General features: G+C 41.2%; 50 protein-coding genes, 1 tRNA gene and 1 pseudogene. 26 read left to right on the top strand and 26 right to left on the bottom strand.

Annotated features, from left to right (window positions below; all coding sequences use genetic code 11):
* The first annotated feature begins 112 nt into the window (after positions 1 to 112).
* The 5 genes from ACM0OR_RS16600 (at position 113) to ACM0OR_RS16580 (ending at position 7587) form a co-directional block, all read left to right on the top strand.
* Positions 113 to 307: a heavy-metal-associated domain-containing protein gene (locus ACM0OR_RS16600; protein WP_414577475.1), complete on the top strand. Its 195-nt coding sequence runs from the start codon at positions 113 to 115 to the stop codon at positions 305 to 307.
* Positions 308 to 699: 392 nt separating this feature from the next.
* Positions 700 to 4623 (top strand): DUF2157 domain-containing protein, encoded by a 3924-nt coding sequence (locus ACM0OR_RS16595; RefSeq protein WP_414577473.1) that lies wholly within the window; start codon positions 700 to 702, stop codon positions 4621 to 4623.
* A gap of 115 nt (positions 4624 to 4738) precedes the next feature.
* Positions 4739 to 5977 (top strand): hypothetical protein, encoded by a 1239-nt coding sequence (locus ACM0OR_RS16590; protein ID WP_414577471.1) that lies wholly within the window; start codon positions 4739 to 4741, stop codon positions 5975 to 5977.
* Between the two features lie 49 nt (positions 5978 to 6026).
* On the top strand, positions 6027 to 7115 hold the full coding sequence (locus tag ACM0OR_RS16585; RefSeq protein WP_414577469.1) for a glycosyl transferase: 1089 nt from the start codon (positions 6027 to 6029) through the stop codon (positions 7113 to 7115).
* A gap of 58 nt (positions 7116 to 7173) precedes the next feature.
* Positions 7174 to 7587, top strand: coding sequence for a secondary thiamine-phosphate synthase enzyme YjbQ (locus ACM0OR_RS16580; RefSeq protein ID WP_414577467.1), 414 nt, complete (start codon positions 7174 to 7176; stop codon positions 7585 to 7587).
* Positions 7588 to 7635: 48 nt separating this feature from the next.
* Here ACM0OR_RS16580 and ACM0OR_RS16575 read toward each other — a convergent pair whose 3' ends face one another.
* The 6 genes from ACM0OR_RS16575 to ACM0OR_RS16550 all read right to left on the bottom strand — a co-directional run bounded on the left by ACM0OR_RS16575 (position 7636) and on the right by ACM0OR_RS16550 (position 14779).
* Complete coding sequence (locus tag ACM0OR_RS16575) at positions 7636 to 8544, bottom strand: glycine betaine ABC transporter substrate-binding protein (RefSeq protein WP_414577465.1); 909 nt, start codon at positions 8542 to 8544, stop codon at positions 7636 to 7638.
* A 22-nt stretch (positions 8545 to 8566) separates the two neighbouring features.
* On the bottom strand, positions 8567 to 9199 hold the full coding sequence (locus ACM0OR_RS16570; RefSeq protein ID WP_323266173.1) for an ABC transporter permease: 633 nt from the start codon (positions 9197 to 9199) through the stop codon (positions 8567 to 8569).
* Positions 9196 to 9954 carry an ATP-binding cassette domain-containing protein gene (locus ACM0OR_RS16565; protein WP_323266172.1) on the bottom strand — a complete coding sequence of 253 codons (759 nt, stop codon included), beginning with the start codon at positions 9952 to 9954 and terminating at the stop codon, positions 9196 to 9198. Before ACM0OR_RS16565 ends, ACM0OR_RS16570 begins: the two co-directional genes overlap by 4 nt.
* Positions 9955 to 10045: 91 nt before the next feature.
* Positions 10046 to 11710 carry a hypothetical protein gene (locus tag ACM0OR_RS16560; RefSeq protein ID WP_414577462.1) on the bottom strand — a complete coding sequence of 555 codons (1665 nt, stop codon included), beginning with the start codon at positions 11708 to 11710 and terminating at the stop codon, positions 10046 to 10048.
* Positions 11711 to 11900: 190 nt separating this feature from the next.
* Positions 11901 to 13799 carry an ABC transporter permease subunit gene (locus ACM0OR_RS16555; protein ID WP_414577486.1) on the bottom strand — a complete coding sequence of 633 codons (1899 nt, stop codon included), beginning with the start codon at positions 13797 to 13799 and terminating at the stop codon, positions 11901 to 11903.
* Positions 13800 to 13828: 29 nt separating this feature from the next.
* Positions 13829 to 14779: an ABC transporter ATP-binding protein gene (locus ACM0OR_RS16550; protein ID WP_414577460.1), complete on the bottom strand. Its 951-nt coding sequence runs from the start codon at positions 14777 to 14779 to the stop codon at positions 13829 to 13831.
* Positions 14780 to 14979: 200 nt separating this feature from the next.
* On the opposite strand from ACM0OR_RS16550, the gene ACM0OR_RS16545 reads away from it, so the two are divergent.
* Positions 14980 to 15240 (top strand): DUF433 domain-containing protein, encoded by a 261-nt coding sequence (locus ACM0OR_RS16545; protein WP_414577458.1) that lies wholly within the window; start codon positions 14980 to 14982, stop codon positions 15238 to 15240.
* Positions 15237 to 15860 (top strand): hypothetical protein, encoded by a 624-nt coding sequence (locus ACM0OR_RS16540; RefSeq protein ID WP_414577456.1) that lies wholly within the window; start codon positions 15237 to 15239, stop codon positions 15858 to 15860. Before ACM0OR_RS16545 ends, ACM0OR_RS16540 begins: the two co-directional genes overlap by 4 nt.
* A 53-nt stretch (positions 15861 to 15913) precedes the next feature.
* Here ACM0OR_RS16540 and ACM0OR_RS16535 read toward each other — a convergent pair whose 3' ends face one another.
* Positions 15914 to 18562: a DUF3536 domain-containing protein gene (locus ACM0OR_RS16535; RefSeq protein WP_414577454.1), complete on the bottom strand. Its 2649-nt coding sequence runs from the start codon at positions 18560 to 18562 to the stop codon at positions 15914 to 15916.
* Between the two features lie 716 nt (positions 18563 to 19278).
* On the opposite strand from ACM0OR_RS16535, the gene cax reads away from it, so the two are divergent.
* The 3 genes from cax to ACM0OR_RS16520 all read left to right on the top strand — a co-directional run bounded on the left by cax (position 19279) and on the right by ACM0OR_RS16520 (position 22651).
* The gene (gene cax / locus ACM0OR_RS16530) at positions 19279 to 20367 is read left to right on the top strand and encodes a calcium/proton exchanger (protein ID WP_414577452.1); all 1089 of its coding nucleotides are present in this window, start codon (positions 19279 to 19281) and stop codon (positions 20365 to 20367) included.
* Between the two features lie 454 nt (positions 20368 to 20821).
* On the top strand, positions 20822 to 22171 hold the full coding sequence (locus ACM0OR_RS16525; protein WP_414577450.1) for a 16S rRNA (cytosine(967)-C(5))-methyltransferase: 1350 nt from the start codon (positions 20822 to 20824) through the stop codon (positions 22169 to 22171).
* 57 nt (positions 22172 to 22228) lie between these two features.
* Entirely contained in the window at positions 22229 to 22651 is a 423-nt protein-coding gene (locus ACM0OR_RS16520) for a TerB family tellurite resistance protein (protein ID WP_190705791.1), read from the top strand.
* Positions 22652 to 22711: 60 nt separating this feature from the next.
* Here ACM0OR_RS16520 and psb35 read toward each other — a convergent pair whose 3' ends face one another.
* Entirely contained in the window at positions 22712 to 22939 is a 228-nt protein-coding gene (gene psb35, locus ACM0OR_RS16515) for a photosystem II assembly protein Psb35 (RefSeq protein WP_323268368.1), read from the bottom strand.
* 853 nt (positions 22940 to 23792) lie between these two features.
* Here psb35 and ACM0OR_RS16510 point away from each other — a divergent pair.
* Both ACM0OR_RS16510 and ACM0OR_RS16505 read left to right on the top strand, forming a co-directional pair.
* Complete coding sequence (locus ACM0OR_RS16510) at positions 23793 to 25895, top strand: TonB-dependent receptor plug domain-containing protein (protein ID WP_414577448.1); 2103 nt, start codon at positions 23793 to 23795, stop codon at positions 25893 to 25895.
* Between the two features lie 259 nt (positions 25896 to 26154).
* On the top strand, positions 26155 to 27084 hold the full coding sequence (locus ACM0OR_RS16505; protein ID WP_323268370.1) for a calcium-binding protein: 930 nt from the start codon (positions 26155 to 26157) through the stop codon (positions 27082 to 27084).
* 60 nt (positions 27085 to 27144) lie between these two features.
* Here ACM0OR_RS16505 and namA read toward each other — a convergent pair whose 3' ends face one another.
* The 3 genes from namA to ACM0OR_RS16490 form a co-directional block, all read right to left on the bottom strand.
* On the bottom strand, positions 27145 to 28209 hold the full coding sequence (namA, locus tag ACM0OR_RS16500; RefSeq protein ID WP_414577447.1) for an NADPH dehydrogenase NamA: 1065 nt from the start codon (positions 28207 to 28209) through the stop codon (positions 27145 to 27147).
* 76 nt (positions 28210 to 28285) lie between these two features.
* Positions 28286 to 28483, bottom strand: a complete 198-nt coding sequence (locus tag ACM0OR_RS16495; RefSeq protein ID WP_414577446.1) for a hypothetical protein — start codon at positions 28481 to 28483, stop codon at positions 28286 to 28288.
* A gap of 425 nt (positions 28484 to 28908) precedes the next feature.
* Positions 28909 to 29010: a DUF2808 domain-containing protein gene (locus tag ACM0OR_RS16490; protein ID WP_414577484.1), complete on the bottom strand. Its 102-nt coding sequence runs from the start codon at positions 29008 to 29010 to the stop codon at positions 28909 to 28911.
* A 295-nt stretch (positions 29011 to 29305) separates the two neighbouring features.
* Between ACM0OR_RS16490 and ACM0OR_RS16485 the strand changes: the two genes are divergently transcribed.
* A complete protein-coding gene (locus ACM0OR_RS16485; RefSeq protein WP_323268373.1) occupies positions 29306 to 31570 on the top strand; it encodes a cation:proton antiporter in 2265 nt (754 codons plus the stop codon).
* 73 nt (positions 31571 to 31643) lie between these two features.
* On the opposite strand, the gene ACM0OR_RS16480 is transcribed toward ACM0OR_RS16485, so the two are convergent.
* A complete protein-coding gene (locus ACM0OR_RS16480; RefSeq protein ID WP_414577444.1) occupies positions 31644 to 31865 on the bottom strand; it encodes an Hfq-related RNA-binding protein in 222 nt (73 codons plus the stop codon).
* A gap of 94 nt (positions 31866 to 31959) precedes the next feature.
* Between ACM0OR_RS16480 and dapF the strand changes: the two genes are divergently transcribed.
* Positions 31960 to 32799 carry a diaminopimelate epimerase gene (gene dapF / locus ACM0OR_RS16475; protein WP_414577443.1) on the top strand — a complete coding sequence of 280 codons (840 nt, stop codon included), beginning with the start codon at positions 31960 to 31962 and terminating at the stop codon, positions 32797 to 32799.
* A gap of 497 nt (positions 32800 to 33296) precedes the next feature.
* On the opposite strand, the gene ACM0OR_RS16470 is transcribed toward dapF, so the two are convergent.
* From ACM0OR_RS16470 to ACM0OR_RS16460, 3 genes are all read right to left on the bottom strand, one after another.
* Positions 33297 to 35357, bottom strand: coding sequence for a tetratricopeptide repeat protein (locus tag ACM0OR_RS16470; protein ID WP_414577441.1), 2061 nt, complete (start codon positions 35355 to 35357; stop codon positions 33297 to 33299).
* 69 nt (positions 35358 to 35426) lie between these two features.
* Positions 35427 to 35861 (bottom strand): hypothetical protein, encoded by a 435-nt coding sequence (locus ACM0OR_RS16465; protein ID WP_414577439.1) that lies wholly within the window; start codon positions 35859 to 35861, stop codon positions 35427 to 35429.
* Between the two features lie 82 nt (positions 35862 to 35943).
* Positions 35944 to 36099 (bottom strand): hypothetical protein, encoded by a 156-nt coding sequence (locus ACM0OR_RS16460; protein ID WP_414577437.1) that lies wholly within the window; start codon positions 36097 to 36099, stop codon positions 35944 to 35946.
* Positions 36100 to 36290: 191 nt separating this feature from the next.
* Between ACM0OR_RS16460 and ACM0OR_RS16455 the strand changes: the two genes are divergently transcribed.
* The gene (locus tag ACM0OR_RS16455; protein WP_190705837.1) at positions 36291 to 36614 is read left to right on the top strand and encodes a hypothetical protein; all 324 of its coding nucleotides are present in this window, start codon (positions 36291 to 36293) and stop codon (positions 36612 to 36614) included.
* Between the two features lie 22 nt (positions 36615 to 36636).
* Here the strand turns inward: ACM0OR_RS16455 and ACM0OR_RS16450 are convergent, their stop codons facing one another.
* The 4 genes from ACM0OR_RS16450 to ACM0OR_RS16435 all read right to left on the bottom strand — a co-directional run bounded on the left by ACM0OR_RS16450 (position 36637) and on the right by ACM0OR_RS16435 (position 40187).
* Entirely contained in the window at positions 36637 to 36960 is a 324-nt protein-coding gene (locus tag ACM0OR_RS16450; protein WP_414577435.1) for a DUF2103 domain-containing protein, read from the bottom strand.
* Positions 36961 to 36968: 8 nt separating this feature from the next.
* On the bottom strand, positions 36969 to 37295 hold the full coding sequence (gene clpS / locus ACM0OR_RS16445) for an ATP-dependent Clp protease adapter ClpS (RefSeq protein ID WP_414577433.1): 327 nt from the start codon (positions 37293 to 37295) through the stop codon (positions 36969 to 36971).
* A gap of 132 nt (positions 37296 to 37427) precedes the next feature.
* Positions 37428 to 38048, bottom strand: a complete 621-nt coding sequence (locus ACM0OR_RS16440) for a hypothetical protein (protein WP_414577431.1) — start codon at positions 38046 to 38048, stop codon at positions 37428 to 37430.
* Positions 38049 to 38153: 105 nt separating this feature from the next.
* Positions 38154 to 40187, bottom strand: coding sequence for an FAD-dependent oxidoreductase (locus ACM0OR_RS16435; protein ID WP_414577482.1), 2034 nt, complete (start codon positions 40185 to 40187; stop codon positions 38154 to 38156).
* Between the two features lie 215 nt (positions 40188 to 40402).
* Between ACM0OR_RS16435 and ACM0OR_RS16430 the strand changes: the two genes are divergently transcribed.
* Positions 40403 to 42631, top strand: a complete 2229-nt coding sequence (locus ACM0OR_RS16430) for a tetratricopeptide repeat protein (protein ID WP_414577430.1) — start codon at positions 40403 to 40405, stop codon at positions 42629 to 42631.
* Here the strand turns inward: ACM0OR_RS16430 and trmB are convergent.
* The gene (trmB, locus tag ACM0OR_RS16425) at positions 42622 to 43269 is read right to left on the bottom strand and encodes a tRNA (guanosine(46)-N7)-methyltransferase TrmB (RefSeq protein ID WP_414577428.1); all 648 of its coding nucleotides are present in this window, start codon (positions 43267 to 43269) and stop codon (positions 42622 to 42624) included. The two genes, ACM0OR_RS16430 and trmB, sit on opposite strands and share 10 nt — an antisense overlap.
* 218 nt (positions 43270 to 43487) lie before the next feature.
* Here trmB and ACM0OR_RS16420 point away from each other — a divergent pair, with 218 nt between their 5' ends.
* From ACM0OR_RS16420 to ACM0OR_RS16395, 6 genes and pseudogenes are all read left to right on the top strand, one after another.
* Positions 43488 to 44603, top strand: a complete 1116-nt coding sequence (locus ACM0OR_RS16420) for a metallophosphoesterase family protein (protein ID WP_414577426.1) — start codon at positions 43488 to 43490, stop codon at positions 44601 to 44603.
* A gap of 355 nt (positions 44604 to 44958) precedes the next feature.
* Positions 44959 to 45162 (top strand): annotated as a pseudogene (locus ACM0OR_RS16415) (IS4 family transposase); the annotation flags it as partial.
* Positions 45163 to 45415: 253 nt separating this feature from the next.
* The gene (locus ACM0OR_RS16410; RefSeq protein ID WP_414577424.1) at positions 45416 to 45715 is read left to right on the top strand and encodes a helix-turn-helix domain-containing protein; all 300 of its coding nucleotides are present in this window, start codon (positions 45416 to 45418) and stop codon (positions 45713 to 45715) included.
* Positions 45716 to 45923: 208 nt separating this feature from the next.
* Positions 45924 to 46523, top strand: coding sequence for a PEP-CTERM sorting domain-containing protein (locus ACM0OR_RS16405; RefSeq protein WP_414577422.1), 600 nt, complete (start codon positions 45924 to 45926; stop codon positions 46521 to 46523).
* Between the two features lie 175 nt (positions 46524 to 46698).
* Complete coding sequence (locus ACM0OR_RS16400) at positions 46699 to 46830, top strand: adenylyl-sulfate kinase (protein WP_190698597.1); 132 nt, start codon at positions 46699 to 46701, stop codon at positions 46828 to 46830.
* Positions 46831 to 47047: 217 nt separating this feature from the next.
* Positions 47048 to 47905: a sulfurtransferase gene (locus tag ACM0OR_RS16395; protein ID WP_414577420.1), complete on the top strand. Its 858-nt coding sequence runs from the start codon at positions 47048 to 47050 to the stop codon at positions 47903 to 47905.
* A 104-nt stretch (positions 47906 to 48009) separates the two neighbouring features.
* Here the strand turns inward: ACM0OR_RS16395 and ACM0OR_RS16390 are convergent.
* Positions 48010 to 48082, bottom strand: a tRNA-His gene (locus ACM0OR_RS16390).
* A 126-nt stretch (positions 48083 to 48208) separates the two neighbouring features.
* On the opposite strand from ACM0OR_RS16390, the gene ACM0OR_RS16385 reads away from it, so the two are divergent.
* Positions 48209 to 48592, top strand: a complete 384-nt coding sequence (locus ACM0OR_RS16385) for a DUF4359 domain-containing protein (RefSeq protein WP_190698592.1) — start codon at positions 48209 to 48211, stop codon at positions 48590 to 48592.
* Between the two features lie 81 nt (positions 48593 to 48673).
* Positions 48674 to 50020, top strand: a complete 1347-nt coding sequence (locus ACM0OR_RS16380; protein ID WP_414577481.1) for a protein kinase domain-containing protein — start codon at positions 48674 to 48676, stop codon at positions 50018 to 50020.
* Between the two features lie 180 nt (positions 50021 to 50200).
* On the opposite strand, the gene rdgB is transcribed toward ACM0OR_RS16380, so the two are convergent.
* The 3 genes from rdgB to ACM0OR_RS16365 form a co-directional block, all read right to left on the bottom strand.
* Positions 50201 to 50782: an RdgB/HAM1 family non-canonical purine NTP pyrophosphatase gene (gene rdgB, locus ACM0OR_RS16375; RefSeq protein WP_414577418.1), complete on the bottom strand. Its 582-nt coding sequence runs from the start codon at positions 50780 to 50782 to the stop codon at positions 50201 to 50203.
* Positions 50783 to 50858: 76 nt separating this feature from the next.
* Complete coding sequence (locus ACM0OR_RS16370; protein WP_414577416.1) at positions 50859 to 52295, bottom strand: phosphoglucomutase/phosphomannomutase family protein; 1437 nt, start codon at positions 52293 to 52295, stop codon at positions 50859 to 50861.
* 132 nt (positions 52296 to 52427) lie between these two features.
* The gene (locus ACM0OR_RS16365; protein WP_414577479.1) at positions 52428 to 52544 is read right to left on the bottom strand and encodes a transposase; all 117 of its coding nucleotides are present in this window, start codon (positions 52542 to 52544) and stop codon (positions 52428 to 52430) included.
* 617 nt (positions 52545 to 53161) lie between these two features.
* On the opposite strand from ACM0OR_RS16365, the gene ACM0OR_RS16360 reads away from it, so the two are divergent.
* Positions 53162 to 54367, top strand: coding sequence for a PAS domain-containing protein (locus tag ACM0OR_RS16360; protein ID WP_414577414.1), 1206 nt, complete (start codon positions 53162 to 53164; stop codon positions 54365 to 54367).
* Between the two features lie 12 nt (positions 54368 to 54379).
* Positions 54380 to 55672 (top strand): sensor histidine kinase, encoded by a 1293-nt coding sequence (locus ACM0OR_RS16355; RefSeq protein ID WP_414577412.1) that lies wholly within the window; start codon positions 54380 to 54382, stop codon positions 55670 to 55672.
* A 121-nt stretch (positions 55673 to 55793) separates the two neighbouring features.
* On the opposite strand, the gene ACM0OR_RS16350 is transcribed toward ACM0OR_RS16355, so the two are convergent.
* Both ACM0OR_RS16350 and ACM0OR_RS16345 read right to left on the bottom strand, forming a co-directional pair.
* Positions 55794 to 56912, bottom strand: a complete 1119-nt coding sequence (locus tag ACM0OR_RS16350) for a hypothetical protein (protein ID WP_414577411.1) — start codon at positions 56910 to 56912, stop codon at positions 55794 to 55796.
* A 199-nt stretch (positions 56913 to 57111) separates the two neighbouring features.
* Positions 57112 to 57399 (bottom strand): hypothetical protein, encoded by a 288-nt coding sequence (locus ACM0OR_RS16345; protein ID WP_414577409.1) that lies wholly within the window; start codon positions 57397 to 57399, stop codon positions 57112 to 57114.
* Positions 57400 to 57671 lie beyond the last annotated feature (272 nt).

Raw genomic sequence — 57671 nt, 5'->3', positions numbered from 1 at the left:
ATAACCTGTTGTACAGATGCATCAATTATCTGTCTATGTTGCTATTTGAACTTTAATCGTATCTATGGCATAGATATGATTAAAGCGCAGATTATTAAATTTCCGTAAACCTATGACAATTCAACTCACAGTTCCCAACATGGCTTGTTCTGTTTGTGCAGGCAAGATTACTAATGCAGTCAAAACAGTTGATGCTGAGGCGATCGTCCAGGCAGACCCTCAGACTAAGCTGGTTAATGTAGAGTCACAAGCATCAGCAACTGCTATCAAGGATGCTCTAGCTGCGGCTGGCTATCCCGCCAACTAATTTTTTCGACGACATATTTACGCCAAATTTGAGAATCCCGATTTCTGCAAGGAATCGGGACAATACGGTTTAGTTAACCTTATGGGTGGGTAGAAACGTTACAGTGCAACGTCTCTACAGGCGTTATTATTTTGGCAAATTATCTTATCCGAACCGTATTGGGAATTGAGATTCTTGATTATTAGAAAATATTTATACCACCCCAATAATTAGGGTTTGTCTTACACCTGAATATACTTCTCTAGTCTGATAATCTAGAGACTGTCACCTTTTCTTTCTTTTTCAGCAAACCTTAATTACTATCAGTCAGTAAAATAACTGGCATAGTAAGCGCATAACTATACTGTAATCGCATGAAGATTTAAGTATCTCTACTAAACCCCCTGCGGCTTATGTCATCGCCCTTTGAGCATCCGCCTAAAATTGAATTAAAAATATCTTCCAACCATCCTGAGTTATTGGCAGGGTTGGATATATGGTTGCGCTTGGGTTTAATATCCGATATCCAAGTTAGACAAGTATGTCGAGAATTTCTTTCCTGTCGAGTGGAGTTACAACCCCAGGTTGAGCCTGAACTACAGCTAGTAGCTGCATCCCCTAGGAGATTAGAACAGCCATTAATTGCCTATCTACCTGAAGAACCCAAAAAACCAGCAAAACCCAATTTTGCTAACCAAATGTTGCAGTCTTTGGGGGCAGAATTAAGCGTCCGTTGGCTGCTGTTTTTGGGTGTATTTTTAGTAGTCTTATCTTCTGGGGTGTTGGCGGCGAGTCAGTGGGAGCGATTCCCAGCTTCGGGACAGTATGGAGTGTTATTTGCTTATACTTTGACTTTTTGGGGTTTAAGTTTTTGGGCTGGTAAACAAAATAACTTGAGATTAACGGCTCAGACATTGTTGATTGTCACCCTGTTGTTAGTGCCGATTAACTTTTGGGCAATGGATAGCTTCGGGTTGTGGCGTAATCCCTTCGACTGGTTGACAGTGGCGATCGCATCTCCAATTCTAACCATAATTACGGTTATTTTATGTAAAAATCGCACACTCATCACCAATGCACCCAGAGGCAAGTTACCTCTATTCAATATTTTGGGATTGACTTATCTGCATTGGGGTTGGCAATTACCCTTATTTCCCCTGACGGCGATTTATGTGGCAATGGTAGGTACGACTATCCTGACGCTGTATCAACATCGCCGCCAGCCACCTACACCACCAGAGGCACAACCACCGGGATTAGGGATTAATTTATATGCGTCTGTAATTATTTATGCTTTATTACTCTTACTAGGACGAGGAATATTTGTTGCTAGGGTTGATGTTACTCAATTAGGTTTAGCTATTGGGATTTGTGGTTGGTTAGGAACTTGGTTGGCACAGCAGGGAAGTAAGAGCGCAGGGACGCAGGGGAGCGAGGGAGCGAGGGAAAATAATGCTCCTGTATTGCAAGCGGATGTGATTTGGGAAAGACTGGGCGGGATTTTGCTATTTTTGGGGTGGTTGGTAGCAGTATTTAATTATCCAGCCCAAGCTATAGCTGTGAGTGGCTTGGCTTTGTGGGCGGTGACAGTCCGGTTGCACAGATATAATTTACAGATTGATTTATTATTATTCTTTGTCATTGGCTTGCAGGCGATTTGGTTGGGTTGGCGGCTAGTTCCCTCAAGTTTACAGCAATTGGCTATCAGCGTGGGAACGCAACTCACCCAATCGCAAAATGAACCTTGGGCTTTATTGAGTGTGGTGTTATTTCCCTACCTAGTGTTCATGGTGGTGGTGACGGAGATTTTACACCAAGCCCGTAAGCGAGAAACAGCACAATTTGGCGAATTTATCACTTTGTTATTTGGGGCTTGTTTAACTGCGATCGCTACTGTTAATCCTACCTTGCGATCGCTCAATTTTCTCTGTTCTACCATCACTCTGGCAGTCGTCAGCAAACGGCGTTCTCCTCTCCCTCTTCCCTTGGTGTACCTGACGCACACAATGGGAGTGCTGACATTTTGTTCGGGGATTAATTGGCTATTACCAAATCTAGCTTTCCATCTGTGGGCAAGTATTTTATTAGTCCTGATGCTAGCAGAGTGGGGATTTAGCCTTGGTGATAGGGGGTTAGGTCAAAATGAACTATGGCGGCGTAGTGCATGGCACATGGGATTTGCACTTGCAGCCGTGAGTTTCTTGTTGCTGTGGACAAACGCGGAATCAGCTTGGACAGGAGTCATTAACAGCCAAGACTATTGGGGAGTAATTTGGTTAACTACACCCATCGCACTCACAGTTTTAGCTAGTCGGACAACTCAACGCCTGACTACAAATAGTTTCTTGGGTGTTCTGACGGTGTGTGCGGCGCAGTTACTCACCTTACCCCTTCCAGGAATGCGATTAATTGGTTTAGGTGTGGGTACTGGTGTGATGTATGCCAACACCCGCTATTTATTCAGCCAACAATGTGCCGGTGTCACCATTGGCTTTGGTTTAAGTTTCATCACGGCGTTGCTGTGGGAAGGTATCCCTGGTTTAGCACGCCTAGCCATACCGGGGTGGTTTGTTGTCGGTGCGATCGCTACTTTCAGCTTATGGTTACTAAGAACAATACTATTACGACAAAATGATGAATTAGCGGGGATGTATGCAGCCGCTAGTGATAAATGGGCGATCGCACTATGCACTGTAGAGTTATTCTTGATGACCCTACATTCTTCCTTAGTGTATCAGGGTTCTGTCACCCCCGGATTTTGGTACTTAATCGCCACAACCATCACTTTAGGCGCAATTATTTATCGTAGTTGGCAACAACCCACAAACTGGGCATTTTATGGCATCGGCTGGAGTGTAGAGTTATTAGTTGCCGAAGTGTTGGGCTTTGGGGAGCATTCAATTATTCGTATTGCGATCGCTAACATTGCCTTGGGTTTATTCTCGCAGATTTTGGGCGAATGGTGGCGGCGCAGATTTCAATTAACTCGACTACCCAGCAGCTTCCACGTTTTACCCTTGATTTATGGTGCATTTAGTGTACTGCTGCGGGTGAATGTCTTTACAAATTGGTCGGGGTTGGCTTCTTTGGGTGTAGCATTAATCTTTATTGGGGTAGGACGACGCACTCGCGACTTAAAACCCTTGCTGTATTTGGGGATTATTGGCATTTCTATCTCTGCCTATGAACTCCTCTTCTACCAAATGTTACAAGCCTCTGGCGGTGGTTTAGGGGACGGCTTAATTGCAATGGCTGCCCTGGGTACGACTATCATGTCAGTCTACCGTGTCCTCACCCCTTGGCTAACAACATGGTTACGCCTCACCCCCCAAGAAATCAAAGGTATTGCCCATCTACACTGGGTTTGGAGTAGCGGCTTACTCATGATGGCAATTGTCCTACCTATTCAAGTTAACCGTATGGTGGGATTAGGAACAGGGGCATTTTTGATTTCCTATGCCATCTTGCAAGGTAAACAATCTGCTAACGAAAATGACACCCTAGTCTTTGGACGCATCACCACAGCAGACTTTTGGGTGTACCTGGGGTTCTTATTAATAGCTGGGATGAGGGTTTATTGGCGAGAAACCGCCGTAGGGCAGTTTATTACCGGGGCGTTAGTACCTTGGAATGGTGCGATCGCCTGCGTATTTGCTTACTTCTTATACATCCTACCTTGGCAGCGTTGGGGCTGGTCTAAACAACCTTGGCAACTAGCCGCTTACATCGTCCCCCTAGTGATTCTGGCGGAAACTAGACTAGAAGTTTACCCAATTACCTTGGTAATAGCGGCTGCATACTATGTTTTTCTAGCCAAGTTAGGGGAAAATATTCGGTTCACATATATTAGTGTGGTCTTGATAGATTGGGCGTTGTTTTTGTGGTTCGATAGCTTACGCCTGGATTCCTTATCGTATGTGACAGTCATTGGTTTATCACTGCTGTATCTTGCCCAAGTAGACCCCCCAATGCAACAGCCAGAAAATAAACTACCCCGTCACACTTTAAGATTAATCAGCAGTGGTATAATTTGCGGCTGGGCAATTGTATTTTATCAAAACACCCCCTTGATACCGGGAGGATTTGCCCTGATTACTATTTTTGCCGGGTTAGCCTTACGTGTGCGGGCATTTCTTTACGTTGGCACAACCGCCTTTTTCATTACTAGCATTTACCAATTAGTGATATTTAGTTTGCGCTACCCCTTCCTCAAATGGGTAGTTGGGTTACTAGTGGGTGTTGCTCTAATTTCCATCGCCGCTAACTTTGAAACCCACCGCACTAAAATCACTTCATTGCTACGTAATACCAATAACGAATTTGAGGAGTGGCAATAATATTGTGTCAAGTTGCAAGTTCGTAGTAAGGACTTTAGTCCTGATTTTTTTAAGTGCTTACTACAAACTTTTAAAACTAAGTTAATTCATTAATATCAGAACCTTTTAAAAAAATATGTTTACCAACATCCGCCGAATATTCAACCGATTTTCTAATAAATCAAGAAAAATCAACAATGAACCTTTGAATAGGGTAAGTTTGATTGTGATTATCTTGATTGATATTTTTATCTTAATCAACGTTTTTACAGGACTGGATGATATTAGTAGATGGCATCTCAGCCCCACACAAGCTTATCCCTGTTATTCCGAATGGCAAAGTTACAGCAAACAAACTACTAAAGATAAAAACTATGAAATTGTCAGGCTATCATTGCAATTTGATAGTAACAATACACCTAGCCGCGCAGAAATATATCAACAAGCTGAAGCAGGTCATCTAGGAAAAGTTTCATCCACTTGTTTACAGTATGCAGAATACCAAGATAAGATTAATAACTCCAAAAATCAGCAAACCATAAAAACCATTGATCAGAAACAAGTACAAATTAGTAATTTTCAACAATCTAATAATCAGATTCGCGCTCAGTATGACTCTACACTCTTAGAAAAGATTGCCGGACAACCTCGTGGGCAATCCATTAATCAAGTCAGTGCCGCAAAAGCTAAACAAGAGTTAGATCAAAATAATCTCAAAATTTCCCAACGAAAACAAGAAATTTCGCTGCTAAAGAATGAACTAATCAATCAACCTGAAAGTGTTAGTTTTCTAGGCTTTCTTCAGAAAGAGAATGAATTGATCAAAGTTGAGCAAGGCTATAAGCAAGCATCATTTTGGTATCCAAGTATCCAATTGGCTTTTCAGTCTTTGTTTCTATTACCACTAATTTTTGTTGCCTTATTAGTACATCAATTTTCCCAGCGTAAAAGATATGGACTCATCTCGCTGATGAGTTGGCATTTGTTGGTGATCTTTTTTATTCCCTTAATCCTGAAAACTTTTGAATTTCTGCAATTTGGCATAATTTCTCAAGTTATATTTGAGTTTATTAGTGCAGTTCTGGGTAGATTACTTTTCCTCATCAGCTATGTTTATATCTTGTTAATTCCCTTGATTGGTTTTGGCATCATCAAGTTTTTTCAAAAAATTATCCTTAACCCTAAACTTCAGGCTGTTAGCAGAGTTCAAAAATCACGCTGTGTCAAATGTGCGAAAAAAATTCAGCAGAATGATGCCTATTGTCCCCACTGTGGTTATTATCAATATGTTGAATGTCAAAACTGCCATAATCTGACTTACAAACATTTACCACACTGTAAACATTGCGGCAGTGTCCAAGATTCCAGTAATTAGCTGTAGTTCCCTTTAGCTGAAGTTCGGTACAGACTCCCCACACCCCAACATGAAACGCCCAATTTTATATGTAGCCATCACCAACCACGGCTTTGGTCATGCTACCCGTACTGCATCTGTAGCCGCAACAATTCAAAAGTTATATCCAGAAGTCCTGTTAATTATGGTGACTACTGCGCCTCGGTGGTTGCTGGAGTGTTACATAGAGGGTGATTTTATCCATCGTCCCCGCGCTTTTGATTTGGGAGTGGTGCAAGCGGATAGCTTAAATATGGATAAAAACGCCACCTTGGCGAAGTTACTAGATATTAAAAAGCGGCAAAATTCGTTAATTGCTTCCGAAGTAAATTTCATTCGCCAAAATCGTGTGCAGTTGATATTGGCAGATATTCCTTTCCTCGCGCCTCTATTTGCTCAAAAAGCAGGTATACCTTGTTGGATGATGAGTAATTTCGGCTGGGATTTGATCTACCGTGACTGGGGTGGGGAATTTGTGGCTATTGCTGATTGGATTAGTGAGTCTTATGGAGAGTGCGATCGCTTATTTCGTTTACCCTTTCACGAACCCATGCAAGCTTTCCCCAATATTACAGATGTCGGTTTAACTGGTGGTACTCCCCGTTACACGGCTGAGGAAATCCGTGCTGTTTGGGGTATCACCGCACCTCAAGACAAAACTATCTTGTTAACCTTCGGTGGTTTGGGTTTACAACAAATTCCCTACGACAACCTCCGCCATTTCCCCGACTGGCAATTTATTGTCTTTGATCAGACTGCCCCATATTTACCCAATTTAATCAAAATTAATGACCGAAAATTCCGCCCCGTCGATTTTATGCCCATTTGCGGACGGGTTGTTTCTAAGCCTGGCTACGGCACATTTTCCGAGGCTACCCTATTCGATGTCCCTCTTGTCACCATTCCCCGTGATGATTTTGCGGAAGCAGCTTTTCTTTTAGAAGGACTGGTAAATTACAACTTGCATCAAATTGTCACACCCGACGAGTTCTTTCAAGGTGACTGGGACTTCCTCAATCAACCACTCCAACCACCAAAACAATCACAGCCACTAGCTAAAGATGGAAATCAGGCGATCGCCCAAGCTATGATTAATTACTTCCAGTCGATAAAAATGTAAAAACTCCGCGTACCTTTGCGCTTACCTTTGAGTACCTTTGCGTTTTCAACATCAACTTATGACTCACTACCAAAAACTCCTAAGAATTACTACTAACGGCAAATCATTCCTTAACATCACCTCAAAAATCGCAGCAACAGTTGCCGAATCAGGAATAGAAACTGGACTTTGCACGCTATTTTTACGCCATACTTCCGCCAGTTTAGTCATTCAAGAAAACGCCGATCCAGATGTACTAGTTGATTTAGCCAACTTCATGGCGAAACTTGTACCAGAATCAGGACAGTATATTCATAATGCGGAAGGTGCTGATGATATGCCGGCACATATCCGCACATCACTGACTCACACTTCTGAACATATCCCCATTAATCGCGGTCATTTAGTTTTAGGAACTTGGCAAGGAATCTATATTTGGGAACATCGCCAGCGCAGTCATGCGCGAGAGTTAGTTATCCACATTTCGGGATAATGACGCTTTCTTCATCAAATGAGGTATGTTATAGCCAGAGAGGAGTTTTTAAGAGGGATTGAAAAGTGCTTTGGATTTACGAAATTCGCGTACTACTTCTTTAATATCTTGGAGTTCTCCTTCTACTAAATAATTAAGTTTTCGCATTTCATCGGCGGATATTTTCCCTGTTAGTTGATTAATCGCTTTTTTGACTTGGGGGTATTTTTTTAAGGTTTCTTGCCTGACAATTGGTGTGGCTTCGTAAGGGGGAAAGTATTGTTGATCATCTTTGAGAACGAATAAACCCAAGCGAGCAATTTGTCCATCTGTGGAATTCCCTGCTACCATATCCACTTGTTTTTGAATTAATGCTCTATAGATTAAACCCAAGTCCATAATTCGCGGTGGTTTGGTAAATTTTAAATTATAGGTTTTAGCTAACCCTGGAAACCCATCTTCTCTTTCTAGAAATTCGTAGCCAAAACCGCCGCGCCATTGGGGTGTATATTGAGCTGCTTCGGATAGGGTTTGAATGTTGTAGCGTTTGGCATCTTCTCCCCTAATCATGATGGCAAAAGTATTTTCAAACCCCAAACTAGGCATTACTTCTAGCTGGAATTTTTGAGCGTAGGCTTGTTTTAATTTTTCATAAACTACTTTGGGGTCGTTAATTACTGCTTGTTTTAAAATACCAGTAAATGCTGTACCTGTATATTCAATATAAGCGTCAATTTTACCCGCAGTAATTGCTTGATGGCAGACAAAAGAACCGCCCAAGCGAGGACGGCGAACTACTTTCAAATCTGTGGTGTCTTCAATTTGTTGAGCTAAAATTTCGCCTAAAATATCTTGTTCTGTAAAATCTTTAGATGCTACAATAATATCGCCGCTACTACTTATTGGGTTGGTATTGCAACTGGCGATCGCCATCACTAATGCAAAGCTTAATAAGAGAACTATCAAAAATCTTTTCATAACACATGGTGGCGCAAAATTATTAACTTTTCACCTTTAATTTCTTCTCTAGCCATCCAATCAATAAATCAGCCACTAGTGCTATTACCGCCGCCGGCACTGCCCCAGCTAAAATTAATTGATTATTTACTACTGAAATTCCTCGAAAAATAAATACGCCCAAGCCTCCAGCACCAATTGCGGCGGCAATAGTTGCAATGCCAATACTAATAACTGTCGCTACTCGCACCCCCGCCAAAATCACCCCCATTCCTAAGGGAATTTCTACCTGTAATAACAATTGTCTGTCTGTCATCCCCATCCCTCGTCCAGCTTCCCGAATTGCTGGGTCTACTCCTGTTATACCTGTATAAGTATTACGAATTATTGGTAGTAAGGAATATAAAGTTAAGGCAACAATTGCAGGAACAACACCAATTCCACCAATGATAGGGACAGGAATCAATAAGCCAAATAATGCCAAACTGGGAATCGTTTGGAGAATGTTAGCAACACCTAAAATTGGTTGTCGCAGTTGGGTTTGACGGGTGATTAAAATTCCTAAAGGAATACCGATAATGATGGCAATGCTAATGGCAACACCCACTAAAAATAAATGTTCCAGGGTGTGTTGCAAGATTTCAGGAGCATACTTAAACAGGAAGAAATCTTTCATAAGTTGTCTTGCAGTGAACGCAGACATTGCAGGAATGCCAGACTTTCAGGATGTTGCGATCGCATAAATTCATCCTTTGTCCCTAATACTACCAATTCTCCCCCATACATTAACCCAATGCGCGATGCCAAAACAAAGGCTTCTTGAATATCGTGGGTGACAAAAACCACTGTCTTGCCTAATTCCTGTTGCAACCGCCGAAATTCTTGTTGTAATTCTAAGCGGGTAATGGGATCGAGTGCGCCAAAGGGTTCATCCATTAATAATACAGGTGGATCTGCTGCTAACGCCCTGGCTACACCGACTCTTTGCTTTTGTCCCCCTGATAGTTCGTGGGGATAACGCCTAGCGAATTGTGTCGGTTCTAAGCCTACCAACTGCAATAATTCGTATACTCGTGTTTTGATTTGTTTAGGTTGCCAACCTTCCAAACTAGGGACTAAACCCACATTACGTTCTACTGTAAAGTGGGGAAACAAACCAGTCTCTTGAATGACATAACCAATCTTACGCCGGAGTTTAATTTCATCCCACTGGGTTGTCGGCACACCATCAAATAAAACCTCCCCTTGAGTGGGTGTAAACAGACGATTAATTAATTTCATAGTGGTAGTTTTACCGCTACCACTACGTCCGAGTAATACTAACGCTTCCCCCCGATGAATAACGAAATTGAGCCGCGACACCAAAGGACGATGGTTGCGGCTAAAGGTAACATCACAGAATTCAATAGCGGCTGAGTTATTTTGTGGCATTACATTAATTCGTAATTAGATTAATCATGACAAATTATGCTGCCTCTTCGCCTCAAACTTTACCATTCTGTGTTCCTTCTGAAAAATAGAATTAACTACTTGCCAATAACACTTTCGTCACCGACTCTCCCACCTTCTTTAATTGGTGTGTCATTTGGAACAACAACAAACCTAAAATACCTGTGTGTCCCATAATTGCGAAGAAAGTTGTCATTGCTGATGCACCGCTTGGTGGGTACAAAGCAACAAGAGGTGCAGCTACAGAAAATAGCCATAAAAAAGTTTGGTTTTGGGGATAGGAAAACAATATGGCTAAAGCGACTACGGGTAAGATGATCACAGCACCCAAAACACCGTTAGTCCAAAATAGCCTCTGTCCATTTTTCATCAATAAAAGTAGCTGGGTTAAGGCTGCATAGATGACGGCTAAAGTACCAGCAAAAATTAGAGCGATTAGAGTGTTGAATTTGTCAGTTCCACCGCTCGAAGAGATGAGAGTAAATAAACTCAAGCCACTAATAGCGATTATGGCATTAATGGCGATCGCCACTACACCCGGACTTTTTTCACCCCAAATTAAATCTTGCATTAACTTACGCTTACCTCCCTGTGGAGAAGCCATGTGACGATAACGCGCCCAATCTTGTAAGGTATGACGATGGGGAGTCAGTGCGGCGATTAAATACAAGAACAAAAACAAATTCAGAAATATCAGGGTAGCCATATTTTCTGTTAATGCAGAAGAATAACTTCCCTCACCAAAAACTAATTTTGGCCAATTTGCACAGCCGATGGTGATAATTGTAAATGCGATAGTGAGTAAATAACTCTGCTGTTTAGTCAGCATGGTAGCATTGCGATCGCGGAAGCAACGTTGCAATGATTGCCAGATAAAATAACTCCCCAGTAAGTGAATCAATACAGCAAAACCAATGATTATTGCCCAACTATTGCCTAATGGTAGAGCAAACCACTGGAAATTAGATAAATCTGAGTAACTAATAAAATAGTATGGGTTAATCAGCTTTAAGACTGCAATGGGGTAATCAAATGATGTTTCATCTCTGAGTCCTTGCTGAGTTAAGAGTAGAAATCCTAAAACGGAACTACTTCCTAACCAAGCTTGAAAGCCACCTAGCCAAGAACCAACTAAGCTAAATAACAGTGCGCCACTGAAGTAAAGCAGGCTAGTAGTAATCACAATTGCATAGAAGCTGAAAATGAAGCTCAAAGAAATTTCAGCATTTAAACCTAACCACAAATGCACAGGAATCGCTATACATATTCCCAAATATACAAGTATGGGAACTCCTAGCATTTTACCGAAGAGAATGCTTTGTGGTGATTGGGGACTCAAGCGAATAAAATTCAGCGTATCACGTCTTTCTTCAGCAGATAAATCGTGGATAAGTAGATAACTACCCGCCACGATAATTGCAAAAGATCCGATCATACTCAAGCAGGTGAATGTATCTTGAAACCATAGCTGCCAGTTTATATTTATATTGCCAGAAGCATCTAAAAAACATTGATTGGCAATATCTAAATACCCGTCTGCACAGTATCTATTAGGTCTAGGATACAAGATATGATCCTTAGTCGGTAAGAGAGTTTGGAAATAAATAAATACTCCCAACTGACTCAGTAAGGAGGTAGTAATTGCTAGTAGCACATTCCGTTTATTTAGCCTTCCTTTAATTTCCCTTAATAGTTGGGGATTCCAGTCTCCGAGTTGATTTATCCAATTAGTGTGCATAGTTAAAACTTGTTTGGTAGTTGGTTTACAAGAAGTATGCAACTGGCAGATTATTTTTAGTTCGTAGTAAGGACTTTAGTCCTTATTTTGTTCGCATAGTTTTTCATGGATAAAGAGAGGACTGAAGTCCTCACTACGTTCGCATAGCGTGTCGTAGACAGACGCTACGCGAACACTACAAACGATACAGTTAACGTCCGGCAAGTAATGCTTGAGTGGCAGATTCTCCTGCTAATTTTATCTGCTTGTTGAGTTTAAAGTTCAACAATGTTAAAACAGTTAACTCAGATAAAAGTGCCATAAAAACTGTGATTGTTGCAGCTTCTTGTACCCCCACCCAGGGAAAACTAGACAGCAACCAAATTAGAGAATTTTTAGCGGGTGAGATGCCTAAAAGACCTAAAATAGTAGGTGGTAAAAACATGACTACACCTACAGTTCCCATTGCCCAAATACCGCGCTTGGGATTTTTCATCAATAGCATAAGTTGAGCTAAGGTAGTGTAGATCATCATCATGCTAATAAATAAAGATACGGATAGAATAGCTTTCAGTCTGCCAATATCATTCACCCAATCAATGGCATTATTATGATGAAAATTTAACACAGGTGCAAGAATAATCCAAACTACTAAAGGAGTAATAATAATGAAAAGGTTAATAGCCGTTGCTACCAAAGCTGGACTTTTTTCACCCCAAATTACATCCTTTAACCATGAACTATTCAAAAACCCTCGGCGATTAGAAACTTGGTGATAACTATACCTTGACCAATCTTGTATTTCTTGACGATGGGGTGATAAAATTACCATCATCCCAAACAATAAAACTAAGTTAAAAAACGCGATAATAAAAAAGTTTTGTCCTATTTGATGATTCAAATCGTAGTAGCAATTCTTCACATAAGGAACACAGTAATTACTTACATATTGTAGCGTAAACCCCCAAAAAACTAATTGACAACAACCTACAAACCAATAGCTCTGAGATTTATTTAAAACTGCTGCATTGGGATTGCGAAAACGACGCTGTAGTGCTTGCCAAGCCCAGTAAATGCCAACACCATAGTTAAATAAATGTAAGCCTACTAAACCCACAAAACTTTTACCTAGTGGTAAATAGAAAAACTGTAATTTATCAAGAGATGATTGATCATAGCGACTGAATAAGTTACCAAATAGATAACCCATCATATCAAAGGGGCTTAACAGTCTCAACCACGTAGCTGTATTGTGAATATTGGTGCTGTGTGATGATAAATTCAGGGTAATGAACAAAAATAGTAACACTGCACCACTAGCTAACCAAGGCTGAAACCCACTAAAAAAACGACTAATTAAGCCAAATAGCAGTGCGTAACTGTAGAAGAAAATGCAGCTAGCCACAAGAATAATATCAAAACTCAGAATGTGACTAAAGGCGATTTTGGCAGATAATCCAGCCAACAAATGTAAAGGTAAGGCAGCTATAACTATGAGATAAATAACAATTGGTACTCCTAACATTTTGCCTGTTAAAATACTCACCTCTGATTGAGGAGTGAGACGCAAAAAAATGAGAGTACCACGACGCTCTTCTTGGGCTAAATTATTGATGAGTAAATATGTGCCTGCAACTAACAAGATAAAGACAAACATCACACTGAGAGTTAAGAATATATATTCCCAGTGGTCTCGCCACCACAATGACATATTTATTTGGTCGCTGGGGCAGAATTTTTCATAGAGAAGCTTATTAAGATTAGTCTGCTCAGTTTTTAAGTTAGCTAGTTGTGTTTTTAATCCCTGAAGTTTCGCCGGGTCAAAGTTAGTATTACCAGTATAGGCATTGATTTTTTGCTGGACTATATCCATTTGTGGATATAGTGAATTAATATGCTGTTTATACCCTGCACTTAAATTACAATATGTCCCGGACATGGCATATTTTTCGCCAGGATAAGAACCAAATTGATATAGAAAAACTCCCAGTTGCCCAATAAGTGATAAACCAACAGCAATGACTAGATTAAAAACCTTGAGGCGACCTTTAATTTCTCTCAATAATTGAGGATTCCAGTCACCTATTTTATCGATAAAATTCTGCATTATCATCAACATCTCCCCATTAAATAATTCAATTAAGATGCTTGTTTGTGTCCCAGTTTCAAGAAAATACTTTCTAAGTCTTCTTGTATGCAGTGAAAATCAGTTATGGGAAAGCCAGATTTAACTAGCGATCGCAATAATTCAGCGCAGTCTTCCTGTGTCCCGGAAAAATTCACTCTTAAGCTATTTTTCCCTGGTAGTTTTTCCCATTCTTCTACACAAGAATGATGTTTAACTTCACTTAAAAGTGCCTCTAAATCACCTAATGTTGATAAAATTATTTGTTGACGAGACAGCCGTTGATAAAGATGTTGGAGTGAAGCACTTTCTACTAAAAAACCTAACTCCATAATGCCTACAGAACTACATAGTTCTGCTAAGTCGCTGAGGACGTGGGAAGAAATTAAAATTGTCATCCCTGCTTCTTGCAAGGCCTTGATAATTTCCCGAAACTGCATTCTGGCAATGGGGTCAAGTCCAGAAACAGGCTCATCTAAAAGCAGTAAAATCGGCTCATGGATGATAGTGCGTGCTAAACTCAAACGCTGCTTCATCCCCCGTGACAGGGTAGAAATGAGACTGTGGCGTTTATTACCCAGTTGGATGAGTTCTAAAACTTCGTGTAAGCGTTGGGTGCGGCGTGGTTCTCGCAGACGATATAAACGGGCAAAATAATCTAAGTAATCCCAGACATTTAAATCTTCATACAGTGGATAATCATCGGGGAGGTAGCCAAGACGACGTTTGAGGGTGGGGTTACTCTTGTCACGACGCAGGCGATCGCCGTTAATATAAATCTCACCCGTAGTTGGTTCTTCAGCTGCTGCCAACATCCGAATGAGAGTTGTTTTACCTGCGCCATTGGGGCCTATGAGTCCATATACTTCCCCCATTTGGATTTCTAAGTCAACATCGTTAACGGCTACGTGCCGTTCAAATTGCTTAGTTAATCCACAGGTGCGGATTGCTAATTCTTTTACCATAGCGGCTGGGGTACGGCTGTTGTTTAAACACTAACCTAACCTCTTTCTACAGCTTTCGTCAGTTCCGTTACGGAAATTGTAACCAGGTTCTCTACGTAATCGCACAAAATTAAATTCATTGCTAGATAGAGAGATAGGAAAGCCAAATAATGATAAAGGATGGATATGTTAGAACTAGAGGCTATTAGAGGTAAATGTGTATGAGTAACAATGATTTGCTTTCTCGTATTTCTATCGAACCGAATATTTGTTTCGGTAAACCTGGCATTCGTGGACACCGTATTTGGGTTTATTTAATTTTGGATTATTTAGCTGGTGGCGCAAAAATTGAAGAAGTGCTGGAAGCTTATCTAAGTATAGAAAGAGAAGATGTACTAGCTTGTATAGCCTACGGCGCAGAGATGGCGCAAGATGTTTTTGTGGAACTTCCTTTGAACAACAAAAAGGAAGCTAGTGCGTGAAATTAAAATCAGCACGAGTGGCTAGGGTAATGTTATGGTTGCTGCGTATTTCTCTAATATTGACAGTATTTTCTACATTCTTCAAACTGATTTATAACTCCATATCAGCGTCTCACTCAACGATCACTACTTTACTGTATTTATTTTCTCTACCTTCTATATTCATCAATCTAGCAATATTACTGCTGTCATTAGTTTGGATCTATCTTCTGCACGAAGACCTACACCACTGCTATGACGATTATCCTATTAATAGCTGGAATGCCTTATGGAGCTTGATTTTCATCATTTTCATTTGGAAAACGCTAATAACGATCGCCCGTTATTTTCGAGCCGAGACAGGTCGCTTACACCGCTACGGACTCCGCCTCTATCGCTTAGTGCCTGTAATATATGCCATTTTCATTGCGTCCTATTTGCTGCGGCGATTGATATACAAGTATGACTATCTGGGAAGGCCGGAGTCAATCAGAAATATCCCAGAGTTTCTTGTCCTAATAGCGATCGCTTGTAAAAATATCCTAGAGCTAGGTGGGGTAATTGTCTTAGTAATAATTGCCCAGACCATTGTCAATGCTATGCAGTTGAAAGTCAATCAAATCAATCATCAAGTTGCATAAAAGCCGGACGTATAACTTAGTACACACCCGGCCTAATTACTAAACTAAAGTTATTACGCCAATTGATTCATAACAGAACTAACATCAACCATCAACTTCTGCCCCAACTTGAGTAAATTCTCACACTGATGAGGATCTTCTTGACTAGTTAGACATAAGGGTATGACTTGACTGTGCAGACAGCTAAAGTATAGTTCTTGGGATTGGTGTAATGAAATGCCAATATTTAACTGATATGCCACATCAATCAACCGTTCTAGGCATTGGATATCAGTAGCAAAACTACCATTGCTATCGTGCAGCAATCTCCAGAGTAACCGCGAAATCAACTGTTCTAGCATCTGCTTGCCTTCAGGAATATTTAAGTGACAACGCAGATGTTTCGCTTCAGTGGCGATCGCCTCTAATTCTACTACGTGATTCCAAACCAACGTAGGTTCGGTGATATCTTGCTCTAGCGATCGTAATGTAGTCATAGAGCGATATCCTAAAGCAATCTCGGCTGCCACTTGCAACTCTTGCGGTACATCCAGTTCATCGCGGTGAAAAGCTACTAGTACGCCATAATTATCGCGGTAGGCTTGGGTGTAAAGTTGGTCTAAACGTGTCAGGGTTTCTTGAGAAAGTAACCGCATGATACGGTGGCGTTCTTCTGCAAACAGATTTTGCAAGTTGTATGCTTGACCACTAAACACCTGTGTCATTACCAGGATAGTTTGGGCTGCGCTAGCTTGTTGCAGTGCGCTGAACAGCTTTTCTTTCAACTGGCTGTAGTCCCGTCGTCCGGTAAATATTTGAATGCAGCAATGGAAATCCCAACCGCCTAAATGCAGCACGGCGAAGACTAAGTTTTCGCTTTCCCAGGTAATATCAGAGACGAGCTTTAAATGACCAACTGCTAAAGTCAACGATCCCATGCGTTGCAATTGGTAGTCTATTTCATTAACGGTATAGCAATAAACGTGCTGGTGGTGATTACCGGGAGATGATCCCTGACCATTGAATATAGATGTAATGGCGTAATGGGCAGCTACTTGTTTAAAACTAATCTGGGCAGTTTGTACTAGTTGGCGATATATTTCTGCACCATGTTTAAAAGTCTCAACATTACTGGGGGCTAAACCGAGGCGTTTGAGGAAGCCTTTTTCTAGTTGCACACCAGCCACATCTCCCGCCAGTTCCAATGCACGGGCGGCGTAACGGAGAATTTGAGTTCCTTCTGGGCGGGAAAGTTCTTCAAAAAACCAGCCGCAACTGGTGAACATAAATAAACTATGACGCTGCATTTCTAATAAGCGCAAAGCGTCTACCTGTTCGGCGGCGGTGAGTTTGTGGGTTTGATGACGAGCCAGAAAACGGCTAACATTGGCAGCAGAGCGATCGCGGATGACATTAATATATTCATCTCTTGCTAGCCAGGGATCACGGAATAATTGTTTCCCAGATTCTTCATAAACTGGAACTAACTGATCCCGCAGCCAATTTAAAGCATTCCGCAACGGTCGCCGCCATTTTTGATGCCAGATACCGCCTTCACCACCACAACCACAGTCATCTTGCCATCTGTCTACACCGTGGGCGCAACTCCATGCAGTCACAGATTTTAACTCAACTTCCCATCTGGGTGAATTTAAGCTGAGGTAATGCGCGAAGTTTGTCACCGTCCAACCATTTTGGGGAAACTCTTCGATAAAAGCGTAGGCGATCGTTTTTTCTGTTCCCTTTTTATGGTGTCCGAAGGTTTCCCCATCTGTAGCCACAGAAATCAATTGTGACTGACGGTGATCCCCACGCACAGCTGAACCAATGCGCCCAGCAAAGTGGTGAGAATTATAGACGACATCACTAAAACCCATATCTCGTGAAATGGGGCCGTCGTAGAAGAAAATATCAATATATGGGCATTGGGAAGTGGGAATTGGCAATTGGTCATTGAGATTTCCCATTCCCCGATCCCCGCGCAAATAACAACGATAGGGACGGGTGGGATCAATCTGATTACCGCCAACTTCGTGCCATTCTGGTTGGGGATCATTTTCTGACTGGAAGGGACGACAACGCAGAGCTTGGGATGGTGCGAGGACAATAAAGCGAATACCTTCAGTCACCAAAGCTTCTAAGGTTGCGTAGTCTACGGCGGTTTCCGCTAACCACATCCCTTCGGGATCACGACCAAAGCGAGAACGGAAGTCTGCTTTCCCCCAGCGAATTTGGGTGTATTTATCCTGTTCATTCGCCAAGGGCATGATGATGTGATTATATACTTGTGCGATCGCGTTCCCGTGACCATGCAATCGCTGACAACTTTTTGCGTCCGCCTCTAAAATCCGTTGATAAACCTCCACATCATGACGTTCTAGCCACGACATCAGAGTCGGGCCAATATTAAAGCTCATATATTCGTAATTATTGACGATCCCCGTGACTTCGCCTCGGTCATTTAACACTCTGGCAAAAGCATTAGGACGGTAGCATTCCCAATGAATGCGCTCATTCCAATCATGGAAAGGTGAGGCACTAGGTTGACGTTCAATGGCATCTAAATAAGGATTTTCCCGTGGCGGCTGGTAAAAATGACCATGCACCGTCACATACACACCTGTAGCTTTGCTCAGGGGATCGCTGTGGTGAGTATCTTGGGTAGAGAAATTTGATGTTAATGTTGAGCCAGAGATAGCTGGCCGTTCAGCAGCAGAAGTCATGTATATTTATCCAAAAAAAAACTTACACTTATGCCGGAAACATTTGATCCAAACCTTTCTACACAAGTTTGAAAGCAAAATCCGGTATATATGAAAACTATGAGTACGGAATACAGCTAAATTACGACGAATGTGATCTTATTATGATAGTAAATCTGCGTTATCGCCAGACTGTTTTCCAGATTTGACGAAACTATTAGTTATGATACCCCGTCATGGACTAGTTACTGGTTGTTTGAACGATGCTTATTATTTGATTTTTTTTGGTTGGCAGAAATAAATAATGAAAAATTTAATTATCTTTTAATACATTAAAAACTATTTTTGGTGTAGAAATATTATTTTCTAATTTAGAGTTTTGCTACAGAAGATTGCGAAGTTATAAGAAGTTGTGACTATATTTTACATACTTTACTAACCGTTACATTCTTGATTAGGTTTTATCGATACTTTTGGGTATCCTGGAGTCTAGTTAGGGATTAACAAAACATAAATTACTCAATAAATGTAGGTGGGTTAGCGACAGCCTAACCCACCATGATTTGAGGCTTTAATCAGTGAATAGTCCTAACGGTGGATGCTGGGGGACTTAAAACCAATGATTTCGACTCATAACTTTTTACTGATAACTGTTAATTGGAAGTCCCTGATCAAATCCTTGTATATTTTGATTTGTAAAAGATATTGGTGATTAATCACTCAACTAAGAGTCACAAATGTCAGCTAAAAACATTCTTTTTCTTGTTCTCTTACTTTTTAGTCCCATTTCCTTGGCGGCGCATTTTCTCGAATGGGGAGATTTGCTAGTTTTCATCACCGCAGGTTTAGCAATTCTGCCCCTGGCAGCTTGGATGGGTACAGCTACAGAAGAAATTGCGGTGGTGGTAGGGCCAAGCTTGGGGGGGCTGTTAAACGCCACTTTTGGCAATGCTACCGAACTGATTATTGCTTTAGTAGCTTTGAATGCTGGACTAGTTAATGTTGTCAAAGCCAGTATTACCGGCTCAATTATCAGTAACTTACTGCTGGTGATGGGTTTCTCGATGCTTTTGGGTGGACTACGACATAAAGAACAGACATTCCAACCAATTGTGGCGCGGGTAAATGCTTCTTCAATGAATTTGGCCGTAATTGCCATGTTGCTACCCACAGCAATGAACTACACTTCTAAAGGCATTGGCGAACAAGTCCTGCAAAATCTCTCTCTGGCTGTGGCTGTGGTGTTGATTGTGGTTTACGCCCTCACCCTACTATTTTCCATGAAAACCCACGCCTATTTATATGATGTCGGTGTGGTAGAAACTGAAATTGAGGAAACTCATACCAAACCCAATATTTGGTTATGGAGTGGGGTGTTGTTAGTCTGTACCCTGTTGGTAGCGTTAGAGTCAGAGTTATTGGTTGATACCTTGGAGGTGGCGACTTCTCAACTAGGGTTAACAGCACTGTTTACAGGGGTGATATTAGTTCCCATTGTGGGTAATGCGGCGGAACACGCCACAGCCGTCACTGTAGCCATGAAAAATAAAATGGATCTTTCTGTATCGGTGGCTGTGGGTTCTAGTATGCAAATTGCCCTATTTGTCGCCCCTGTATTAGTAATTGCAGGGTGGATACTCGGTCAGCCAATGGATTTAGATTTTCAACCCTTTGAATTAGTGGCTGTGGTTGTATCGGTGTTAATTGCTAATAGTATTAGTTCTGATGGTAAGTCTAATTGGTTGGAAGGGACTTTGTTATTAGCGGCTTACACTGTATTGGGATTCGCTTTTTACTTTCACCCACCTATTAGCGGTATTGGCTAGTAGTTCTCACAGTTGAATATTTCTACATTCAAATCCCCGACTTCTTGAAGGATACATCTGGCGAATAGGGGGTCTGACCCCCTATTCGCCAATAAGCAGTAAGTAAGAAGATACTTAACTGGTTGTATCTTCTGATATTGGAAAAAGAATAATTCAGTATTTAAGGCATATGTGAACGAAAACCTAATTTTTGCTTAGTGGTAATTCATATAGCCGTAGACTTACCGAAAGGTATTACCATTACTAATTTTGTGATATTTTGCGTAAGTCCTATGATTAACAAGCTCCAAAATTTATAGCGTTTCTTGGTTGAGTGAGATAGAACCCCGCCCCCAACCCCTCCTCCGAAGTTCTGTTCGGCGGAAACCGCCGCGAGGAGAGGACTATGATTTACCTCATATAATTAGGAAACGCTATATAGGGATTGTTAATTTTGAATTCGGAGTGCAGCGACGTGACAAATCCCCGTCAAATAGCTTTTTTAACCCTACGAGATGTTCATAAAGGGGCTTACGCTGATGTTGCATTAGATAGGGTGCTACGAAAAGTTAACCTGTCTGATATTGACCGCCGTTTGGTGACAGAATTAGTATATGGCAGCGTTAGAAGACAACGTACTCTTGACTCTCTGATTGACCAACTCGCCAAAAAGAAATCTCATCAACAGCCAAGCGAACTCCGCAGTATTTTACATTTAGGCTTTTATCAACTGCGTTATCAAGAACGTATCCCTGTGTCTGCGGCTGTCAATACTACAGTCCAACTGGCTAAGGATAATGGCTTGGCTGGACTTACAGGTTTTGTCAATGGTTTGTTACGTCAGTACGTTCGTTTAGCAGAAAAATTACCAGACCCTTTAGAGTTACCAGAAAATCCAGTAGAACGGTTAGGAATTTTACACAGTTTTCCTGATTGGATCATCCAAGTTTGGTTAGAACAATTGGGTGTAGAGGAGACGGAAAAACTCTGTGAGTGGATGAACCAAACACCTACCATTGACTTAAGAATTAATCCTCTGCGGACTTCGATTGAGGAAGTAGAAACAGCGTTAACATCGGCGGGGATTTTAGCTAGACGAATACCTCATTTACCCCAAGCTTTACGATTAATTGGGAATAGTGGGGCGATTCAAAATCTCCCTGGATTTAATGAAGGTTGGTGGGTTGTCCAGGATGCTAGCGCACAGTTGGTGAGTCATATACTTGACCCCCAAATTGGGGAAGTAATTATTGATGCTTGTGCTGCACCAGGGGGGAAGACAACCCACATGGCTGAGTTAATGCAGGATAAAGGAAAAATCTTGGCTGGCGATCGCACTGCCTCCCGGTTGCGTAAACTTAAAGACAATGCCCAACGCCTGGGTTTACACTCAATTGAAATTTACACTGGCGACAGCCGAAATTCACCACAGTTCGATCATACCGCCGACCGGGTTTTATTAGATGCGCCTTGTTCTGGTTTAGGTACTCTCCACCGTCATGCTGATGCGCGTTGGCGACAAACACCCGCCTCTGTGGTAGAACTTTCGACACTGCAAAAGGAACTAACATCACAAACATCAAAATTTGTCAAACCCGGTGGGGTGCTAGTTTACGCTACTTGTACCCTACACTCAGCCGAAAATGAAGGTGTGATCACAGAATTTTTAAGAGAGCATTCCGATTGGCAAATTGAACCCTTGAGCGTTGATTCACCTTATTCTATCTATGGCACACCCCAAGGTTGGTTAAAACTTTGGCCTCATCGTCAGGACATGGATGGGTTTTTCATGGTGCGCTTAAGAAAAACCAATGATTCGGGGTGAATACGATCAAGGATTGTACGATTTGATGAAAGCCTGAATCTCCCAGAGGAGGCAGCAATGATAACAGATGCCAATGTCAAAAATTTAGTTAAAATTCTGATTGGAGCTGCATGGATCGACGGCAGAATTCAACCAGAAGAACGGCAATATCTACGTGAAATAGCTCAGGCCAAAGGTTTGGCTACAGATCCAGAGATTAAACCGTGGCTGTATGAATTAGTTCCGGTACAACCCAATGAATGTTACGCATGGGTAAAAGAATACTTAGGCGATCGCCCCAGCAGTGAAGACTGCGAAAATCTGATTGAGGCCATCAGTGGTTTAATTTACAGTGATGGTGAGGTAGCGATCGAAGAAGCAAGACTCTTGACAAAATTGCAAGAGTTAACCCAAATGAATGAATCCAATCAGTCAGCGCATACTGCACTGCTCAAAAAAATTCAAAAGCTTTACCGTCGTTGGGTTGAAGTTCAGAACTAACTATAGTCAAAAGTCTTTAGCTTAGACTTGATTGACTAATGACTAATGACTATTGACTAATTATGACTTCGGTTCACCCAGACCCGGAGTTTCTTCTTTTTCAATTTTAGGCACAAAATCAGGACGCTCCTTGCTTTCCCAACCAGCAGGACGTTTAGAATTGTACCAAGCAATAGAACCAATGGAGACAGCAGCAATAAAGCCCACTACATAGACCAATGTAAAAGCTAGAGGGAAATGAGAGCCACTTGTGGCGACTGAATCTACTGTTTGCATCAATAATGGCATATATATGCTCCTAAGTTACGCAACACTTCTTAATACAGTATAGAAACAGAGTATCATTTACATCTACTATCAGTGGGAAATATCTGATATTACATGAGAGAGATCAGATATTTCCCAGGTATGAGATCAGTCGTGATTATATCAGGACTTACGCAAAAAGTCTCTCAAACCCTTATTTCTCTGTGTTCTCTGCGTCTCTGTGGTATGCGCTACGCGAACGTTATTCCGTAAATTGTGCGTAAGTCCTATGTATCTAATACCAGTTCTCAAAATATTTGTAACACGTTAATCATCTGTAGGGACGCAAGGTTTTGCACCCCTGCTTGTGTATTTTTTAACTAAATATATTTTTTTTGCACTTGCAGATTTTCTTAAAAAGCACTTATTACAGCAAATTATTTTTTCTTTTTCTGCAAAATTAGTGATAAAAATTCTATTTTTTAGTCATAAAAAAATACTGTTTACAAACTTAAAATAACGTCTGTTTAAAGGATTAAAAAACACCTCTTCAAAGCTCTCCTCCTGTAAGCAAAGAGTCTTCAAAATATTTATTGTTCGCTGAAAAGGAAATAAATTTAAGCCCCTTTCCGCGTGCGAAAGGGATTGTGGAGAATTTCATCGAACTCACATTAAAAGACAACTTGCATCATACCAAAAACAACAACTTATCATAAATTGTCAAGATTTTTATATATGACACGCTGTCAAACTTGAAAAATAAGTGAACCTAGTAAATAAGACAGGGTGTCAAACTAAAATAACTCGATAAAAGTGCTTGACAGATATTCGTATTTATCGATAATGTTTTGTTTAGTTAATAAATACAATAATCATTTTAATTTTGGAGAACTCAATGAAGCAAGAGTTATGGGTGCTGCCATTAAGTTTATTGGGTGCATTCGTTGGTTCACCATCATTAGCATCAGAGATTGCGGTTGAAGAATCAGATATTAATCAAAAATATCAAAATTTTAATTCAGATATTTTGCAAGTGAGTGAAGTAACCCAACACTCTACTGATGCAATATTATTGATGCAGCCATCGAAGTTACAAGTAGTTCAATCTGAGAAATTAGCACAAACTGAAGTCCCATTAGAAGATGATGCAGATATCAGTTTAGAAGCCATAGGCGAACAAAATTCACTGCCTCAATCTACACCAACTTACATTATTGAAAAAGAGGAAATTCAAAAACAAGGAGCAACAAGCGTTGCTGATGTTTTAAAAAGAATGCCGGGGTTTGCTATCAATGATGTTGGACACGGTGCAGACATTCACACAGGTACATATTATCGCGGACATTCAATTAACCAGTCTGTCTTTTTAATTAATGGTAGACCGATTAATAATGATGTGAATACCTATCATGGTGCTACGGATTTAAATAGTATTCCTGTAGAAGCGATTGAGAGAATAGAAGTATCTAGCGGTGCATCCACAGCTTTGTATGGTTCTTCGGCTTTTGGCGGAGTAATTAATATTATTACTAAACAAGGGAGCAGCACTCCCAAGTTTAACGCCACAGTAGAATTTGGTTCGTTAAATTTAAATAATCAGCAAACTAGTTTTAGTAGTGGCGGTAAAAACTTTAGATATAATTTGAGCTTTGAACGATTTTTTATTGATAATCGTTATAAAGTACCTCAAGGTGCAGCTAACCGCGATGCTAGCGGTAATTTATTCAATGCAGATACAGCCACTAGCACCTATTTTGGTAACTTAGCGGTTGATTTGAACCCCAAAAATACCTTGAGTTTTGATGTGAAAAAACTCAGTAGTCGTCGGGGGTTGATTTATTTCGGCTTCCCTTTGCAAAGAGACAGGTTAGACCACGATGGATTAAATATTGGTTTATCTTGGCGATCGCAACTTGCGAAAGACTCTAACCTTACCACTACACTAGGTTATAACCAAGACTACTTTAATACTTACGGCCCTACGGTTTTTCAAGGCAACACATTTTACCGCACTGGTACATTAGACACACAAAACTTAACAGCCAGAGTAGACCATGAATGGCGACTCACCAACAATAATCGTCTACGTTGGGGTTTAGATTTAAAAAATACCAATTTAGATGGGATTACTAACAGTACCAGCCCCAATCGAATCGCTTTGAATGAAGAAGAAAATCGCAGTGTATTGAATACAGCATTGTTTGCGGTTAATACTTGGGATTTGAGCGACACTTTTCAGGTAGATTTAGGTTTAAGACAAAGCTTTGATTCTCAATTTGGCAATTATCTCAATCCCAGTGTGGGTTTGCGTTATGCGATGTCCCCCAATATTGCTGTGCGGGGAAGCTGGACTAGTGGACAACGTAACCCAGGATTAGACCAGTTATATCTTTATGATACGGTGCATGGTTGGTTGTCTAATCCAGATTTAAAACCAGAAACAGGATCATCATGGACTGCGGGGCTGGATGTTAATTTTACTCAAGATTTGACAGGACAATTTACCTACTTTGGTAGTAGTTTAGATAATCGTCTGGGAATTATTCAAGGGCAATGGCAAAACATTGGGCTAGTTGATACTAATGGATTAGAAGCTGCATTGCGTTGGCGATTTACTAGGAATTGGTCAACGTTTGTTAACTACACTTACACCGATGCTCAAATTAAAACAGGAACAGAACGAGGTTTGCAATTGGGTTTGATTCCCTATTCTAATTTGCAAGCTGGTATTGGCTATCAACAAAATGGATGGCAAGCCAATCTATACGCTACATATAATAGTGGTGCTAGAAGGGCTTTGTTTAATAATCCTAATGATAAAAATACAGACTTTGCACCATCTTATGTAAATTTTGATTTGAGTGGACGCATCCCTTTAAGTAAAGGTTTGGGGCTGACGTTTTATTTAGAAAATTTACTTGGCGAACAATACGAACGAGTGAACAGAATTTATAGTCCTGGGTTTACTTTCCGGGTTGGTTTAAATTCAAGTATTTAATACCAAGACAGGGGGATGACTCCTTGGCGTAGGCTTCCATCTATGCACAGATGACGCGCATTTCTCACAAGCAGTAGATAAACAGTGTAGGTTGGGTTAAGCGCAGCACAAAAGCTTAACCTATATCTCTGTGTTGGGTTTCCTGTCGTCAATCCGGGCTGAGTAGCTGCATAATTCTCTCAAGTCAAATATATACTCTAGTTAGAGGTTCATCTGAGCCTGTTGACAGAAAAATTTTTGACAACGTGGAGAAATCAATATGGCATTTATTTATGGTAATTCTGGAAAAAACAATCTCTACGGTACTTATGCTGCTGATTCTATATTTGGCTATGGGGATAATGACATAATTTATGGTTACGATGGTGATGACAATTTATACGGCGGAAGTGGTGATGACATTCTGAATGGTGGAATCGGTAGAGACAGAATGGTTGGCGGAACTGGTGATGATAAATACTATGTGAATTCTATTTATGATACGGTCGTAGAATATAGCGGAGAAGGAACTGATAGGATTTACACCTCAGTAAATCTCACCACTTTACCTGCAAATGTAGAAAATTTAACTCTACAAGGATCTGTCCGTATTGGTTGGGGAAACGAGCTAGATAATAGAATTGACGGAAATAACAGCGACAACTCCCTAGCCGGTTGGGGAGGAAGTGATGTTCTTGATGGTCGGGGTGGGAAAGACTTCCTTTTTGGTGGGGATGGAAATGATTACCTCTTTGGTGGGGATGGTGATGATTCTCTCTATGGTGGAAATGATCACGATTTCCTTTTTGGCGAAAGTGGTAATGATTTACTTGATGGTGGGACTGGTAACGATTTTCTGAAAGGTTATCTAGATAATGATCTAGGTTATAGCTATGGTGAACGAGATACCCTAACTGGTGGTGCGGGTGCTGATACCTTTGCTCTCGGTTATAATAATTCTTCTTTTGGTGTAGTTGAAATTGCTTACTACGCTGATGGTAATGCAGGATATGCAATAATTACCGATTTTAGTTGGTCGGACGGTGATAAAATCCGTTTTGGTGGAAGTATTGGTAACTATACTTTAGACCGCACTAGAAATTATCATGGCAGTTCAGCTTTAGATACGGCTATTTATTATCAAGGTGATTTGATAGCTGTTTTATCTGATACGACTAATTTTTCTTTGGCTTTCGACAGTATTTTTTAATTTGTAGTAATTCTTTGGGAAATATGATGAATTGTGTCTCTACAAGTAGGTAGAAAACTATCACCAGGCTCGATCATATTGGACTGGCCAATGTTTCTCGTGTCCTAGTTCTTTAGCAGCTAAGTGAGGCCAGTAGGGATTGCGGAGTAATTCCCGCCCTAAAAGTACCATGTCGGCTACGCCATCGCGAATAATTTGATCTGCTTGTTCGGGGGAAGTGATTAAACCAACTGCACCTGTGGCGATATTAGTTTCTTGACGGATGCGTTGGGCAAACTGGGTTTGATATCCGGGTTTTACGGGAATATTGATACCGGGTATGATTGCCCCTGAAGAACAATCGATGAGGTCTACACCAAGAGATTTAAGTTCTTTACTTAAGGTAATACTTTGTTCAATGTCCCAACCTTTATCTACCCAATCTGTCGCCGAAATACGGACAAACAGAGGGTATGTTTGCGGCCATATTTCTCGGACGGCTGTAACGACTTCTCGCAGTAGGCGGGTACGGTTTTCAAAGCTACCACCGTAATCATCTTGGCGTTGGTTGACTAAAGGTGAAAGAAACTGATGTAATAAGTAGCCGTGGGCTGCATGGATTTCTATGACTTTGAAACCAGCTTGTAGAGAACGTTGGGTAGCTTGGACAAAGGCCTGAGTAACTTGCTGGATTCCTTCTAGACTGAGGGCTTCGGGGACTGGACTATCTTTACTAAATGCGATCGCACTACTCGAAACTAATGGCCGCCAACCTTCTTGGGATTCATCTAACACTTTTCCCCCGCGACTGGGTTTAGCTGTGCTGGCTTTCCTCCCTGCGTGGGCTAGTTGAATACCAGCTACAGCCCCAAAGTTATGGATCAATCCCGCAATCTTAGCTAAATATTCTATGTGATCATCTGACCAAATTCCTAAGTCTTGGGGACTAATCCGGCCGCGAGGTTCTACAGCCGCCGCTTCTGTAATGATTAAACCTGCACCACCCACAGCACGAGATGCTAAATGAACCAAATGCCAGTCGTTAGCAAATCCATTGGTGCTGGAATATTGACACATGGGCGACATGGCGATGCGGTTGCGGAAGGTGACTTCACGAAGCTTGAGTGGTTCAAATAGGTGTGCCATTGATACTAATTCCTTCTCTGGTTCGGTGAAAAATTAGGAATGGAATTGGTGTTACACCACAGGCGATCAGATTTAATTAGTGATTAGTTTTTGTCCCCTGTTTCCCTATTTCTTGTACTGGAATCACGGTAGTCTTGTTGTGAGATTCCCAAATATCATGGTTTCCTTGTTCTCGGTTGATTAGTAAGTGTAAATTCTCTGGCAATTGAGTATTTTGACCAATTGAATATATTTCTGCTGATAACATCTCTCTTTCAATTTGTCCAAAAAACATACATACAATCTCCCTTACTAAAGAATGCTTAATTTTTCCTGAAAATTTTGCTAGAAATTACAACATTTTTTTAATATTCAATTAATATATATATGAGTTAAATAATGTTATTTAAACAGCATGACAATCTAAATGTAAAAAAAATTTTTGATGCTTTATTCTTTATATTACAACCTTATTCTAGGTTTGATAGCATTAAGAAGAATCACAATTTTCAATATTTATTCATAAAGCAATACAGTTTAGTTGAGAAAACCGTAACTTCGCTTGAGTGATAGCGTAGGCGTAAGAACCAAAACTTTAACCAAAAAATAAAGGACAAGAATTATACTCTTGTCCTTGATGATCAAAATAGCAAATGGTGTGTCGAATACAGTAAAATGCGCCTGATGATATAAAAATTGCGTGGTCGTGTTTGCATAAAATTAGCAACGACCAATACCGATGAATTCATCGGCAGTTTGCTCTCCAGAAGGAAAAGCTGTTACATCAAATAAATATACCTCATGATAGTCATAATTGCGAATATTCCACTTAAATTAATGTCATTTTTAGTTGTTTATGATTAGCGATCGCATTCGTGACCAATCAAGTTGCATTTGTAGTAAATACTTATGTTGTCTGAACAAAATATTAAGCAAAACTTATCAATTACGTTGTACACACAGCAAACTAGATCAACGGTGCGTCAAAGCGTAGCAACGCACCCTACTTATTGACTCTCTTACAAGTTGGGATTTTGAATTTAAGTTACCCTCCCCTCAGATAGATAAAAATTTGTATTCTAAAGTTAATAGGTCTTAATAGTTCTTAGAGAAACTGGTGCAAGAAGATTTTAGATTAATTGTTGATTTAGTATCTGTTTTGGCCGTTGCGGCCTGTGGCGGATTATTAGCATCTATGCTAAGACAACCTGTGCTGCTGGGGTATCTCATCGGCGGGATGGTTGTGGGGCCGGCTGGGTTAGGGCTGATTAAAGAAGTTGTGCAAGTGGAAACGCTGGCGCAGTTTGGGGTCGCCTTCCTATTATTTGCCTTGGGTGTAGAGTTTTCCTTTGCGGAACTCAAAAAAGTGAAAGCGATCGCCCTCGGTGGTGGTGGACTACAAATCGCCTTGACAATTCTGGTTACGGTGTTGGTGTGTGGAGTGACGGGAGCATGGGGAACTTTACCCGCTAAGGGTGTATTCCTAGGTTCAATTCTCTCCCTCTCTTCTACGGCTGTTGTGCTTAAATGCTTAATGGAGCGCAACGAAACCGAAACACCCCACGGTCAGGTGATGCTAGGGATTTTGGTAGTCCAAGACTTAGCCCTAGGGTTGATGCTGGCGGTGTTACCTGCACTGAATGAACCGGGGGAAGTCCTTGGTATCGCTGTCATCACAGCTTTGGTGCGGATTGGTTTATTTGCTGCTGGGGCGGTGGTGGCGGGAATTTGGCTCATTCCACCGTTGCTGAGACTGTTAGCCCGTACCGAAAGCCGAGAACTATTTTTATTAGGGGTAGTGGCGTTGTGTTTGGGAATTGCCCTGCTGACAGAATATTTAGGACTCTCCATTGAGATGGGGGCGTTTGTCGCTGGGTTAATGATTTCTGAAGTGGAGTACGCCGACCAAACCCTAACCTATGTAGAACCACTGCGAGATATTTTTGCGAGTTTGTTCTTCGCCGCAATTGGGATGTTAATCGATCCGGTGTTTTTGTGGAACAACTTAGAATTAATTTTAGGGTTAGTAGCCTTAGTGTTTGTCGGGAAGTTCTTGATTATCACCCCCTTAGTTAAACTGTTCCGCTACCCGTTAAAAACAGCCTTAATTGTGGGGTTGGGACTGGCGCAAATTGGAGAATTTTCCTTTGTGTTAGCCAGTGAAGGACAAGCATTGGGGTTGGTGTCTCGGCCGATATATTCACTCATTTTAGGAACTACCGCTGTTACACTGATGCTCACTCCCTTTGTGCTGCGGTTAGTGCCATTCTTATTTAACTTAATGGAATCAATGCCTTGGCTAAAACCTTATTTAGATGAAAGTCAAGCCAAAGATGTCTCAGAAGAACTACCTTTTAAAGACCATATAGTAGTGTGTGGCTATGGGCGAGTGGGAAGGAATTTAGTCAAGCTATTACAGCAACATCACCTACCTGTAGTAGTCATTGACCAATCTGAAAGCAGAATTCAGCAGTTACGGGAGGCGAAAATACCTTACGTCTACGGTAATTGTGTGAGTTTACACGTTTTAGAAACGGCTGGGGTAAATCATGCCAAAGGAATGGCGATCGCACTTCCTGACCCCATGAGTATCCGTCTGTCCCTCAAACGGGCTTTAGAATTGTGTCCCGAATTAGATTTAGTTGTCCGGGCTACCCAAGATAAAAATATTGAGTTGCTGTATCAATTGGGGGCGAGGGAAGTAGTTCAGCCAGAATTTGAAGCTAGTATCGAAATGGCAACTTATCTATTAACAGGTTTAGGCTTAACCCCAGGTGTATTACAGCAAGAAATGCAGCAAATCCGCAGCGATCATTATTTAGATTTTCGCCCAGAACGCACTGCTGATGAAGTTTCCCGCCATTTAAAACAAATAACTCAAGATTTAAATCGGCGTTGGTATGCTCTCCCATCAGACTCACCCCTAATAGGTATGAGTTTGGAAGAAGCAGATGTGCGCTACTTAACGGGTGTAAGTTTAGTGGCAATTCGTCGCGCTAACGGTGAAGAAATTGACTATCCCAATCAACAAACCAAATTAGAGACAGGCGATCGCCTGTTAGTTGTGGGAGCATCAGAAGAACTAGCAGCTTTATCTGAATTAGCGCAAGGTAAGGTAGCTGTTCCTGGAGAAAACAGTGCCTGTCAATGGATTCAAGTCGATGATCATGCCCCAATTTTAGGTAAAACCATCGCAGAGTTAACTTTACATTCCGAATCTGGAGTGCAAATCCAAGCCATACGCCGGGATGGCAAATTTATCCGTTCTCCTGATAGCAGCATGGATTTACGAACTAGCGACCAAGTGCTGCTGTGCGGTAGCTTGAATAGTTTAAATCAAATCCAACAACTATTTATTTACGCTACAGGTGTAGGGGTTTAGGGGTGTAGAGGTGTAGGGGTTTTGAATAACTTTCTCTGTCACCTGTCCCCTGTCACCTATCCCCTGTTTCCTATCACCTGTCACCTGATTTCAAATAAGCGATCGCTAATTTCCAAATAGTAATTTGCTGACCATTTTCATCCATAATGCAAATACAGTTGGGGTCTTGCCATAAGATTCTACCCGTGAGTAAATCGCCTGTAACCAGCTTAAATTCTACTACTCCGGTTTGTTTAATCAGGGTTTGGACTTGGCGAATGCTAGGCAGTGAAGTGTCAAAATCAGTGATAGTCATTTTTGGTAATGATGGAATAATTGAGGGACTGGGGATTAGGGACTGGGGAAGAGTTTTCCCAATACTTAATCATTGATAATTCATCATCAGGAAAATGGCAATCGAATTTACTAAGTATCACGGTTTAGGCAACGACTTTATTCTGATTGATAATCGCGCGTCAAGCTCGCCGGTGCTGACTCCTGAGCAAGCTATTAAATTATGCGATCGCCATTTTGGTATCGGTGCTGATGGTGTGATTTTTGCCTTACCTGGCAAAAACGGCACTGATTACACTATGCGGATTTTTAACTCCGATGGCTCAGAACCAGAAATGTGTGGTAACGGGATTCGCTGTTTAGCAGGGTTTCTGGCAGACTTAGAAGGCATATCCCGCAATCAAGATACCTATCGCATTCAAACCTTAGCTGGTGTGATTACACCCCAACTCATGCCCGATGGTGAAGTCAGGGTAGATATGGGTGTACCGCGATTACTTGCTAGTGAAATACCTACTACCTTGGGTGCGGCTGATGCTAAAGTCATTAACCAACCCCTAGAAGTAGAAGGGAAAACTTGGGATGTCACCTGTGTGAGTATGGGTAATCCTCACTGTATTACCTTTGTAGAAGATGTGACGGCGATTGCTTTGGAAACCATCGGCCCTAAATTTGAACATCACCCCGCTTTTCCCCAACGCACCAATACTGAATTTATCGAAGTTGTCAGTCGTGATTACTTAAAAATGCGTGTCTGGGAAAGGGGTGCAGGAATTACCCTGGCTTGTGGGACTGGGGCTTGTGCTTCCCTGGTGGCTGGTGTCTTGACCGAAAAGTGCGATCGCGTCGCTATTGTAGAATTACCTGGTGGTTCTCTGCAAATTGAATGGTCAGAACTAGACCAACGGATTTACATGACAGGCCCGGCTGAGAGGGTTTTCACTGGTAAAGCTTAACTCTGATTGGGGGACTCAGACCTGACTTTTCACGTTAATGTGGTTTGATCCCCCTAAATCCCCCTTAAAAAGGGGGACTTTGATTCTTGTTCCCCCCTTTTTAAGGGGGGTTAGGGGGGATCAAAACGATGTGGGACAAGGTGATCAGACTTGTGTGTACACCGTAGCCTTGTAGGAGAGAGGTTAGAGTGTATTGCATACAAACGAGAAGTTCTATATTCAAAACACCATCATTCAACCTCAGAACTAGAAGATTCTCCTTTGCAGTAAGAACATTCTCACTGGAAACAGGAAAGTTCTCGTTTGAAACAGAAACATTCTTGTTTAGAACAAAAACGTTCTCACTGGAAACAAGAATACTTTAGTTGGAAACAGAAACATTCTCGTTTGGAACACGAAAGTCCGGGTTCAGAACATGAAACTTTGAGTTCAAAGCACGAAACTTGGAGATAAAAGCTAGAGTGATGAGGTTGGGAAGGTAAATTTTCGTGTTCTCATTAGAGATAATCGCGTAAAATTGCTAAATTCTCACGCACAGTCACAGTATTAGGATGATTCCCTCCTAAACTTTGCTCCCAAATATTCAAAGCTTGGAGTAACAGAAATTCGGCTCGCTGGTAAAGTCCTTGGGAATAGTAGAGAAATGCCAAATTGTTGAGGCTGGAGGCGACTGAGGGATGATTGTCTCCCAGCAGGCGTTTGTATATTTCTAAGGCTTGGAGAAACAAAGGTTCGGCTTGGTTGTAGCGTTCTTGAGATTTGTAGAATCCAGCCAAGTTGTTGAGGCTGGAGGCGACTGAGGGATGATTGTCTCCCAGCAGGCGTTTGTATATTTCTAAGGCTTGGAGAAACAAAGGTTCGGCTTGGTTGTAGCGTTCTTGAGATTTGTAGAATCCAGCCAAGTTGTTGAGGCTGGAGGCGACATCGGGATGATTGTCTCCCAGCAGGCGTTTGTATAGTTCTAAGGCTTGGAGAAACAAAGGTTCGGCTTGGTCGTAGCGTCCTTGGGAATAGTAGAGTAATGCCAAGTTGTTGAGGCTTTGGGCGACATCGGGATGATTGTCTCCCAGCAGGCGTTGTCTTAGTTCTAAGGCTTGGAGATACAAAGGTTCGGCTCGCTGGTAGAGTCCTTGGGATTTGTAGAGTAATGCCAAGTTGTTGAGGCTGGTGGCGACATCGGGATGATTGTCTCCCAGCAGGCGTTGACAGAGTTCTAAAGCTTGGAGATACAGGAGTTCGGCTTGGTCGTACTTTCCTTGGGATTTGTAGAGTAATGCCAAGTTGTTGAGGCTGGTGGCGACATCGGGATGATTGTCTCCTAAGCGGTTTTGTACTGTTGATAAACACTGTTGACACCAAGGTTCAGCTTGGGTATATAATCCTTGTCCTTTATAGAAAAAACTCAAGCCGACAAAAGGCCAAATTAAATCTTCATCACTGACGTATTGAATGAGATGGTTTGCTACTTCAGCTATGTGTGGTATGGCAAGGGAAACAGCGTTAATTTCCTCAAGGGTAGGAGTCTCAGGAATTTCTTTAGCAACTGCTACCATTACCTGACAAAACGATCGCTTAAATTCCTCTGCTTGCTCTAAACCTGTAAACTTAGATTGGAAAAATTCCCGCAGTAGGGGATGTAGTTGATAAATTCCCTCTCCCCTGCGCTGGAGTAAATGCAGATTCAATAACTTATCATCCCGAATTTCCTCTAACTCATCTTCATCTTTGCCTGGTAAGCAATTTTCTACTAAGTTCCAAGGTATAGGTGCGGTTGCAAATAAACTGAGTACACAGCCTAATAACCTATCATCCTCTGCTAATTCCTGCCAACTTAACTCAAAGGCGGCTTGCACTCCCAATTGTGCTGTCATATCGGCTTCTGGGTTCACAAGTGCAGCTTGTTCTAATCGCTTTTTCTCTAAACGCTGCATGATTGCTGATAAGGATAAATCTGGTTTTCGCGCCAGATATCGCCCCACCAATTCCAAACCCAAAGGCAAATACCCCAGCCATTCGCACAACTCTTTTGCTACCTCTAATTCTCTCTCAATTCGCCCTGGTGTTTCTGCCAGCAAAGACCGTAACAACTCCAACGCTGCATCTGGTTGTAATACATCTAAAGATAATTGCTTGATGGCTGCACCCAACTTTTGGCGCGTAGTCATCAACACTTTAAATCTGGAGGATACGCCCTGTAGGTAAGGTCTGATTTGCTGGTAATCTGTAACATCATCCACCACCAGCAGCACATTACCCTCACGCCAATTCCGCCAGCAGTATTGTACTTGTGCAGGTAAATCAACTTCTTCTGGTGGGTTTAAATCAAGCTGAGTTCTGGCAAACCGCACCACTTGAACGCCAAAATCTTCAACTTTCGCCTGTAACCAGCACAGTCCACCTTTGTAGTTTTCGCGCTGAGTCATGGCATATTGCAAGGCGAGTTCTGTTTTACCCAGCCCACCCATTCCCAAAATAGCCGCAATGGCTACTTGGTTATTTTCTTGCAATAGTTTGTCGAGTTCTTCCAGTTCTTCATCACGTCCGACAAATTTCACCACTCCACTCAGAGGTAAATTTTGCGGTATTTCAGGATTTGACTTTACCCGTTCCTGTTCGGGCGAATACAGTCAAAAGTTCTGAGTACCAATAAAAGTATTTCCCTGAAAGACGTTTTTAATATATTCAGCTAACTTTGCATTATTGATCACGCCTGCTGGGTGCGCGTTGAGGGCATTTGCTAAAGCCTGCACCTTTGCTGCTTGCGGATCAACGTTTACGGCTGCTTCTACTTCCCGCACCGATTGAGCAATTTCGGTATCTGTATCAGCTGTGGCTTTCAATTCCAACACAGCTTGACCATAATCTAACGCTTCCTCTGCCTTTCCCTCTGGCGTATTCGCTAAGGACGAGGGCAGCTTATTTTTCTGGCGTAGCTTTGCGATTAACTCGTTACTTTTTTCTAATGCTGCTTCCCCCAGCTTTTCGCCTGTTTTTTCTAAAGCCTTAGTTAAAACTATAGTAGCGATCGCAGTTCCTACGGCTGTTAATGTTACTGCTTCCATAAGTTAACAATAATATTACGAGATTATACTGTTTTTTCTCAGCATAACAGTTTCTCAACAGAGAAAAAAGCACAAATCATCATCAGCCACAAACAAAAATATCCCGTTCAAGAAGCCTACGGTGTATACACAAGTCAGATTTTTTTCTAGGTTCTTGTACCTCACTAAAGCGAGAACCGCTATATGCGTTGGTGACAAATACAACTTGACTGGTAACAAATGCGATCGCTATGGTCATGAAATTAAATCCCAATCCAAACTCCAGTCATTTAATTGCCCAATTCCCCATTTAGTAAAATTAATATATTTATCGTTGCATTTGTTAACAGAAATTGCATTGTTATATTGCAGTTTGTTACTGTTTTTGATGCTTGTGAGGAATATTCCTTTAGACTGAATTTCAATGGCAAAAGATAGGAATAAATACAAATGCACGCAAGCAATTTATTGTGTCATGAGTTTGTAGTTGCCGTATCATTTGTGGCTTGTATTATTGGCTTAGGATTACTGTGGAATTGCCAAGATACGAAAAATGATGAGCAGCAAGAAACAGAGATAATTTTGTTCAGAATGAGCTTTACTTATTGGCTCGTTTATTGTGTAGCGTTTGGGCTAGAAAAGATGGTCTTCCACAATTATGAGCCTGTACTCATGACGTTAAAAATAACGACAGCATTGTCATATTTTTTAACCTTTTCGTGTATTTTGAGTTTACCGCTACATAAATTTGCAGTACACCGAGTTGAAGAATAGGCAATAGCCAACATTTATTTTTTCATTGTTTCATGGCGATCGCAATCATTTCTTCAAGTTTATCCTGAGCATGAACTGTCAGGATAAACACCTCTTGGACTGTCTTACCCTGTCTAGCAATGACTTTGTAACCACCAAGAATGGGTACAGACACACGCAATTGCATCTTAGGTGCGTGACCTTTGACTCTACCAATTACCCCTGGTGTAATGGTTTGAATCCCATTCTGTTGACAGAGCCGCTCTAAAATTGGGATTAAACCAGGGAGGTGAGTGGAATGATTCCAGACTAATCTACCATCTTTGTGAGTATTGGCTTTTGGAGTGTCTGCGCTGGATTTGCCCATGATATTTATTAAGCCGCCTCTAATGGGGCCATTGTTAACCCAGCCCGACGCAGCTGTTGATGATACAATTCTGCTGGTTCTTGAGGGCCTACCCAGACAATTGCTTGCCCTTCATGATGTATCTGATTAGTCAAATCCCAAGCCAAATCACTAGTCATCCCTGGAATATACTTTATCAAACATTCAGCGACGTGTTGAAAAGTATTGAAGTCATCATTTAAAACTATCACCTTATAATTCGGATAAGTCTTACGGACGGTTTGACTCGTTTTTTCTGGAGTGACAGTTGGTGCTGTACCCATAGCAAAGACCACTGCTGAAAGTGTTGTGACCATAAGAGCAGTTAACCAACGAAATTTTACGAAACTACATTACAACTAACTAGTTTAATCCATGTTAGGGGACTAGGGACTGGGGACTGGGGATTGGGGACGGGGGATTAAGGAAACCCAACTTTTGTCTTGTCTTTAACCATGATAGGAAAGGATACCTACAAGCACTCGGACTAATTCTTCTAAGCCTTCAGGAACACGATACAGTTTAATATCTTCTGAAATCAGTTGATTTTCCCGGTTGAGAGTACCAAATTTCCAATCATCTCCATTAGTAACTGCTCTATATAAGATAGTTGACTCATTGTCAACAGACTTTTCTAGGGCTATTAATTCGACTGCTAATTGCGTAAACCCCCTTCTGATATCTGATTGCTTGGCCTCAAGTACCAATAAGGAGTTAAATTTACGCAAGTAATAATCTAATGTGCCTTTAAGTTTTTCACCTACATTAATAGGATATTCACTATATAACTCAGCGTTTGTTTGGTCGCACACTTCAGCCAGAATAGGAGCAATTAAAAATTCTCTGATTGATATTTCAGTAACAGGATTAAAAAGTCTAATATTACGTTGCAAGTATCCTTGCAAAAAGTCTAAATATTTTATTTCCTCAGCATACCTCGGTAAATCTAAATTTGTCCGCTCATAGCTGTATTCAAATTCAGCCAAAATCTCTAATGTTGGGTTTGGTAGTTGAAAATATTGGCTGAAAGTATAGCTCTGGTCTGGGTTTAAGATTCTATATTTGCTCATAGTTTTTCCTGTACAAATCATATTGATCATTTTTGGTCAGGAAATTATATCCCCGACTTTTTAGAAAAGTCGGGGATATTTTTGTTCACATAGGCCATGAAATCACTACCGCCAATCTTCCCAGTTTTGATTAAAAATGGAAGTATCAGGGAAAGCGGTAGGGTTGCCATTCTTTTCTAATAGACGTTTTAGGGCTTGCAGTTGCGGTTCTGGCTTGGGTAAATCGTCTACAAGTTGGTAAGGTGCAACGTTGTTGTTGAGGGCGAAAGCTGCAACAGTTCCCGCCGCCGCGCCAGCAGACCATTCAAAGGAGTGAACCCGATAAGCAGCAGCCGCTATATGACTGGTCGCAATACTTTTACCACCTACAATTAAATTGTCAACTTTTTGGGGAATCATTGCCCTCAGTGCAATTTGGAAGGGATAAGCCTGTCCTCCGCCCCGTCTTTCCCCTGGTCGTTCTGTATTACCTGGTGCTTCTGGAGGGCTTTTCGTCATGCAAGGATGGAAGTCAATGGCGTAGTGACCAATACCCACAGCATCGGGGAAAATGGTGGAACGGGTGCGGCGCATGGCTTTATCTGGGGAAATTTGACCAGAAATTACCGATGTCGCTTCTAAACCTGCCAAGGCTGCTTTTAGCTGGCGATACATATTTGCTGGCAGGGTTTTGCGGTAATATTCATCATTGTAGTTGCGACGGGAAATATCAATCTCCCAAATAGTAAAACCTCCTGGTTGTCCCCAACTGGGACGGCCGATGATACGCCGCCCTTCGCGCATATAAGGATATTTGGATAAGCCATGTGCTGTCCCCATCGGGGAATTTAACCCTGATAAAAAGCGGTTATTGGTTTGTTGCTGTTTTACACCTTTCCCTAGTTGAGAGTCGGTTGTTCCAGCTACTAGCCAGTAATAGTAAGACAGGGCGTGTTCTTCAGCTTTGCGGAAAGTCTCGGTTCTCAGTCCACCCATCCAACCGCCTGGTTTTAATTGTCCTGTGCCTTGTAACTGCTGGCGAGTGTAAACTAAGTTATCTTTCGCAGTCCCAGGACGATAGTCATTACCCCAAGTCCAGTTTTGCATGGATATATCCCCTGGGGTGGGGGCGGTAAAATTCACACCTCTAAATGTAGTGGGTTGTCCCTTGTTTGGACTCCAAATGCGGCGATAGGTAAAAACTAAATCAAAGTTGGCTAACCTCTCTAACTCATAACTGAAGTAGGGAGAGTATTGTAGATAAAATGGCGGCATTTTCTGCGGCTGCGGTTCTTTCGTCGCCTCCATTGCAAAGGTGTAGGTAAAGCCTTGTGTGCAATAGGGTTCATTGCTGGTGCTAGAAGATGAAGGTTCTAGGAAGGAACGCCCATCAATACCTAGACGGTAGGGAACATCAGCTAAAGCAATAATTTCTCCGGTTTCGCTAGCGTCTACAACATACCAGGGAATATTACCTTTGGTTTGCTTGGGAACTAGGCGAATAATACTTTTAGTAAACCGAGACGAGTTGTTGTAGCGATAAGCATCGTCAATAGTTTGCGATAGGGGAAAGGTGTTTAGGGGAGGTGCGCCTTTCGCTGGTTGATGTTGGATGGCGATCGCGCTATTAATTAACTGCCCACCTGTACTAGTATTATTCTTAGAGACTCCCAGTTCTTTAATTACCGTATTGGGAAACCATTCCAACTTACCTTTACCCTTTTTTTCTGCATCTTTGAGCATTTGCGCCAGAACGGTATGAGCATCACGCGGTAAAAAACAGGAATCACTTACCCAACAATCTCCAGGGTTAAGTTGACCGTATTTTTTTTGGATGCGGTTGCGTAGTTCCAAATAGCCACGAGAATAAAACTGGCGACTACGTTGAGTTGGTCTTTCATCTAATGCAGATGTCCCTTGAGAAGAAATTTGTCCTCCCAACCAGTCGGTAATTTCTGTTAAGCAAACTCTTTTTCCGGCTAACAAACCCTCATAAGCTGTAGCTACACCAGAAAGTCCGCCACCTACAACTAAAATCTCACAGTTGACCGTTTTGTCTGGGCTTCTCGGTGGTGCGGCGATGATAGCAGAATGTGGTACAAGGTAGCCAGAGATTAAAGTAAGACTAATCAGTGAGGCTACTTGGTGTCTGCGCTTCATGATGTGAGAACCCTTTTTACTCTGTGCGGACTTGTAGACGTTACCATCCTGGGAATGTTCATGGCAAGGATAAGGGACAGGTGACAGGTGACAGGTGACAGGTTCTGCTTGCGGTATCCTAAGCATATCCCCATCCACCTTAGACAACAAAATTCTGTTATAGATTAGAAAATAAGCACGGCGCAAAAACTGACCAACACATCAGGATGGTTGTGATGAAGAGCAAGAACCAATTTGTTTTATCCTTACTTTTGAAAAGCACCATCGTCTTTTCCCCCTTGCTGCTGTCTGCTGAGATGAGCAATGGACAAACTACACCATCCCCTTCCCCCCAATACATTACCGCCCAGGCAATACCTAATCAACAAGGGGAAGCATTAGCTCAACTGCAAACAGAAAAGCGGATTTTAGAACAAATACAAACTGATTTTGAGCGAGCCTTTAATCGTACAACCGTCTTGCTGAATATTTGGTTAGTTATCTTAAGTTTATTTCCCGTGGCGATTATTGCTTTATTTTGGCTACTGCGACGGGTAGCTATTCGTGAAATTGTAAATAGAGCCATGTCACAGTTGCAAGGAGTGGAAAAACTCGAAGGACAACTAACTCTAGTCAAGCAAGATGCAGAAAATCTTATCCAAGAAGCTAAAGGGATTACTCGCGCTTTAGAAAGGGAAGCTGAAAACCTACAACAAAAAATCAAAACTGAACACGATAATTTATCTTTTGTAACATCAGAGATATTGCAAGCTAAGACAGATAACTTAACTAAACTATCAACAGAAGTTACAAATTTTCAGCAAAAAATTGAGCATTTACTAGCTGAGTTTGCTAGCCAACTATCTCAATTAGAGTTAGAGACACAACAGAGAAGAGATATAACCTTAGAAAATATAGCAAAGACAGAATCAGAGCTTGTTACTCAACTTGGAGAACTACAAAAAGATGCTGTGATTCACAAAAATTTAGTTGGAGAAGATTTAGAAAAAACAAAACTGGAATTTAATCATCAGCTAGGAAATTTATATACTGATACTCAGCAGCATCAAGATAAGATGATGGCAAGTTTAACTAACTTACAATCAGAATTTAGTGTGCAGCTATCTAGATTACAGGAAGATGTCCAGCAGCAAAAAGATATCAAATTAGAAAATCTCCAAGCGATAGAAAGTCAATTCCAATCTCAGGTTTCAGGATTGGAAGCGGATACTCAAGGACATAAAGACACTTTGTTAGAGAATTTAACAAAATTACAAGCAGAGTATGCACAGCAATTATCTAACTCCCACTCAGAAGTGCATATCCAAAAAGATAATGTATTAAAAAATCTGCAAGAATTAGAAAATTTATTCAAAGCGCAAATATCTGAATCACAGTTATATATTCAACAGGAATTAAGAAAATTACAATCGGAGTTTGCATCTAAGCTAGTTGAGCTACAATTAGATGCTCAAAACCGCAAAGAGCAAATTATGGAGGGGTTAGAAAAATCAGGCTCGGAGTTTGTTTCGCAATTTTCAGAATTACAATTAAATGCTCAACAACAAAAATTCTTGATTTTAGAAAAGCTGGAAAAACTAGAAACGGAGTTTGTCTCACAACTATCTGAATTGCAATTAGATGCTCAACAACGTAAAGATGTAATTTTAAAAGAATTTGCCGAAGTTGAACCCGCAGTAATTACAATAGAAGAAGCAACCCCAGCACCTCAGCCAGCAAGAGAAAATGAGCAGACAAAATTAACTGCTGATGATTATATAGAGCAGGGAAATAATTTATTTTCACAAAAAAGTTACGAAGAAGCTATCGCAGCTTACGAGCAAGCGGTGAAAATCAACCCTGATGATGCTATACTATGGTTTAATTGTGGCATTACTTTCGCCAGATTGAAACGTTATAAACAAGCGATCGCTTCGTATAATCGAGCGATCAAAATTCAACCAGATTATTACCAAGCATGGTGCGATCGTGGTGTTGCATTCGGTTATTTAAAGCAACATCAAGATGCTTTTAAATCTTTTGACCAAGCCACCCAAATTAACCCAGAAGATGCCATTGCCTGGATGAATCGCGGTTTAGCTTTGATAGAATTAGAACAATATGAAGAAGCAATTACTTCTTTCGACCAAGCATTAAAGTTCCAAGCAGATTCCCCAAAAGTTTGGGATAAACGCGGTTACACTCTTGTTAGGTTAGGACAGGATGAAGAAGCAATCAGTTCTTTTGATAAAGCTTTAGCAATTAAACCAGACTATGCCAGTGCTTACTATAATAAAGCTGCCTGTTATGCACTGCAAAAACAGGTCAATTTAGCTTTAGAAAATCTGCAACAAGCCATTAATCTTAACCCTAGATATCAAGAAGATGCTGCAAATGATATAGATTTTGATGAGATTGCAGATAATGAAGAATTTAGAACATTAACCACGCTATCTCAGTCATAACTCACCACTCTTTCAAACAAAGCTCGATAAACAGGTTCACCCCTATTTTGCGTTGAAACTTCTCTTTCTGTTGGGACTAATAGGGGGTTTTCTTCTAGCCATTCTCCTATACCGATTTTTTGGAAATGGGGGCTTTCTGCAAAGCGATCGCGCATTTCTACTGCGATAAATTCCATATCTGATTGCAGAAATACCACTCCCCCAACAGGCAAATAATTAGCTAAGTCTGCTACTAATTCTGGTTGTACTACGCGGCGTTTAGCGTGGCGAGTCTTAAACCAAGGATCGGGAAATTGAATAGTAACTCGCTGTAAAATACCTGGGGGTAGAGAAGATAACAAAACTTTTAATGAGTTATTCGCATTACAAAACACGTAATGGAGATTTGTTAAACCTAGCTCAGAACATAACTTATTAGCTTCTATGACTAGGGGTTCGCGAATTTCTAAACCAAGAAAATTCCAATGTGGTTCTATCTGCGCCATTTGTAATACGAATCTTCCCCTAGCACAGCCAATATCTAAATGTAGCGGCTGGTGTAAATTAGCATAAATTTTTTCCCACTCTATAGGATTTACAGGTTGTTGATACTTCTTTGCTAGGGGATTAACGTGTTGACGGACGCGGATAAATGGCAAAATTTATACTCCTGATAATTTAGTCATTAGTAATTAGTCAATTGGGTATTGGGTATTCATTGATTTTTTCCTCCCCTGCTTCCCCTGTTTTATTACCACAATTCCCCATATGTATAAATGTTAAGTATAAGCAATCCTCAGCAGCTTGACAAAGGAGGGGTTATACTTTTTTTAAAAGTGTGCCTTAAACTACCGTTTTTAATAATTTTTTGAAATCAATGGTGCTAAATTTTCGCTTTGCTGTAGTTAGCGACTTACACATCGCTCTTCCTCACACCATCTGGGATCATCCTAGTCGGTTTCATCTAGTGGAAGTGAGTATTTCTGCTTTTGAAAGTGCTATTGAACATTTAAAAGAACTTGATTTAGATTTTATTTTACTGCCAGGAGATTTAACACAACACGGTGAACCAGAAAATCATATTTGGTTACAAGAAAGGTTATCTAAATTACCTTTTCCTGCCTATGTTGTACCTGGTAATCACGATATTCCTGTGTTGATGGCTAATCAGCAATCAATAGCCTGTGCTGATTTTCCCAGTTATTACCGCAAGTTTGGCTATGGAAATACTAATCAACTTTATTACACACAGCAATTATTACCGGGGGTGCGGTTAATTGGTTTAAATTCTAACTGTTTTAATGAACAGGGTGAGCAGATAGGACGTTTAGATGCCCAACAGATGAGATGGTTAGAAGAGGTACTAGCCGCAGCAGTAGATAAACTAGTGTTAGTGATGGTGCATCACAACGTAGTGGAGCATTTACCCCATCAATCCCGCCATCCTATGGCAAATCGTTATATGTTGGCAAATGCCCCGGAATTATTGCACCTACTACGACGTTATGGAGTCAGGCTAGTCTTTACAGGTCATTTACACGTTCAAGATGTTGCCTGTGATGCAGGTGTATATGATATTACCACTGGTTCTTTAGTCAGCTACCCTCATCCTTATCGAGTTTTAGAGTTTCATCGAGATCAACAAGGAAAAGAATGGCTGCAAATCCTGTCTCATCGTGTAGAGTCAGTACCTGATTTTCCTAACTTGCAGCATTCATCAAAGCAATGGATGGGCGATCGCTCTTTTCCATTTCTAGTTAAATTACTTAGCCTACCGCCATTAAATTTACCCATAAACCAGGCACAAGAACTAGCTCCCAGTTTGCGTGATTTTTGGGCAACTATTGCCGATGGAGATGCTTTGTTAGATTATCCCCATTTTCCCCAAAAAGTGCGCCATTACATTCAGACGTATAGTGCGATCGCTCATACTGGTACACCCAGTTTTATTGATAATAACAGTACCTTATTGTTAGAAAAAAGTGCTGAGTAGTGAGTGCTGTTAGCGGTAGCGCGGCGTTTAGCCGGTGCTGAGTGCTGAGTAATGAGTAAACGTGAGTTCGACGAGTTTTAAAAACCCCTCTCCAAACCTCTCTCCTTGTAGGCTACGGTGTACACACAAGTCCAAGTAAAGTAATAACAGAAGGAGTTGAGGGAATTAAAAAGCGGTGGAAAATCCAATCAGAATACACGCTCAAGTAGTTAAGGGAAAAGCATTCGGAGACCCGCGACTCTCAAAAAGGGGGCGGCATTGTACGAAGCAATGGGAAAACATCAATCAGTGAGCATTCGGCTTCTAAGTAAAAATAGAGCCGAACAAGTGGGATATTATCGGTTTTTGGAGGGACGGCAAAACTCGACTGCAACAAAATCCCTATCCTCCTCAATCCCTTGCTTGGGCTACTTGGATTATGCAAGGGCTTGGTGGTTGGTCTGGTTACAAGTCTCAGAAACCTCCCGGTATTACTACTTTGGTTCGCGGTCTTGAGCAATTTGAATCCACTTTTTTTGGCTGGAAACTCGCTCTGGGCAAACTTGTGTGTACACCGTAGCCTTGTAGGGGAGAGGTTTGGAGAGGGGTTTCAAGGATAAGTCGCACATCGCGTAACATAAGTATTAATTGTATGAAAAAATTGTCGGTGACAAAATGCCGCAAATCCGTTTTCTTCTACAGACTTTTACGATAAATTTAGATACATTAAGCCATTGGTGAGTTATGGAGCAAGCAATAAGCTAATCTTCATTCATTTTTCCAGACTGATTCGCTTGTAGTAAGGGCTTCAGCCCTGGTTTTATGCAACTTAAATGCTGATTAGCTTACTACCAGATATTCTCACTCTTGAAGAAGTCTCAGCATACCTAAGACTACCTACTCAAACAGTTGTGCATCAAACAATGATTGGGAATATTCCAGGTCGTAAAATTGAAAACGACTGGAGATTTTTAAAAGCGGCAATTGACGACTGGCTACGTTCAAAAAGTAGTAGGGCTGTTCTGCTTCAACAAGTAGGTGCTTTAGCTGATGATGATACTCTTGCAGATTTAAGAGCCAAAATTTACCAGGACAGGGAACGTTCTGAAGTCGATGCGGAGTCTGAGGCTTAATGTATTTGCTCGATACAGACACCCTCACTCATCTTTATGCTGGACAGCTAAATGTAATTGAGCGATTGAGGTCTGTGGCCTCTGATAATTCACATAAGTATTAATTATATAGGACAAAGATCCAAGTTTTGACTAGGATCTTTGTCCGATGCGGTAATTGGAGCGATCGCTCTATGATTTTTGTATTTACACTCTTACTGAAGACCTCATGAAAACTCTACTCTTTGCTACAGCCCTCGCTACCGCATCTGGATTGGTTTTTGGAACAATGGAAACTGCTTCTGCTTTAACCTGGAAGTGGAATTATTCTGGTAATGGAATAGACGCGATGGGTACTTTCACCACTAATGATACCCCTGACGATTTGGGTTTCTACCAGATTTTGGGAATTAGTGGTACACGCAATGGCGAAACAATTACTAGTCTGCAACCCGTAGGTACTCCAATACCAGGAAACGAACCTTTCAATGTAGATAATTTAATTAGTCTTAGTAGTCAGCAGTTGACGGGTGACGGTTTTGGTTATTCCACATCACAAGGAAACTATGCTAGTCCATTTTTTGCTAGTTTCTTACCAACACCCGGTTATTTAGAAATTTTTTCTGCGCCACCGTTCATCCCAGGTTTTCAAAATCTAGGAACAGAAGATAGTGAGTTACCTATTACTTTTGCTGCAACTATAGTTAGCGTCCCTGAACCCACCTCGATCCTTAGCCTACTCACCCTTGGCACTCTTGGCGCAACTTCTGTCTTTAAACGTAAGCAGTCATCCAAATTCACTGCCAAAAAGTTCAAAAAAGTTCTCTAAAACTATTTATAAAAATCATCATGACTCATTCACTTTCACCAAAGAGGCAGAGATAAAAGGAGTGGGGAGAAAAGGGGAAGGGTTACAATCCTATCCCCTTCATGAATAATATAAAGTGCGTAGGCGGAGCATCGTCGTAGACATCGCACTTTTCGATAGATAAAAAAAGCAAATTATGAATCATCAAGGTCTAATTCTTTGGCTGACAGGGTTAAGCGTGGCGGGTAAAACAACGATCGCCTCATCTGTTGCCCAAGAATTGCGATCGCGGGGTCGCCAAGTAGAATTACTTAATGGTGATTGTTAAGGGACTGTATGCCAAACATCCCAGAGGCTAAAGCCAATACAGAGGAAGTAAGACCAATACGCGGGCGCAAGCCTAAGATGTAGCTAAATCTATCTAAGAAACACCGCTACAAAAGCTTACTCATTACACTCAAGATTTTTGATTATGTAAATTTCATGCCAAAGTGCAAATTAACAGAGCGCGATAATATCAAATGATATGATAACAGCATGAAAGCGTGCAGACAAAACTCCTCATTTCTCCTCAAGAAATCACGTCTCTGTTAGTAGAAAAATCCCCGCATACTGTCATTATCGATACGCGGACTCCAGAAGAGTATGCTATTTCTCATATTCCTGAATCTATCAATATTAGAGATTTCTTTACCTATCTTTTAGAAAATTCCTCCCCCGCAGGATTAAAACAATTACAAGCATATTTTGCGGAAATTATGAGTCAGGTAGGAATATCTGGTGCGGAACGGTTAATTGTGTATGAAGATGCTTTTAATCAAGGTTACGGTCAATCTTGTAGAGCAGCTTTTTTACTAAAATATTTGGGTTGTCCTCATGTATCTGTGTTACATGGAGGCTATAAAGCCTGGCTAGCGGCAGAATTACCTACTACAAATGAAATCCCTGAACGTGAAAGCAGCATATTTAGATTGCATCCCCAGGCTGAGATGATGGTGACGACTATCGAAATGTTAGAGGCAATCAATAATCCAGCAATTATAAAATTGGATGTGCGAGATCGTCATGAATGGCAAGGACTCAGTTCTTCTCCCTACGGTACTGATTTTTGTCCGCGCAAGGGGAGAATCCCTAACGCTATATGGCTGGAATGGCATCGTTTGATGACTTCTGTATCGGGAATCCCGATGTTTCTCTCCAAAGCGGAGATTTTAGAAATTTGTCAATCTGTGGGTATTACTTCCGAGTCTGTTGTGTATGTATATTGCTTTAAAGGTTCTAGGGCTGCTAATACACTGATTGCTTTACAAGACGCTGGAATTAATGCCAAAAATTATTTTGGTTCTTGGAATGAATGGTCTCGTGATTTCTCATTACCGATTGATAGCACAGTGATTCGGTAGCCTATGAGGAAGAGCATAAAATATTGTTAGTCTTTGAGGTTTTATCAGCTATATTATCAAAAAGCGATATCACTCTTTGAAAACTACCGATTCATCATTTAAAGGGCGAACGATGGGAATTGAACCCACGAATGGTGGTACCACAAACCACTGCCTTAACCACTTGGCTACGCTCGCCATCGACATTTTTGATTATAGCACTGATTTGGTAAATTGATCAAGAAAATTTTCTATAGGAACGGACTTTATTGATTCCCAGTCTGGGGAATTTAACTGATATCTAGGGAGTTAACGCTAGAAAGTATGAAGTTATTCAATATTTTGGCATACATTGGTTCTATAGGATTCGCGGCTGTGTTGGGAGTAGCGATGGCAAACACAAATCCTAACCAACCTGCCTATGAGGATTATGCTGTGCAGAAACTGACATCGTACTTAAAAAAAGATGTCTGCAATTCAACAACAAAGCTCATAGAAAAGTTAATCAATACTAACTGTGACAAACTAGTTAGTTCTGCTAACCCCCAAATGCGGCAAATCCTCTCAGCCACGACCGAAAGGCAAGACTTAATTTTGTTTAGTGTGTATCGCACAGAATTCAAAGTGAATTCCTGGATACCTTCTTACAGATTTGAAACCGTAGGCGCGTTTAACAATTTTTATACTTACACCGCAGAGCAACAGTAGGATGGAAGGGGATAGGTGACAGGACAAGAAGCAAGAAGGAATTGGGAATAATCATTGATAAGCCCAGAAAAACGTCTTGTGATGAAAATATGTCCTAATATTGGCTGTTTATATTCTCAAAACCCCGATACAGCTACAGTTTGTCTCAAATGTGGTGAACAGCTTTTACTCAATCACCGTTATCATTTATTACGGCAGATTGGTCATGGTGGGTTTGGTATAACATTCTTGGCAGTGGATGAGCATCTTCCTTCCCAACCTAAATGTGTCATCAAACAATTTAATTTTCCGTCTCAATATGGTCACAACTTTCATCAAGCAGTGAAGTTATTTCGTCAGGAAGCGGTGCGCCTTGATGAGTTGCAACATCCCCAAATACCCAAACTGCTGGGTTACTTTGAACAAAAAAATCGCCTGTATTTAGTGGAATCATGGATTCCCGGACAGACACTCAAAGAGGAATTGCAAGAAAAGGGAGTCTTTAATGAATCCCAGATTGGGCAATTATTGAAAGACTTGTTACCAGTGCTGCAATTTATCCATGACAAGCAAATCATTCACAGGGACATCAAGCCAGCAAATATCATCCGCAGTTCCTCTCAGGGTGAATTAGTTTTAATTGATTTTGGTATTGCCAAACACATCACCGCTACAGCTTTACTACAAACAGGTACTACCATAGGCTCTCCAGAATACATTGCGCCTGAACAAACACGGGGAAAAGCACTACCAGCAAGTGACCTTTACAGTTTAGGTGTGACTTGCATTCATTTATTAACTGGGATTTCCCCCTTTGATTTATTTGATGTGACTTGCGATCGCTGGGTCTGGCGTGATTATCTATTATCAGGGAACACTATCAGCAAGCAACTAGGCGCAATTCTTGACCAATTATTGCAAAATGCCCTCTCCCAACGCTACAAATCGGCGACTGAAGTTTTGCAAGCGTTAAACTCCTGTCCCCGGAATGTTCGGCAACAGCCAGTTAATACGCTGTATTCTGAGGTTGGTGTTGATTATCACAAATTGCGTGATTTACTCGCTTTGAAACAATGGCAATTGGCAGACCAAGAAACTTGGATGGTGATGTGTCAGGCTTTATCAAAGCCAACAGGTAGTTATTTCTTTGTGGGTGATATTGCTAAGTTACCCTATGAGGATTTACAAATAATTGACCAGTTGTGGCTCAAGTACAGTCAAGGACGTTTTGGTTTTAGTGTACAGAAGCAAATCTACGAAAGCGTTGACTGTGATTATGTAAGGTTCTGTACGGCGGTTGGTTGGCATCTATATAACTCTAATTCTCCCCCCAGTTGGCAATTATTTATTGGGTCATTACCTCAAGGATATTTACCCTCGCGGGTGTGGGCTGGTGGGACTCAGTGGTGGCGACATATAGACGCTGTAGCAACAAGATTGGGGAGTTGAGGGGGGAATTTTAAACCCACGTTCGTGCAGCGTCCCGTAGGGAGAGGCGGGGAATTTACCGAGTGCAAAAGTGCTGTAAAGCCCTGTGGGCATAGCTGCGCTTAGAGCGGAAGCGGGGCGTTGAGCAGCATACTCTTTTTATTACTCAGCACTCAGCACTCAGCACTCAGCACTCAGCACTCACCACTCACCACTGAGTGCGGTCAATTGAGGAAGTAAAGCAGCGAAAGCTTTACCTCGATGACTAACTGATTTCTTTACTTCTAGCGTCATCTGGGCAAAAGTCAATTGCTTTTCCGGAACATAGAAAACCGGATCGTAGCCAAAACCACCATCACCACGCGGTGCATGAAGAATTTCGCCAGGACAAATACCTTCAGATTGAATAGCAATATTACCGTCCGGAGAAGCGATCGCAACTACACACACAAATTGAGCTTTGCGGTTTACTTCGCTACCTAATTCCCTAAGTAATCTGGCAATTCGATCTGAGTCGGATGTACCATAACGGGCAGAATATACACCTGGTGCGCCATTGAGGGCATCTACTTGTAAACCAGAATCATCTGCGATCGCCCAATTTCCTGTCGCTTTCGCTACTTCAGAGGCTTTCAGACAAGCATTTGCCGCAAAAGTATCACCGGTTTCTTCAATTTCTAATTCTTCCGGCTTGAGTTTTAATTCCCAGTCGGTATCTTTGAGGTAAGCTTGCATTTCCCGCAATTTACCAGGATTACTTGTAGCTACGATAAGTATAGTCATTAGTTCTGAGAAAATTCGTAATTTCTAATTCGTAGTTCATAATTACGAATTACGAATTACGAATTATTAATTAATCTTACTCTGCCCAGTGTTTTGCCCAAGCTAGGGTTTTATGTACTTCTTCTAAGCTGGAAGCTTCGCAGTAGAGGCGTAAAACTGGTTCTGTTCCACTGAATCTGATCATTAACCAGCTATGATCAGCGAGGCGGAATTTGTAGCCGTCGATGGTTTTACAGTCAATTACGGCTTTACCTGCAATTTCTGTTAATGGTTGAGTTTCCAGTTGTTGCACAAGACGCGCTCTTACTTCCATGCTGGCTAGGGGCAAATCAATGCGATCATAGGCTGAGGTAAAGCCTGTTTGCTGTTGTAAGTGGCGATAATAATCTCCTAAATCTTGCCCCGATTCTGCGATCGCCTCTAAGACATACAATGCTGATAATAGGGCATCTCTTTCTGGTATATGGCTACCATAACCAATCCCTCCCGATTCTTCCCCACCTAACAAAACTGGTGCGGCTAACATCCGGTCAGCAATGTATTTATACCCAACTGCTGTTTCAAATACTGAGAGGTTATGTAGTGCGGCTACCTTGGGAATCAAATCTGAACCACTAACGGTTTTGACGATTTCGCCTGTAAAGTTGCGTCTCTGGGTGAGGTGGTCGATTAATATGGGGATGAGAACTTGGGAACTTAAAAAGTTAGCGTTACCATCAACGGCGGCGATGCGATCGCAATCTCCATCAAATACCAACCCTACTGTTAAACCTGATTTATCAGTGTCTCGGTGAGTTTTGATAACATTAAATAGTGCAGACAGATATTTTGGTAAGGGTTCTGGCGCACCGCCACCAAATAGGGGGTCGCGGCTGCTATTGATTTCTTGGACACGTTCACCTAATAATCTGCCCAAACCGCTTGCGGCTGCACCGTGCATGACATCAGCAAATACGGTGAGTTTCCCAGAGGCGATCGCTTCTCGGAGTTTGGCGATATTAACTTTTTTTTCTAAACCTCGGGTATAACTCGGCCAAGGATCAAATATTTCTAACTTACCGGGGGTAGATGCTGGTGGTACAGCTACTGATAACTGTTCTTCTATATTTTTTGTAACTTCTGGTGATACTGAACCACCAAAATAACCTTTGACTTTTAATCCTAAATATGAACCTGGGTTATGGCTAGCTGTAATTACTAACGCACCTAAAGCGTTGAGTTGTTTTGCTGCCCAACTAAAAGCGGGGGTTGGAGCATAGCTTTCACTCAGCAGAACATCAAAGCCTATGGCTGTAACAGAATTGGCAACGGCACGGGCAAAGTCTTCTGCCATAAATCGGCGATCGTAACCCACAATAATAGTGCGGCTACCTACTTCCGAAAAATATGTATCATATAATACTTTTGCTGCAACTGGCGCGACCAAAGCTAGACGTTCAAAGGTGAATTCATCACCAATTACGCCCCTCCAGCCGTCTGTACCAAACTTGATGGGGCTAGCTATAACTGGCATTCAGGTATCCTCGGTAGTACACTTGAGGATTCTAGCATTTGTACAGTTGGCTCAGTAGCAAAAGAGGCGTAAGAAGGTGATAGGTGATAGGTGACAGGTGACAGGTGATAAGTGACAGGTGAATTTTAGATTTTAGATTTTATGTGCATGGGCGCGACAATTATGGCAAACATTAATTGGTGTGGAATCAATCAAACTAATTCCTGTAATTTCTCCTGTTCGCGTATGCAAAAAACAGCACAATAACATTAGACACCAAGGCATCAATTCCACAAATCTTGTGTAGCTGACTAAAGAAAGGAAATGCCTCACGCCATCCAGGAAGCACCTGCAAGGTATAAAATTCTTTAAAAGTTCTATAACCACTGCCATGAAAGGCGATGACTATTGTCATCACTTCTGATAGGTGCATTCTTGATTTACTGCGCCTTTCTCCTTTCGTTGATGGCAATTGTGGTACTTGCTTCCACAGATTTTCCCATTGGTTACAAAAATCATCTACGTCATAGAAAATTTCCGTGATGTCGAGGTGAGAGCCGAGACTCCTGATTTTTCTGATATATTTTTTAGTCTCGGTGTTTTTTTAGGTTGTTTTCACCTCTTCTCCATAACTCTTAGTTATTTTTCCTCTCTCATTGCTCAAATCCTCTCTGAGCAAGCTTTCTAACTCTCTATCGCCATCGAACTCACGTTATTTTAAAAACCAGGATGAGCAGCTTCTCAAATTCAGTGCTTTTACTGTGTTATTTATAAAAAGTTTATACTTAAAATATAAAATATTTAAATATTATTTAATCTGTCAATTCTTGTTTAACAGGCAAAATTTTGCGTAGGGAAACTAGCCATTAATTTAGGACTGACATTCTATGGAAGATTTAGTATTGATTGACCCAAGTATTTCTGGGACAATTCAGACAGGTAGTGAGTATATTGAAAAACAACTCCAACAAATTAGTCAGAAAATTTCAACCATAATTTATCAAATTGTTGCTGATAAACAAAGAGCTAATGCTTGTAGCTTTATTAGTCCAAATTGTGACAGTATCCTAGCAGTCAAATCATCCCAACTGCAAGGGGATATTCACAAATTAATTTCAATCATTCATCCAGAAGACCAAAAAAGTTTTCAGGACTCGCTGAATTTCGCCATCCATTCTTTACAGAACTGGCATTGGTCAGGACGGCTAACTTTACCTAATGGTGAATTTAAGTGGTTTCAAGCCATCTCTGAAATAGACCAGGCACTGACTGACAAGATTATTTTCAATGGTTTACTGATACCTATTACTAATCCCAAAGTTCATGATGTCAACAGTGCCGCCAATTTTCACTATCTTGTAGAAAATGCTAATGATATTATTTACTCCTTTGACACTCAAGGAATTATTACTTATTTATCTCCCCACTTTACTGAAGTTTTTGGTTATCCTACCTCAGATGTGATAGGAAACTCATTTTTTACTCTCATTCATCCCCATGATTTACGCAAGTGTTATAGCTTCCTCAATTGCCTTCTGAAAACTGGGGAGAAAAAGTTAGGACTAGAATTGAAATGCCAACTGAAGGATAAAAGTTTTTGTTGGTGTAAAACTAATATTTCACCTATTAAGAATCAAACTGGCAGTGTTGTAGCTTTCCAAGGAATTCTTCATGATATTAGTGAGTATAAACTCATGGAAAGCTCTCTGCAACAACAAACTAATATTTTGCAGATGATCCTTGACAAAATGAGTGAGGCAGTGGTTGTTGCTGATGAACAAGAGACGTTTCTCGTCTTTAACGCGGCGGCGAAACGAATCTTTGGAAATGGTGCCACTGAAACAAAAAGTCAGCAGTGGTCACAACAATATGGACTTTTTTTACCAGACCAAGTAACACCAATTGCTGGCCCAGACTTGCCATTGACACGGGCAGTTAGAGGAGAGACAGTAGACAATGTGGAAATTTTTGTGCGTCATGCTCAAGCACCGGACGGCTTATGGGTACTAGTTAGTGGCAGACCATTAATAGATGCTCGTGGAGTGCTACAAGGAGGAGTTGTTGTCTGTCGTGATATTACCGAGCGCAAATAAGCCGAAGCAGATTTGTTTCGCTTGGCGGCAATTGTAGAATCCTCAGAAGATGCCATTATCAGTAAAACTTTGAATGGAGTGATTGTTAGCTGGAATGCTGGGGCAGAAAAACTCTTTGGTTATCAGGCACAAGAACTAATCGGTCAACCTGTAACGCTGCTTGTTCCTGCGGAACGCATCGATGAGGAAGCCCAAATTTTGGAGAAATTGAAGCGCGGAGAACGGGTTGAACACTTTGAAACTTTGCGTCAACGCAAGGATGGGACGCTGATTAATATTTCTCTGACGATTTCTCCAGTCCTGGATACAACAGGCAGAATCATCGGTATTTCTAAAATTGCTCGTGATATTAGTAATCGCAAACAAGCTGAAGCCGCTTTGCTCAGGTCAGAAGCCCAGTTGCGCCAGCAAGCAACTGCTTTGAAAAATACCTTAGTCGAAATCAAGCGAATGCAGACTCAGCTAGTGCAAAATGAAAAAATGTCCTCTTTGGGGCAGTTAGTCGCTGGTGTAGCCCATGAAATTAATAATCCAGTCAACTTTATTCACGGCAACCTAGCCTATGTGCAGGAATACGTTGAGGATTTATTAGGATTTGTGCAGTTGTATCAGCAATATAACCCCAACCCTGCCCCTGAGATTCAAGCTGCTGCTGACGATATCGAGCTGGAGTTTTTGCAGGAGGATTTACCGAAAATGTTGGCTTCTATGAAGCTGGGAACGGAACGCATTCGCCAGATTGTGCTGTCGCTGCGTAACTTCTCTCGGATGGATGAAGCTGAATTCAAGGCGGTTGATATTCACGAAGGTATCAATAGCACCCTGCTGATTCTGCAACATCGGCTCAAAGCCAGACCCGAACGCCCAGAAATTCAGGTAATCAAAGACTATGCTGCACTACCACTCGTAGAATGTTATGCCGGACAGCTCAACCAAGTATTTATGAATATCTTGACTAATTCAATTGATGCGCTCGAAGATAGCAATGCCAATCGCACTTATGAGCAGATTCAGGAAAATCCAAATCAAATTACAATTCGGACATCAGTTATCGATACTGTATGGGTAGAAGTGGCTCTCAGGGATAACGGGGTCGGTATTCCTCAAGAGATTAAACACCGAATATTTGATCCCTTCTTCACCACCAAACCGGTTGGGAAAGGCACTGGAATGGGGATGTCCATTAGCTACCAAATCGTTACAGAAAAACATGGCGGCAAATTGGAGTGCTTCTCAAAACCCGGAGTAGGAACTGAGTTTATCATTCGGATTCCTCTCCAGCAACAAGTTCATCAAGCAGTTTAGCTGGATACTCGCGGTTGCCTACTAATTTTCAATGTCTACATGATTGTAAACCGCCGTAGATAAGCGCAGCAATTCTCATAATGAGAATTGCTGCGATAAGCGAGAAATCCTTGCTCTAGCTTTAATCGAAAACATCTGGAGAAAACATATCCCATAAGACTTGAAAATATGGCATTAAATGTTGAGATTGTTCAGGAATCAGCCGAGCTTGTATTTCTTGTCTTAGCAAATGTAGCATGAAGCGAATTAGTTCCCAATGTACTTTTAATGTGGGATAAAGCATCACACACAGGGGGAATAACTCTTGTTGAATAGCTGCAATGTTTCCCTCTAATGCACAGACCCACAAATATACTTGGAACATCTCTACATCTCTGATGCTAGAGATTTTGACTACTGAGTCACTCAAACGACCAGACAGACAATAGTAATTGGGATGAAGTTCAATTACCCTTTGACAAATCTTCTTAGCAATTTCTGTACTGATTGGTAATAGCTGCTGCACTGCTCCCAATGCAGGGGACTGATAATCATGATTTGCTGCTGCATCATACGCTCGTTGCAGTGGCATATATAAGTGGTCATCAATGACTTTAAAATATGCACTAACAAGTGCTTGCTCTACAGAATCTAATGGTTGTAAGAGCATTTGGCTAGTGTAATGAAACTGCATACTCACAAAGCCAATCACTCTAGGGTCAATACAAGTGTATTTTTTTCTCATCGCCCCGATATCTGCACTAATTACTCTAGCTAACTGGCTAGGAGCAACTTGTTCGGTAAACACTTCTAATGCCTGTTCACCAAATGAATTAGCTTCATATGCCGATTTCATTACTAGCGAAAGAGGCCGCAACGTAGCTTGTTGAGTATAGACATTTAAAGTTTTTTGGTAAATCATAAAAGAATCCCCTGCCACTTCCCAAGGATTAATTAAGTTGGCATCTATAGCGTGACGTTTGATTTCTGCCGATAACAGTGCCTCTGTTTTATTCCAAGCTTTAGCACTGATACTGCGTAAAGATTCCATGATCTTGTTAGCAGTTTTTTCTCGTCCTGCTCTTGAGACTATTTCTGATAAATCCAACTGCTCATCACTTTCTTGATGGCTGCTATCAACCTGGAGATTCTGTAAATACTTTTTAGCCCATTGTTGTGCTAAAGATTCAACTGAACTCTGATTTATGCTACCTATAACTGGTAGAGAGTCTTTCTCTAAAACTTTTAAATTTAGTGCCATTAATCTACTACTCAAATATTTGCAATAATCTTAATATCTAGAATAAACCTTTGAGTAAGCGATTGCCTGATGAGATTTACTGAAATTATCTAAAGTTAATTTAAATAGAGATGAAGACTGGTCAGTTATCGGTTCCTGAAAAAACAAAATATAACTACACTTAGATAGTTTAATTGTCTAGTCAGGCAAATTTATATATTTAAGGATAACGGAAATGCTCAATGATACTACCATTTAGCTTTTTTGTGAGCAAACAATATTGTTGAATTTGTAGATTTCCAGAAACAAGACATTTTACCCTGCAAGCCCAGTTAGTAGGATGTTCATTCCATTCCAAAATTATCCAAACTTCCCACAACCCATTTGCTAGTTTGTGTGTATTTAGTCCGAAATACTCTCCGGTTAAATATTGTTCAGTAGGAATACCCAATTGAGTTATTCGAGTTAAGCAGTGTTTTAATAATTTTTCTTTATTCATCAGTGTCATAGGGGCTTAGTGGTGCAGAAAACTTTCTGGAGTCTCAAGTTGAGAAAACCGTGACACGCGAGAACTCAATTCGCGTCTCGAACAGCGCGCGTTTTTTGAGGGAAGCAGAGGCAGATGGAGGACTCTTTGAGGTAAGGTGGCTAAACTGGGAATGGGAAGATGTTGATAACACAAGCGTTTAATCTCGCGTAATCCTAATTGCAAAAAACTCAATCCCCTTAGAGGGTGACAACCTACCTATAAAGGTTGCTGCATAAGAGATAGGGCATAGA

Origin of the sequence: Anabaena sp. CCY 9402-a, from assembly GCF_963920945.1 — a bacterium.
Classification (GTDB): domain Bacteria; phylum Cyanobacteriota; class Cyanobacteriia; order Cyanobacteriales; family Nostocaceae; genus Trichormus; species Trichormus minutissimus.
This window is presented reverse-complemented; position numbering and strand designations above follow the sequence as displayed.

What these genes read in the sequence shown, in the direction of transcription:
- ACM0OR_RS16465 (WP_414577439.1), bottom strand. Translation starts at nt 35,861, where the DNA reads ATGGAAGCAGTAACATTAACAGCCGTAGGAACTGCGATCGCTACTATA.
- ACM0OR_RS16350 (WP_414577411.1), bottom strand. Translation starts at nt 56,912, where the DNA reads ATGGCACTAAATTTAAAAGTTTTAGAGAAAGACTCTCTACCAGTTATA.
- psb35 (WP_323268368.1), bottom strand. Translation starts at nt 22,939, where the DNA reads ATGCCATTATTGATGCAAACAGTAGATTCAGTCGCCACAAGTGGCTCT.
- ACM0OR_RS16400 (WP_190698597.1), top strand. Translation starts at nt 46,699, where the DNA reads ATGAATCATCAAGGTCTAATTCTTTGGCTGACAGGGTTAAGCGTGGCG.
- ACM0OR_RS16535 (WP_414577454.1), bottom strand. Translation starts at nt 18,562, where the DNA reads ATGACTTCTGCTGCTGAACGGCCAGCTATCTCTGGCTCAACATTAACA.
- ACM0OR_RS16360 (WP_414577414.1), top strand. Translation starts at nt 53,162, where the DNA reads ATGGAAGATTTAGTATTGATTGACCCAAGTATTTCTGGGACAATTCAG.
- ACM0OR_RS16590 (WP_414577471.1), top strand. Translation starts at nt 4,739, where the DNA reads ATGTTTACCAACATCCGCCGAATATTCAACCGATTTTCTAATAAATCA.
- ACM0OR_RS16365 (WP_414577479.1), bottom strand. Translation starts at nt 52,544, where the DNA reads ATGTTATTGTGCTGTTTTTTGCATACGCGAACAGGAGAAATTACAGGA.
- ACM0OR_RS16420 (WP_414577426.1), top strand. Translation starts at nt 43,488, where the DNA reads ATGGTGCTAAATTTTCGCTTTGCTGTAGTTAGCGACTTACACATCGCT.
- ACM0OR_RS16405 (WP_414577422.1), top strand. Translation starts at nt 45,924, where the DNA reads ATGAAAACTCTACTCTTTGCTACAGCCCTCGCTACCGCATCTGGATTG.
- ACM0OR_RS16370 (WP_414577416.1), bottom strand. Translation starts at nt 52,295, where the DNA reads ATGCCAGTTATAGCTAGCCCCATCAAGTTTGGTACAGACGGCTGGAGG.
- ACM0OR_RS16560 (WP_414577462.1), bottom strand. Translation starts at nt 11,710, where the DNA reads ATGCACACTAATTGGATAAATCAACTCGGAGACTGGAATCCCCAACTA.
- ACM0OR_RS16575 (WP_414577465.1), bottom strand. Translation starts at nt 8,544, where the DNA reads ATGAAAAGATTTTTGATAGTTCTCTTATTAAGCTTTGCATTAGTGATG.
- rdgB (WP_414577418.1), bottom strand. Translation starts at nt 50,782, where the DNA reads ATGACTATACTTATCGTAGCTACAAGTAATCCTGGTAAATTGCGGGAA.
- namA (WP_414577447.1), bottom strand. Translation starts at nt 28,209, where the DNA reads ATGGCACACCTATTTGAACCACTCAAGCTTCGTGAAGTCACCTTCCGC.
- ACM0OR_RS16580 (WP_414577467.1), top strand. Translation starts at nt 7,174, where the DNA reads ATGACTCACTACCAAAAACTCCTAAGAATTACTACTAACGGCAAATCA.
- ACM0OR_RS16455 (WP_190705837.1), top strand. Translation starts at nt 36,291, where the DNA reads ATGCACGCAAGCAATTTATTGTGTCATGAGTTTGTAGTTGCCGTATCA.
- cax (WP_414577452.1), top strand. Translation starts at nt 19,279, where the DNA reads ATGTCAGCTAAAAACATTCTTTTTCTTGTTCTCTTACTTTTTAGTCCC.
- ACM0OR_RS16380 (WP_414577481.1), top strand. Translation starts at nt 48,674, where the DNA reads ATGAAAATATGTCCTAATATTGGCTGTTTATATTCTCAAAACCCCGAT.
- ACM0OR_RS16450 (WP_414577435.1), bottom strand. Translation starts at nt 36,960, where the DNA reads ATGGGCAAATCCAGCGCAGACACTCCAAAAGCCAATACTCACAAAGAT.
- ACM0OR_RS16565 (WP_323266172.1), bottom strand. Translation starts at nt 9,954, where the DNA reads ATGCCACAAAATAACTCAGCCGCTATTGAATTCTGTGATGTTACCTTT.
- ACM0OR_RS16430 (WP_414577430.1), top strand. Translation starts at nt 40,403, where the DNA reads ATGAAGAGCAAGAACCAATTTGTTTTATCCTTACTTTTGAAAAGCACC.
- ACM0OR_RS16440 (WP_414577431.1), bottom strand. Translation starts at nt 38,048, where the DNA reads ATGAGCAAATATAGAATCTTAAACCCAGACCAGAGCTATACTTTCAGC.
- ACM0OR_RS16600 (WP_414577475.1), top strand. Translation starts at nt 113, where the DNA reads ATGACAATTCAACTCACAGTTCCCAACATGGCTTGTTCTGTTTGTGCA.
- ACM0OR_RS16520 (WP_190705791.1), top strand. Translation starts at nt 22,229, where the DNA reads ATGATAACAGATGCCAATGTCAAAAATTTAGTTAAAATTCTGATTGGA.
- ACM0OR_RS16505 (WP_323268370.1), top strand. Translation starts at nt 26,155, where the DNA reads ATGGCATTTATTTATGGTAATTCTGGAAAAAACAATCTCTACGGTACT.
- ACM0OR_RS16495 (WP_414577446.1), bottom strand. Translation starts at nt 28,483, where the DNA reads ATGTTTTTTGGACAAATTGAAAGAGAGATGTTATCAGCAGAAATATAT.
- ACM0OR_RS16345 (WP_414577409.1), bottom strand. Translation starts at nt 57,399, where the DNA reads ATGACACTGATGAATAAAGAAAAATTATTAAAACACTGCTTAACTCGA.
- ACM0OR_RS16550 (WP_414577460.1), bottom strand. Translation starts at nt 14,779, where the DNA reads ATGGTAAAAGAATTAGCAATCCGCACCTGTGGATTAACTAAGCAATTT.
- ACM0OR_RS16460 (WP_414577437.1), bottom strand. Translation starts at nt 36,099, where the DNA reads ATGACCATAGCGATCGCATTTGTTACCAGTCAAGTTGTATTTGTCACC.
- ACM0OR_RS16570 (WP_323266173.1), bottom strand. Translation starts at nt 9,199, where the DNA reads ATGAAAGATTTCTTCCTGTTTAAGTATGCTCCTGAAATCTTGCAACAC.
- ACM0OR_RS16410 (WP_414577424.1), top strand. Translation starts at nt 45,416, where the DNA reads ATGCTGATTAGCTTACTACCAGATATTCTCACTCTTGAAGAAGTCTCA.
- ACM0OR_RS16435 (WP_414577482.1), bottom strand. Translation starts at nt 40,187, where the DNA reads ATGAAGCGCAGACACCAAGTAGCCTCACTGATTAGTCTTACTTTAATC.
- ACM0OR_RS16585 (WP_414577469.1), top strand. Translation starts at nt 6,027, where the DNA reads ATGAAACGCCCAATTTTATATGTAGCCATCACCAACCACGGCTTTGGT.
- clpS (WP_414577433.1), bottom strand. Translation starts at nt 37,295, where the DNA reads ATGGTCACAACACTTTCAGCAGTGGTCTTTGCTATGGGTACAGCACCA.
- ACM0OR_RS16545 (WP_414577458.1), top strand. Translation starts at nt 14,980, where the DNA reads ATGAGTAACAATGATTTGCTTTCTCGTATTTCTATCGAACCGAATATT.
- dapF (WP_414577443.1), top strand. Translation starts at nt 31,960, where the DNA reads ATGGCAATCGAATTTACTAAGTATCACGGTTTAGGCAACGACTTTATT.
- ACM0OR_RS16510 (WP_414577448.1), top strand. Translation starts at nt 23,793, where the DNA reads ATGAAGCAAGAGTTATGGGTGCTGCCATTAAGTTTATTGGGTGCATTC.
- ACM0OR_RS16385 (WP_190698592.1), top strand. Translation starts at nt 48,209, where the DNA reads ATGAAGTTATTCAATATTTTGGCATACATTGGTTCTATAGGATTCGCG.
- ACM0OR_RS16595 (WP_414577473.1), top strand. Translation starts at nt 700, where the DNA reads ATGTCATCGCCCTTTGAGCATCCGCCTAAAATTGAATTAAAAATATCT.
- ACM0OR_RS16480 (WP_414577444.1), bottom strand. Translation starts at nt 31,865, where the DNA reads ATGACTATCACTGATTTTGACACTTCACTGCCTAGCATTCGCCAAGTC.